This is a genomic window from Mycobacterium sp. E342 (genome assembly GCF_001667665.1).
GTDB lineage: Bacteria > Actinomycetota > Actinomycetes > Mycobacteriales > Mycobacteriaceae > Mycobacterium.
Window position 1 is genome coordinate 1 of the sequence record NZ_LZJM01000162.1, and the last position, 56,907, is coordinate 56,907.

Consider the following 56,907-nt stretch of genomic DNA (forward strand, 5'->3'; position numbering starts at 1 on the left):
CGGCGTCCGGGGAACCCGTCCGCCGGAGGCGACCGCGACGGCGCAGGCCGCTCCGTCGGCGGCGATCACCGGCGCGGTCGCCGTGACGGGCGCGGCGGGCGCCGAAGCCGACACCGAAGCCGCCGTCGCCGCCGCGGACACCTCGCCGGGACCGTGCGCCGCCCGCAGCGCGGCGCCGGTGGCGGCCGTCAGGTGTGGGCGCGGCGTGGTGATGACCGGGACGCGAAAGTACTGCGACAGCGTGGTGGTGAGCGCGGGGATGTTCGCCCCGCCGCCCGCCGTGACGACCGCCGCCAGGTCATGGATCCCGTTGCGGGCCAACGTGTTTTCCAGCACCGCCACGAACCGGTCCAGCGGCGTGCGGGTCGCCTCGTCGAGCTCGGCGCGGGTGACCCGGACTTCCCCCGTCAGCCCGTCGCTCAGGGTGGTCGCCGTGCTGGACGACAGCTCTTCTTTGGCGCCTCGGCATGCGGTCCGCAGCCGGCTCAGTGAGCCGATCGCCACGGTGCCCGCCGGGTCGAAGGAGGCGGTGGTGGGCATGTTGGAGATGACGGCGCTCAGCAGCGCCTGGTCGATCAGGTCACCGGAGAAGTCGTTCAGCCGCACGGTCGGGGCCAGCGCCTGATAGTCGCCGTCGGCGCGCATGAACGTGACGCTGGTGCCGGTGCCGCCGAAGTCGCACACCGCCACGGTCCCCCTGCGCGGTATGCCGGGGCCGGTCCGCACGGCGAGCAGGGTGGCCGCGGCGTCGGGGATCAGCAGCAGCGGCCGCGCGCGCTGGGACCATTCGGCGACCGAGCTCAGCGCGGTGCCCACGGCGTCGACCGCTTCGGAGGCCCAGTGGGCGGGATAGGTCACGGCGACGCTGTCGGGCAGGGGCCGACCGCCGGTGAGGGCGTAGGCCAGCGCGCGCATCGCGTCGGCGATCAGTTGCTCGCCGCGGTGCATCGAGCCGTCGGCCGCCACCATTCCCCGCGGGTCGGTGACCCGCTGCACGAATCCGGTCATCACCAGCCCGGGCTGGTCGAGCCGCGGGTTTTCCGCGGGCACGCCCACCTCCGGCGCGCGGTCGGGGTAGAGCGTCAGGACGGGCTTGCGGGTGACGACCCGGCCGGCGGCCACCGCCGCCAGGTTGGTGTTACCGATCGACAGCCCCAGCGCGGTCCCAGCTCCATTGGCCATATGCCCCAACCCCAACTTCAGCAACTCGCATCCCAGGCTAGCCGTTATTGTGCCGCCGGAACCTGTACCGCGTCTCAGGGAAACCTAGGTACCGGCTGTGCGCCGGCCGGTCAGCGGATGTTGCCGGCGCCGGCGATCAGCGGCAGGTCGAGCGGCGTGACCCAGCCCGGCCGCAGGTCGTTGACGGCGGGCACGGCGTTGAGGGCCCGCATCCCGGTCGCCAGGCAGCCGGCCGTGGCCGCGTCGCGGCCCGACCCGTCGGTGAACCGGAAAGCGGTCTCCTGGAACACGCTCGGCGTGCCCTCGATCTCCACCCGGTAGACGTCGTTGTCGTGCCCGGAGGGCCAGTCGGGGGCGGCGTCGACGCCGATGCGGTTCACATGCTCGAGCTGAATCCTGGTCTCGCCCTTGTAGATCCCGTTGATGGTGAACCGGACCGCGGCGACGTGCCCGGGCTTGATCACACCCTTGACGGTGTTGCGCTCGGTCGGCGTCACCCACTTGTCCCAGGTGGTGGTGATCTCGTCGAGCATGATGCCGGCCGCGTGGGCGATCATCGGCACGGTGGCGCCCCACGCGAAGATCAGCATGTTGGAGTCTTCCAGCAGCGGGCGGTATTCGGGCTCGCGGCCGATGCCCATCTCGACTTCGTAATCGCCCTCGTAGTTGGTGTAGTCGAGCAGTTCGGAGGCGCGCACCCGGCGCACCTCCGAGCACAGGCCCATCAGCGTCATGGGAAACAGGTCGTTGGCGAATCCGGGGTCGATGCCGGTGGTGAAGCAGGACGACTGGCCCAGCTCGCACGCCTCGGTGATGGGCGTGATCCACTGCGGCGGGTTGAGGTGCATGGTCGGCCACACCCACGGGGTCATCGCCGTCGAGCAGACGTCGATCCCCGCCCGCAGGAAACGGGTGATCAGCGCGATGTTGTCCTGGGCGTGCATCGCCGTCGGGCCGTAGTGCACCAGCGCGTCGGGCTTCAGCGCGATCAGCGCGTCGACGTCGTCGGTGGCGACGATGCCGACCGGCTCGGGCAGCCCGCAGATGTCGCCGACGTCGCGCCCCACCTTGTCGGGGTTGCTGACGCCCACACCCACCAAATCGAACAGCGGATGCTTGACGATCTCGGCGATCACCATCTTGCCGACGAAGCCGGTGCCCCAAACCACCACACGTTTTGCGCCGTGTTCCGACATACTCACCTTCCCGTGCCAGCCCCCGTGGGACTCACATTAGAGCGGCGCCGCTTCGTCTGGGCGGAAAGCTTCCGTAGCACCGCATGTGGTGACACGATGCAAATCATGACGAAGCATCGGCGTGGCCTGAGGATCCTGTTCGCCGTCGGAGCCGGCTGGGCCGCGACGGTCCCCGGCGTGGCCCATGCCATCCCCCAGATGCCGCAGGCCCGCTACGAGGTGACCGGCGGCCCGGTCGCGCAGTACATCTCGTACCAGACCGACGCCGGTCAGCTGCACCAGGTCAACGTGCCGCTGCCGTGGTCGACGGAGTTCACCTCCTTCGGCGGGCAGGTGTTCGTGATCAGCGCGCAGGGCGCCGGCCCCTTGCGCTGCCGGATCCTGCTCGACGGCAACGTGGTCGCCGACGCGCAGTCGGCGGGCGGCAGGACGGTCTGTGCCCACTAACGGTTTCGCAGGAGGTTCTCGGTGAGTCTGAAGACGGGCATCGCGACGCGAACGAACGGGGCTCCGCCGCCCGAGGTCCCCCTCTCCGACATCCACCTGGACTCGCTGGACTTCTGGGGCCTCGACGACGACTTCCGCGACGGCGCCTTCACCACGTTGCGCCGCGAGGCGCCCATCTCGTTCTGGCCCGCGATCGAGATGGAGGGATTCGTGGCCGGCGACGGGTACTGGTCGCTGACCCGGCACGACGACGTCCACTTCGCCAGCCGCCACCCGGAGATCTTCAGCTCCAGCCCCAACATCACGGTCAACGACAACGCGCCGGAGATCGCCGAATACTTCGGCTCGATGATCGTGCTCGACGACCCGCGGCACCAACGGCTGCGCTCGATCGTCAGCCGGGCGTTCACCCCGAAGGTGGTGGCGCGCATCGAGGCGTCGGTGCGCGAGCGGGCCCGCCGGCTGGTGGCGTCGCTGATCGCCAACCATCCCAACGGGGAAGCCGACCTGGTCACCGAGCTCGCCGGCCCGCTGCCACTGCAGATCATCTGCGACATGATGGGGATCCCCGAGGAAGACCATCAGCGAATCTTCCACTGGACCAACGTGATTCTCGGGTTCGGCGACCCCGACCTGACCACCGACTTCGACGAATTCCTCAAGATCTCGATGGACATCGGCGCCTACGCCTCCGCGCTGGCGGAGGACCGCCGCGTCAATCACCACGACGACCTGACCACCAGCCTGGTCGAAGCCGAGGTCGACGGCGAACGGCTGTCGTCGGCGGAGATCGCGTCCTTCTTCATCCTGCTGGTGGTGGCGGGCAACGAGACGACGCGCAACGCGATCAGCCACGGCGTGCTGGCCCTGTCGCGCTACCCCGACGAGCGGGACAAGTGGTGGGCCAACTTCGACCGGCTGGCGCCCACGGCGGTCGAGGAGATCGTGCGATGGGCCTCGCCGGTGGTCTACATGCGGCGGACGCTGACCCGCGACTTCAAGCTGAGCGGCACCAAGATGTCCGAGGGCGACAAGGCCGTGTTGTGGTACAACTCGGCCAACCGCGACGAGTCGACGTTCGCCAATCCCTGGCTCTTCGACCTGGCGCGAACCCCCAACCCGCACTTCGGTTTCGGTGGCGGCGGAGCGCATTTCTGCCTCGGCGCCAACCTTGCCCGCCGCGAGATCCGGGTGATCTTCGACGAATTGCGCCGCGAGATACCCGACATCGTCGCCGTCGAGGAGCCCGCCCGGCTGCTCTCGCAGTTCATCCACGGCATCAAGGCGCTGCCGGTCGCCTGGACCCCGCCCCGGGGGTAGCGCGCATGACGATTCCCGCGTTCCCCTCCGCGGACGTACTTGCCGCCCGCCAGAAGCTCGTGCTCGACCATTTTCACGACGAGGTCCGCCAGGATTGGGACGACGTGTTGTCGACCTTCCCGCATCCGCGCTACGAGCTGATCCCGCAGATGATCGTCCACGACGGAGATCGGGCGGTGCGCGACTACTACGCCTACACCCGCACCGCGTTTCCCGACCAGGACCACGAGATCATCGCGCTGCGGCACAGCGCCGACGCGGTGATCGTCGAGTTCTGGCTGATGGGCACCCATCTGGGTTACCTGGGCAAGGTCCCGCCCACCGGCAGCCGGTTCCGGGTCCGCATGACCGCCTACTTCGTCTTCGACCACACCGAAACGCTTGTGTGCGAACGCATCTACTTCGACACGCTGACCATGATCAAGCAGCTGCTGGGCGGGCTGGACATGAGGAAGCCGGCCAACTGGCTGCTGGCCGCGCGCTGCGCGCGCGGCTTCCTGTCGATGTCGTCGGAGAAGCCGGACCCGGCGCTGACCAATACCGTCCCGCCGACCTTCGCGACTGCCTGAACTGCTCAGCAGCCGAGTTGGGCTGCGAGATCGAGGAAGTCGGACGCGTTGACGTCGAACTCGTCGGAATAGGTCACGTCGGCCTCGCCGTCGGCACCGAACTCCAGCGGGCGCGCGACGAAGGCGGTCCGGAACCCGAGCCCGGCCGCGGCGCGAATGTCGTACTTGTGGCTGGCGACCATCATGATCTCGCCGGCGTCCAGACCGAGATACGTCGCGGCCATCCGATACACCGCCGGGTCGGGTTTGAACGCCCCGGCCATCTCGGCGGCGAAGATCGCATCGAAGGGCAACCCCGCCCGTTTGCAGATGCTGACGACCGCCGACACGTCGGCGTTCGACAGGGTGGCCAGGGTGTAGGCGGTTCGAAGCCGGGTCAGCCCGGGCACCGCGTCGGGCCAGGGGTTGAGCCGCTGCCAGGCCACGGTCAACTCGTCGCGTTCGGCGCCGGAGAGGGCGATGCCGCGCTCGTCCAGAACCGCGTCGAGTGCCCGCCGATACACCGCGCGCACCGACACCCACGCGGTGCCGTGGTGCTCCGCGATGTCCAGTGTCGTGAAGTAGCCTGCGCGCCAACGCCGTACCACGTCGGGCCAGTCGGCTTCCGGGTAACGCCCGGCGGCGATCCGCCGCGCCTCCTCGCACACCGTCGAGTGAAAGTCCGTCGCCGTGCCTTGCACGTCGAAGAGCAGCGCCTTGACCACAGCGTTCATCATGCAACGATGTGCCTCGTGGCCGACACCGACAGCGCCGAAGAGCACGAGCCCGACTACCGGTTCACCTTCGCCAACGAGCGGACGTTTCTGGCCTGGCAGCGCACGGCGCTGGGGTTGCTCGCCGCGGCGGTGGCGCTCGTGCAGTTGGTCCCGGAGTTGGGGGTGCCGGGCGCGCGCCGTGTGCTCGGTGGGGGGCTTGCGCTGCTGGCCATTCTCACCAGCGGGATGGGGTTGCTGCGTTGGCAGCAGGCGGATCGCGCCATGCGCCACGGGACCCCGCTGCCACGGCATCCCTCGCCGACCTACCTGGCGGTGGGCCTGACTGTGGTGGGGCTCATCGCGCTCGCATTGGTGATCGCGAAGGCGGTCATCCGTTGAGCGACTCGACGGCGGACGGTAGGGACCCGGCCGAGCGGACGATGCTGGCCTGGACTCGGACGTCGTTCGCGTTCCTGGCCAACGGCGCACTGCTGATGATCAGGAACCTGCACGGCTCCGTCCGCCCGGCGGACCTGGTCCCCGCCGGGCTCGCCGGCGCCGTGGCGTTGGGAACGTTCCTGATCGCCGTGCGCCGCCAGCACACCCTGCAGCAGCGGCCCCTCCCGCAGCGACTCACACCCCGGCGCCAGGTGCACGTCATCGGCGTGGCCGTGCTGGCCCTCATCGTCGTCACCGCGCTCGCCCAGCTGATCTAGTTAGTCGCCCAGCAGGGCCCGCACCGCCGGGCGGGGCCCCGTCGGCCGGAGCATGGCGCTGGCGGGGCGCGGCCGCACCGTCAGCGGCCACCAAAACCAGCGGCCCAGCAGCGCGGCGATGGACGGGGTCATGAACGCGCGCACCACCAGGGTGTCGAACAGCAGGCCCAGCCCGATCGTCGTGCCCACCTGGCCGAGCACCCGAAGCTCGCTGACCGCCATGGAGGCCATGGTGAAGGCGAACACCAGGCCCGCGTTCGTCACCACCTTGCCGGTACCGCCGACCGCCCGGATGATCCCGGTGTTCAGCCCGGCGCCGATCTCCTGCTTGAACCGGGCCACCAGGAGCAGGTTGTAGTCGGACCCCACCGCCAGCAGGATGATCACCGACATCGCCAGCACCAACCAGTGCAGCTCCATCCGAATGAGGTGCTGCCACAACAACACTGAGAGCCCGAACGAGGCGCCCAGCGACAGCGCGACCGTCCCCACGATCACCACGGCCGCGGCCAGGCTGCGGGTGATCACCAGCATGATGATGAAGATGAGGCAGAGCGACGAGATCGCCGCGATCATCAGGTCGTAGGTGGCGCCGTCGGAGATGTCCTTGAACACCGCCGCGGTGCCGCCCAGGGAGATTCGTGCGTTTTCCAGCGGGGTGGTCTTCAGCGCCTCCTCGGCCGCGGTCTTGATGGCCTCGACCCGGGCGAAACCCTCGGGTGTCGCCGGGTCCCCGCGGTGCAGGATGAACAGGCGCGCGGCCTTGCCGTCGGGCGACAAGAACATCTCCATGCCGCGCTTGAAGTCTCGGTTGCCGAAGACGTCCGGTGGCAGATAGAACGAATCGTCGTTCTTGGACGCGTCGAAGGCCTGGCCCATGGCGCCGGGGTTCTTGCCGTTCTCGTCCAGCTGGCCGAGCACCCCGGACATCGTGCTGTGCATCGTCAGCATCATGGTCCGCATGCTTGCCATGGCGTCGATCATCGGGGGTATCTGCGCGATCAGCTGGGGCATGAGCACGTCGATCTTGTCGAGGTCGGTGACCAAATCGCCGAGCTTGTCGTTGATTTCGTCGACACCGTCGATCGCGTCGAAGATCGATCGCAGCGACCAGCAGACGGGGACGTCGTAACAGTGCCGTTCCCAGTAGAAGTAGCCGCGCACCGGCCGCCAGAAGTCCTCGAAATCCGAGATCCGGTCGCGCAATTCGGCGGTGATCGCTTGCACGTCGTGGGTTTCGCCGGTCAGGTGGTGCGTGGTGGCGACCAGCTGCGACATCAGGCCATGCATGCGCTGCATGATGGCGATCATCGTCGCCAGCTCGTCGGCCTGCCTGAGTAGGTCGTCCATCCGTTGCTGTTGGAAGGCGCTGTTCTCGGCCAGGACGGCGTTTTGCGCGCCGATCAGGAACGGCAACGTGGTGTGCGGCAGCGTGGTCCCGTCCGGCCGGGTTATCGCCTGCACCCGGGAAACACCCGGCACGGCGAGCACGCCTTTGGCTAACTTGTTCAGTACCAACATGTCTGCCGGGTCGCGCAGGTCGTGATCCGCCTCGACCAACAAGAGTTCGGGCTTCATCCGCGCCTGGGAGAAGTGGCGGTCCGCCGCGGCGTAGCCGGCATTGGCCGGCAGGTCACCGGGAACGTATTGCCGGTCGTTGTAGCTGGTCTTGTACCCCGGCAACGCGAGCAGCCCGACGAGGGCCACACCACCCGTCGCCACCAGAACGGGCGCGGGCCAGCGGGTGACCACCGTGCCCATCCGTCGCCAGCCGCGAACCTTGATCATCCGCTTGGGGTCGAAGAGGCCGTAGCGACTGCCGACGGTGAGCACCGCCGGCCCCAAGGTGAGCGCCGCCGCCACGGCGACGAGCATGCCCGCCGCGCAGGGGATGCCGAGGGACTGGAAATAGGGCAACCGGGTGAAGCTCAGGCAGTACGTCGCGCCCGCGATCGTCAGGCCGGAGCCCAGGATGACGTGGGCGACCCCGCGGTAGGTGGTGTAGTAGGCCGTCTCCCGGTCCTCGCCGGCCTGGCGGGCCTCTTGGTACCGGCCGAGCAAGAAGATCCCGTAGTCCGTTCCGGCCGCCAGGCTCAGCGAGGTGAGCAGGTTGATGGCGAAGGTGGAAAGCCCGACGACCCCCAGGTCCCCGAGCAACGCGACCGTTCCGCGCGCGGCGACGAACTCGACGCCGACCAAGAGCAGCAGCAGCACGACGGTGACGATCGAGCGGTACACGGCGAGCAACACGACGAAGATCACCAGGACCGTCGTCGCCGTGATCAACACCAACGACTTGTCGCCGCTGGCGTGCATGTCCGCGATCAGCACCGAGGGCCCGGTCAGATAGACCTTGAGCCCGGCGGGCGGGGGCGTTCGCGCGACGATGCCCCGAACCGCCTCGATCGATTCCGCCGCCAGGGCCTCGCCCTGGTTACCGGCGAGGTCGAGTTGGACGTAGGTGGCCTTGCCGTCGGCGCTTTGCGCGCCCGCGGCGGTGAGCGGATCGCCCCAGAAATCCTGGATGTGCTGGACGTGCCGCGGATCGTCTTTCAGCCTGCGGATCAGGGCGGCATAGAACGTGTGCGCGTCGTCGCCGAGCGGTTGGTCGCCCTCGAGGACAATCATCGCCGCGTTGTCGGAATCGGATTCGACGAAAACCTTGCCCATCCGCTTCATCGCCTGGATCGACGGCGCTTCGTCGGGCGTCATCGACACCGAATGTTCTTGTCCGACTTTTTCCAGCGATGGGACGCCGAGGGTCACCAGGACCGCGATTGCCAGCCACCCGATGATGATGGGGACCGAAAATCGGCGGATGGCGCGTGCGATGAATGGCTTTTCCGGATGTGCGGTGGCCGTGCGATTGTTGGTCACTCGGATTTCAATTATTGCCCTTTGCTCCGAGGTTTCTCGTAACGCGCACGACGCTTAGCACGGACGTCCACTTTGGTGTTGGTGTGTTCCGCGGGTAAACGTACGCTACGACGGGCGATGAGGACTCGCAAATCGAACAATTGCAGTCTTCTTGGTCTCCGGCGACCTGCCGCAACAGCCGCGGGCGCCCCGTCCGGCGGGTGACCGGCGCCGCGTCGGCCCGGCGGACGGCACAGGTTAGCCTGCCCAAAGTTGCCAGTCCGCCTGCGCGACGGGCGTTTTCGCGCACCGCGCTGCCGAGCGAGTGCCGTTGGGCATGGTCGCCGAAGTCGAGCGGAATGTCACGACCGGCACTACACTGCTCTCTCATGTGTTCAACGTAGACACGTGTTGAACAAGGTGCCCTTGCGGGGTTAAGGTTTCGAGAAAACACGCGATATTCGGAGGCAGACTGGGCCGCGATTGCCTTAGGGTCCGAATCAATGGGCGCACCGAATTCCCTGCAGCGGGCAATTCGGTGCGTATGTTCCACCGGTGCAGGGTCGGGGCCAATGCCAGTTTCCGTTTCTGCGCCTTCGCAGATTGGTCTCTGAGTAATGCCCCAACAGCCGTCCGTCGCGATCGTCATTCCGGCCTATAACGAGGAACGTTATATCGGCAAATGCCTGGCATCGTGCCTCGACCAGACCTCTGCACCCGAGGAGATAATCGTCGTCGACAACAAGTCGACGGACGCCACCGCCGCCATCGTGCGCCGGTATCAAGCCGAGAACCCGCACATCGACATCCAGCTGATCGAGCAGAACGAGCATCAGGGCATCGCCCCGACGCGCAACCACGGCTTCGATCACGCGCGCAGCGACATCATCGCCCGGACCGACGCCGATTCCGTGATCGCCAGGGACTGGGTCGAGACGATTCGCCGCCGGTTCGAGGATCCCGACGTTGACGCGGCGAGCGGACCCATCGGGTTTCACGACATGCCGCTGCGGCGGTTCCTGTTCTGGACCGACGCCACCCTGCGCGGCAAGGTGCACAAGTACGCGAAGAACGAGCGGTTCCTCATCGGCGCCAACATGGCTATTCGCGCCCAGGCGTGGAAGTCGGTCCGCCATCTGACGCAGCTGGACCTCGAAGACCGCCTGCACGAGGACGTGGATCTCGCGCTGACCTTGTTCAAGAACGAGTTCGAGATCGCGTACGAGCCGGGCATGGTGGTCGCCATGTCGGCACGCCGAGTGGAATCCTCACCGCGCGAGTTCTACCGGTACGTCACGCGCTATACCCGCACGACCGACCTGCACGGCGTCAGGAGTCCCGCGGGCTACACCGCGATCACCACGCTGCTGCTGCTGTACTTCCCGTTCCGGACGATGCGGTTCTTCTACGATCCCGAGAACCTGCACTTCACGTCGTCGAAGGCCCGCGACAAGCTGCGCGCGATGCGCACCGGGCGGCAGCTGCCCCGCGCGCCACGGCGATGACCGCCGGGGGTGAACTAGCCGATCCCGGCGGGCCGATAGCGGACCCCGGAGCCGCGCACGCCCCACGTCCCGGCGGGCCGATCGCCGGCCTCCGCAGGCAGGCGTCGCTGGTCGCGGGGTTCGGGTTGGCCGTCCCGCTCGCCGCCGGTGCGCTGGGGCTTGGGCTGCTGAGCGGGAGCCGGCGCCGCGGGCTCAACTTCTTCACCTCCACCTGGCCCCACGCGCTGCTGGCGACCAACGGCATCCGCATCAATGTCGTTGGCACACACAACCTGACGGCGCAGCGCCCGGCCGTCTTCCTCTACAACCACCGCAACCGGGTCGACCCGTTCGTGGCCGCCGCGCTGATGCGCGACAACTGGATCAAGATCGCCAAGAAGGAACTGGCGAGCGACCCGATCATCGGCACGCTGCTGAAGCTGAACGACGGGGTATTCCTCGACCGCGACGACACCACCGCGGCGGTGGAAACCCTGCACCAGGTCGAGGAGCGCGCCAAGGCGGGGCTGTCCATCCTGATCGCCCCGGAGGGCACCGCGCTGGACACCACCGGGGTGGGGCCGTTCAAGAAGGGGGCGTTCCGCATCGCGATGGCGGCGGGAATTCCGATCGTGCCGATCGTGATCCGCAACGCGGAGATCATCGCGTCGCGGGATTCGATGGAGATTCACCCCGGCACGGTGGACGTCGCGGTGCTCCCGCCGATCCCGGTCGACGACTGGACCCTGGACACGTTGACCGATCGCATCGCCGAGGTGCGCGGCCTGTATCTGGACACGCTGGCCGATTGGCCGGCCGGGTCCTAGGCGGTGGCTCGAAGCCCGGAAACCGTCGAGCGCATCGGACGCAGCGACGACAGGAACATCACCCCATAGCCGTTGGCGCGCAGGCTGACTCGCAGGCCCGCGCTCGGCGTGTTGTGCTCGAACCACCGGGCCAGCGCCGGACGGTGCTGGTAGGCGGAGGCGTTCTCGACGCCCAGCAGCCGCAAGAGGGCCGACAACGTGTTGGGCTGGCTGGCCCCCGAGGCGATGGTCAATGTGTTCCTTCCTGGGTGTGCAGGGGTAGCAGCTGCTGTGTGGTCGAGTCGGCTACCGAATGCGCGGGCGCGTCGATGTCACCCAGCACGAAGGCGAAGGTGATCGCCAGGCAAGCGCATCCCCGACACAGTGTTTCCATTGGGCCACATCGACTTTCGCATCGGTAACGGACGGAAGTCCGCGTATCTGCTTCAGGCCCGATTACCCCGCTGCGGCGCGCGCAAACGCCGCGGGGGTGATTCACCGAATCGCCGGCGTCCCATCAGCCACACGCGTCACTGGAACGGGCGGCATCGCCTTTGCCCGCCTCTCAGCGACAATCCGGGGGCAGCCTGGGCAACCCAGGGCGCGTGCAGGGCGCGTGCAGGCGGGCCCCTACCCGCCGCGCGGGCGCACAACTGCCGTTGTCGCTCAGAGGCGGGCAAACAGCCGGCCGCCCCGGCCAGGGGCTGGTGTGGCGGGTGTGGCGGGTGTGGCGTTACGCGATCACGTAGTCGCTGAGCGGGAACGTCGCGGCTTCCCGCACCGAGTTCAACGTCGACGTCGGCCGCAGCAGCGACGCCTCCCCGCTGGGGCTGAAGTAGTACGACCGCGACGTGGCGCAGTTGCCGGAGTAGAACACCGTGTTGTCCAGCCGTTCGGTCATCCGCTCCATGAACCGGTCGTTGGCCTCCTCGGTCACCTCGAAGGTCGTCGCGCCGCGGCGCTTGACCTCGCCGAGCAGCCGGTCCATGTGCCGCATCTGGTACTCGATGGTGTGGAAGAAGGACAGGCCGGAGAAGGCGAACGGGCTGGCCAGGCTGAAGTAATTGGGGAAGTACGGCATGGTGACGCCCTGGTAGGCCTGGAACCGGGTCTCCCGCCACCACTTTCCGAGGTTGCGGCCCTTGCGGCCGACCACCTCGATGGCCGGGAAGTTGGCCTCCCACAGGTCGAAACCGGTCGCCAGGACCAGGGTGTCGACCACCGTCTTACGCCCGTCGACGGTGACGACGCCGTCCGGCTCGATCCGCTCGATCCCGGCGGTCTCCAGGTGCACGTTGGGCTGGGTGAACGCGCGGTAAAAGGTGTTGGAAAAGGTCGGCCGCTTGCAGCCGAGGTCATAGTCCGGCGTCAACCTGGCGCGCAGTTCTTTGTCGCGGATCCACCGGAACCGGTTGATCTTGGCCAGGTCGGAGGCGGAAATGTTGCCCCGACCGCGGGACTCTTTGAAGTGCAGCGCCCCGACCACCATGATGATCTCGAGCAGAATGTCGGTCACCCACCGCAGCGCACGCTGGGCCGCCGGCACCCGGGCGAACAGCCGCCGCACCCCCGGGGAGAACCCGAAGTCAAACTTCGGCAGCACGTGGGTCGCGGTGCGCTGGTAGACGGTCAGCTCGCCGGCCTGCCTGGCCAGCTCCGGAATGACCTGCACCGCCGACGCCCCGGTCCCGATCACCGCGATGCGCCGGCCCTGATAGCTGTAGTCGTGGTCCCACGCGGTGGTGTGGACCACCTTGCCCCGGAAGCTGGAGACGCCGGGGATGTCCGGCATGCGGGGCTGGGACAGGAAACCCGTGGCGGTGATCAGGAAACGGGACGTCAGGGTTTCCCCGCCGGCCAGCGCCACCCGCCACGCCGCGGCGTCCTCGTCCCACTGGGCGCCTTCCACCGTGGTGTTGAACCGCATCTTGCGGCGCACGTCGTACTTGTCGGCGACGTCTGCGGCGTACTTCTTGACCTCACCGCCCGGCGCGAACAGCCGCGACCAGCCCGGGTTGGGCTCGAACCAGTAGGAGTAGGTGGTCGACGGGATGTCGACGGCGATCCCCGGGTAGTGGTTGACGTGCCAGGTACCGCCCAGGTCGTCCTCGCGCTCCACGATGACGATGTTGTCGTACCCGAGGCGCTTGAGCTGGATCGCGGCGCCGATGCCCCCAAAGCCTGCACCGACGATGACGGCGTCGAAAAGGTCCGTGTTCACATCCCGCTCCGTGTTCACTTGCTCTTGCTCAGCGCTTACACACAAAGAACTTTCACTAATCTTACGGAATTCTAATAGCGCTGTGCCCTACGACGCGGGCGTGTTTGCCGGCATGTGACCTTGCCGACACCAAAAGCTGCTGCCAGACAGGCTGATTTGCGGGACGCGGCGTTGCCGGCGCTCTTTGCGCGCGGCCGGCCCGGGCCGAGGCCGCCGCCTGCAGGCGGCCCAGGAACTCGTGGCATCGCCACGCACGCTCGGCGTCTTGCGCCATCACCTCGCCGAAGAACGATGCGACGTCGTCCATGCCAGCGTCTTTCGCGTCGCGCACGTACTGGCCGTAGTCGTATCCCGCCTTTAGCGAGTGGTACTGCACGGAGAGGAGGTCGAAAGTCACGTCATCGAAACCTGTTTCACCCGTAGCCATGTCATCACCCGTCCGTGTCGTCAGCGTGGTCGCCGGACCGGCTACCCTCGGAGATCGACACCAAACGGCGGCCCGGGGCAGTTTCGCTACATGGCGTTTCCCCCGGGCCCTTCGGCTGGGCGTCATATCGGTGCGACGACACGCGGCGCTCCTCCGACGCATGTTGCGGCGCCTAGGTATACAGGAAACAATGACGAATTGTTCGCCATATTGACAGTTTGGGAGGGGTCCGTATGGGCACTAGTCGCGGCATGATCGCACGTCACTTCATCCGTTCCCTGGCTCCTGCAGTCGCCGCGGCGTCCGGCCTCGGCGCGTCGGCCCTCGTCGGTTCCGCCCTGCCCACCGCCGCCGCCCAGTGCCCCGACGTGCAGGTGGTCTTCGCCCGCGGCACCGGCGAAGCCCCCGGCGTCGGCCCCACCGGACAAGCCTTCGTCGACGCCCTGCACTCGCGCATGGGAGCCAAGTCCTTCGACGTGTACCCGGTCAACTACCCCGCCAGCGACCAATGGGACACCGGCGTCGACGGCATCAGAGACGCCGCGAATCATGTCAATTCGATGGCCCACGACTGCCCCAACACCAGAATGGTGCTCGGCGGCTACTCCCAGGGCGCGGCCGTGATGGGCTTCGTGACCTCGCCCTCGGTGCCCGACGGCGTCGACCCCAACACCGTGCCCAAGCCGCTGGACCCCTCGGTGGCCAGTCACGTCTCCTCGGTCGTGCTGTTCGGTATGCCCAACGTGCGCGCCATGAACTTCCTCGGCGAGCCGCCGGTGGTCATCGGCCCGGCGTATCAGGACAAGACCATCAAGGTCTGCGCCACCGAAGACCCGGTCTGCTCCGACGGCATGAACTTCGCCGCCCACAACACCTACGCCGACGACGGCGCCATGATCGACAAAGGCGTCGCCTTCGCCTCCAGCCACCTGGATGCGGGCACCAGCGGGCCCGGCGCGTCGCCGGTCCGCGGTTTCACCGGCTGAGCGACCGCTCAGCTACTGGGCGCCTTTGGCGTTCAGAAAGGCGACAATTCCCTGGGTGACCGCGGCGGCGTACTTCGCCCGGCCGTCGGGGCTCTGCATGCGCGCGGCGTCCTCGGTGTTCTTCATGTTGCCGAGTTCGACGAGGACGACCGGGTACTGGGCCAGGTTCAGCCCCGCCAGGTCGTTGCGGCCGTAGAGGCCGCCCGACCCGATGTAGTTCGCGGGCTGGAAACCGGCCTGCGACAGCGCATCCCGCATGGTGGTGGCCAGCTGGACGGCCGGGCCGGCCTGGACGTCGTTCAACGGCGGGCTGGAGTAGTTCACGTGGAATCCGCTGCCGGACGCCGGTCCGCCATCGGCGTGGATGCTCACGATCGCGTCCGGGCGCATCGCGTTGGCGGCCGCCGCGCGTTGGTCCACGCACGGGCCGACAGAGCTGTCGTCGCCGCGGGAGAGTTGGGTGCGCACGCCCATCTGGTTGAGCGACTCGCTGATCAGGGTCACGACGGCCCAGGTGAACGCGTGCTCGGGGTAGCCGTCGCCCGTGGCCGTGCCGGAGGTCTGGCAGGCCTTGGTCCCGCCCCGGCCGTTGGGGACCTGCTGGTTGATCGAGGCGTCGTTGACGGCGTTGTGCCCCGGGTCGAGGAAGACGGCCGCCCCGGCCGGGCCGGCGTGGGCGTGGGGTGCACCGATCAGCGCGCCGGCACCGAGCAGCGCCGGCGCGAATCTCAGCAGGTCGCGGCGCGAAATGGGTCCCGGGCCGGCGCGGTCACTCACCGCGCGATGGTAACAATCGGCCGACTCCTCAGACGTCGGTCAGCGCCCGCGTCGCGGCGCGGAACATCGTCTGCTTGATCGCGCCGAGCGTGCCGGGGTCCTTGGCGCCCAGCGGGCGCAGCAGGCCGGCCGCCGCTTCGGTCACCTCGCCCTCGGCGGCGGTCGCGTCGACGATGCCGAGTCCGGCCGCCTCTTCCCCACCGAAGCGCCGCCCGGTCGTCATCGACGCCACCGCGGCGCGCGGCGTGAGCTTGGCCTGGATCAGCGCGGCCATGCCGTCGGTGAACGGGATGCGGATGTCGACCTCGGGGAAGCAGAAGAAGCCCCGGTCGGCGCGCATCACCCGAACGTCGTGGGCCATGGCCAGCATGGCGCCGGCGCCGAAGGCGTGCCCGGTGATCGCTGCGGCGGTGGGCATGGGAAAGGCGAGGACGCGGGCCAGCAGCGCCTGCACCCGCGCGACGTAGTCCTTTGTCTGGTCGGCGTGCGCGCCCAGCCAGTCCAGATCCAGCCCGTTGGTGTAGAACTTGCCGCCCGCGGTGGTGACCAGCCCGTGCGCGCCGGACTTCTCGATGTCGTCGAGTTGTTCGTTGATCGCGCCGAGAAACTCCGGGGAGAACCGATTCTCGTCGTCGCCGAGGTGCAGCACCGCGATCGTGTCGTCCCAGCTGAGTGTCGGTGTCATGTCCCGTCCTTTTCTGTGGTTTTGCGCCGGGGCTCCCCGGCGTCCAGCACGGCTATGACCGCGGCGCGCAATCGCTCACGCGCATCGGTGTCCTTGATCCGGTTGCAGTGCAAGAGGATCGCCGTCGGCAGGTCGACGATGCACATCGTGACGACGTCGACGGCCGCCGCGTCCTTGCGGTCCCACAGCAGGCGGGCCAGCCGGATCATCGATTCCACCAGCAGCCGGTCCAGGTCACGCAGCTGCGCCGCGAGGTCGGGCGGCGTGTCCGGGCCCAGCAGTTCGTCGCGGCGCACCGTCAGCAGCAGCCGCGACGATGCCGGATGGTCTTGGGCGAATACCGCCGGCGCCTCGGCCGCGGCCACCACCGCGGCCACGGCGTCCCCCTGCGGCGCGGCGTCGATCAATTCGGCCTGCGCGCAAAGGAATCGGTGCCCGGCCCGCAGCCACGCCCGCCCGACCAGTCCCGCCCGCGAGCCGAACGTGTGGTACAGCGCGCCGTTGGACACACCGGTCGCGTCGCTGACGGCCCTGATCGTGACCGCGGCGGGCCCGGCCTGCACGGCCAGCCGTTCGACGGCATCCAGGATCTGGTCCTGGTCGTGAACCCGGGGTCGCGGCACGCCGCCATGTTAACAGAGCGGCTGCTCTGTTACTTCACGGTGTACGACGCGCGCGAGATGCGGAAGAAGTGACCCCCGCGGAAGCGACGTCGTTACCGTACAAAAAGGTATGGTACGGTCGGCGCCATGTCCGTGGTCGACGACCGGCAGCTGCGCGGAATCACCGACGACTTCGTCGCCCGGCTGGCCGAGCGCGCCGACGAGGCCGAGCGGCTGCGCCGGCTGCCCGCGGCGACGGTCGACGAATTCCGCCGGACCGAGCTGTTCCGGCTGTTGCTCCCGGCCCGGTTCGGCGGGATCCAGGCATCGTTTCCCGAACTGCTGCAACCGATTCGGCGCATGGCGCACGGGTGCGCGTCCAGCGCCTGGACCCTGGGGTTCTACGCCCTGCACAACTGGATGCTCTCGCTGTTCGACATGCGGGCCCAGGAGGAGGTGTTCGCCTCGGGACCGGTGCTGGCGCCCGCTCCCCTCGCCCCCACCGGGCGCGGCACCCCGGCCGACGGCGGGGTGCGCCTCACCGGCCGGTGGTCGTGGGCCACCGGCGCGATGGACGCCGACTGGGTGATGGTCGGGGCGCTCATTGAGCGGCCGGACCGCATCGACCCCGCGCTGGTGCTGGTGCCCGCCGACCAGGTCGAGGTCGTCGACACCTGGCACACCGCGGGCATGCGCGGCACCGGCTCCCTCGACATCGTCGTCACCGACGTGCTCGTCCCGGAACACCACATGGTGTCGGTGGCCGACATCTACTCCGGGACGGCGCCGGGCGCGCGGGCCCATGACGCCCCGACGTATCGGTGGCCGATGGTGCCCGCCCTGGCGCTGGTGGCGTCGATGCCGGTGCTCGGCGCCGCCGAACGGGTCACCGAGTTGTTCGCCGAGCGGTTGGGCGGTCGCGTCCTGGCGTACAGCGGTGCGGCACAGAAGGATCAGCCCGCCGCCCAGATCCGGCTGGCGAGCGCGCGCGTGCGCCTGCGCGCGTTGCGGGCGCTGGTCGACGAGACCGCCGGCGGGATCGAGGACCTGGTGGTCCGCGGCAAGCGGGTGAGCCGGGCGGTGCGGGCTGAGGCGCGGCTGGCGGCCGCACACACGGTGCACGAGAGCAAGGTGATCATCGCCGACCTAGTGGAGGCCTCCGGCGCCAGCGCGCAGTTCCTGTCGAACCCGATGCAGCGCTTCAAGCGCGACGTGGACATCGCGTCCGGGCATGTGGTGTTCGACTACGACGTGAGCCGAGAGTTGGCCGGGGCGTTGGCGATTGGCGCCAAGATCTCCCCGATCGCGATGGTCTAGTCCTTGAGCATCAGCTCGAGGAATCGTTCCCGCTGGGCGGCCTTTTGCGCCTGCTGGGCCGAGTCGGCCAGGTGCAGCAGCCCGATGCCGGCGGCGAAGGTCAGCTGGGCGCGCAGCCTGGCGTCATCGGGGCTGAAGCCGTAGTCGCCGTACGCCTTCGTCACGGCGCGCAGCAGCCGACGGTCGGCTGCGCGGACGTTGGCGGCGGCGGCCGGGTCGGTGCGGGCCCATTCGCGCATCGCGCGTTCCAGCGTCCAATGCCCCGGGCTGGTCAGCGCCGCCATCATGGCGGACAGGCGCTCGCGCGGCGGCAGCGCGTCGAGCTCGGCCAGCGATTGCCGGTCCTGTTCCAGGAACGTGTTCCACGAGTCGACCAGCGCGGCGCGGTAGCTGTCCATGTCGTCGAAGTGCCAGTAGAAGCTGCCGCGGGTGACGCCGGCCTGCTGGCAGAGGCGCTCGATCTTCAGCGCGCGCACCCCCTGCTCGGCGAGCAGCGCATAGCCCGCCTGCAGCCAGTCCTCGACCGTCAGTCGGGGGGTCTTACGCGCGGGCACACCTGAAGGTTACGGGTGGCTCGACCCTGGCAGGCCGGGTTATCCGGCGCGGTCTAGGGTTTGCTCGCTGCCGCCGCTGCAGGCCGGCCCCCGGCGTCGGTGAATTCCTGCCGAACACACGGCAAAGGGAAACGGTGTGCCCCGCACGGGGGTGTAACGTCCCGATTTGCTAGCCGACAAATTCCTGTTAACTGTTGGCCGCTTTGCTTGGCCAAAGGATCAGGGGGTGCCGTGAGCACGACCGACGTGTTCGACGTGTCGGCCGGGACCGATGCCGACGAGGTCGTGGTCGCGCTGCACGACGAGGCCCTGCTGCTGGGCGGCGACCCCGCCGCCGTCGAGTCTTACCTAACGCGGCTGCGATCCATCGCCGGGCAGGGGATGCGGGTCGCCGGGATCGACACCGCGTCGCTGGCCAGCGGGTTCGTCGGGGTGGCCGCCCTGCTGGCCGACACCGGCAAGTACGTGCAGCTGCACCGCGACACCGTCGAGGCCCTGAAGGAAGGCAACCTGGTTCCCCTCGGCGAGGGCTTCTTCCGGCTGGCGACGGGCGTCGATGCCGGGGACCTCCTGGCCGCGCTGCAGTGGCAACCGGCGATGCTGGGCGCCGAGGCGATGATGTCCGCGCAGATGATCGCGGTGCAGGTCGCGTTGAAGTCCGCGGTCGCCGAGGTCGAAGACGCCGTCCGGCGGGTGGAGGACAAGGTCGAGGCGGTGCTCGAAGTCGCGCGGGCGCAACGCGCCGGCGACGTCCTGGGCAACAGCCTGACGGTCTCGCGGATGGTCGAGTCGCTGGAGAAGTACGGGTCGCTGCCGGATGCGTACTGGGATTCGGTCGCCGCGCTGGGGCCGGCGCTGAACGTCGCGGTCGAGCAGCTGCGCAACCACGTGAGCCGCATCCTGGCGTCGTTCGATCACACCCTGGGCGTGCAGCAGCGGGCCGGGAAGCTGCGAAACGCCATCGACGACAACCGGCTTGGCGACACCCTGAGCCTGCTGGTGATCGCCGAGGAGGCGCTGCACAAGTGGCAGCGGCTCAACCTCGCGCGCATCGAAGCGACGGAACCCGATCAGCTGCTGCGGGCGATCGACGAGGCTCGCGGGCTCGTCGACCATCACCTGCGCGAAGACCTCGACATCTACCAGAGCGCGAAGGAGATCCTCGACCGGTTCGGGAAGACGGCGGCCATCGACGGCTTCCGATTCTGGGCGGTGCGCGAGCTGGCCAAGCAGGGCGCCGCCCTGCGCGACGAGCTCGACCGCTTCGCTAAGGCGCGCCAGCACCAGGTCGAGGCCTGGGAGGACTTCCATATTCCGAGCGTGTTGGATGCTGCCGTCGCCACTTTGGGAGCGGTCGGGACCGTCACGGGCCGTGCGTTCGTGGCAGTCGGCCGCGGGGTCGTCTACTTGGGCTCGCAAGTGGCGGGGCCGTTCCGGGGCAAGGCTAGCGAGGAACAGTCTCAGGCGAGCAGCTCTGGAGTCGAGGAACACCAGCCGGCGTGCTGATTGCGCGGTGACTCGGCGCAGCGCGTCGTCGTTGACTGCGGTCGAGGCCGCCTTGATACTCCACCAGTACGGCCGTCGGCCATCAACGGCGTTCGGCCCGCGAAGGAGGTCGGCGTGATCGATTTGGGGCTCTCAGGCAAGCGTGCGGTGGTGTCGGGTGCGGGCTACATCCCCGAGCGCGCGGGCCACGGTTGGTTCACGTCGTTGGCCCTGGCCGAAGCCGGCGCCTCGGTGGCCTGCATCGACATCGACGAGCAGCGCGCGGAGCAAATCGCCGGCGAGATTGTCGGCCGGGGCGGTCACGCCGTCCCGATCGTCGCCGACATGACCGACCCCGAGCAGGTCGGCCGGGCGATCGACGACGTCGAGGCGGCGCTGGGCGGGGTCGACGTGTGCGTCGACATCATCGGTGGCGCGACCTGGTCGAAGGTCGAGGACTTCACCCCCCAATTGTGGGACGCGGCAATTCATTACAACCTGACCCAGGTGTTCTACCTCTTTCAGGCCGCGGCACGGTACATGATCGCCCAGGGCAGCGGCGGATCGTTGGTGGCGATCGCGTCGGTCGACGGTATCGCCTCGGCGACCTACCACGCCGCCTACGGCGCCGCCAAGGCGGGCGTCATCTCGCTGGTCAAGACGTTCGCAGATGAACTGGGGCGCTATGGCATTCGCGCCAACGCGGTCGCGCCGGGCAATGTCGGCTCAGGCAACGAGGATCAGCCGCCTGGTGAGTATGCCGTCAATGGAATCAATCCGCTGGCGGCACCCCGCGCGCATGACGTCGCCAACGCCGCGTTGTTCCTGTCCTCGGAGCTGGCCGCGCGCATCACCGGTCAGACCCTCGTCGTCGACGGCGGTGCCACCATTCGCCAGCTATGGGGGCTGGGCGAGTCGATGATCCCGGCCGACCCCGAGCAGGCGCTGCCGGATTTCATGCGGCCCGGGCCGTCAGGCTAGCGCTGGTGGATTAGCGGGAGGCCGGGCACCGAGCTTCTGCCCTTGAGCACGTATGGCGTCGTGATCGAACCGATGTAGATGTCGCGCATGTCGTGACCGCCCCAGGCGATGCTGGTCGGGCTTTTCAATAGCGCGCCGTCGGGGTCGTCGAGCACGGTTACCGCTTGGCCGTCCGGGCTGATCGCCACGATCCTGTTGGCGAGAACCAGTGTGACCCAGAGGTTTCCCTCGGCGTCGAACGCGCATCCGTCGGCCATCCCCCACCGGCGGCCAACTTCCGGGTCGGCCATTAGGCGGCCGGCGTCGGGGCCGTACTCGTCGGGGCGCCGGCCCCCGAGCGGCGGGCCGTATTGCTCTTCGGGCCCCAGCGTTTCGCCTTCGATCGGAAACCGCACAACGTCAGCGGCCAGCGTGCGGACCACGTACAAATACTCCTCACTGCGATCCAGCACCATGCAATTCGGGAAGTTCACCGCGTCGGCAGCCACTTGTGCCGATTGGCGGTCTGGTGCGACTCGAAAAATGAACCCATCGGCAGTGCCGTTCGCGATCGTATCCATGAGGTCGTCCGCGGTCGTGCTCACCGAACACCACAACGCCCCAACGGAATCCACTAGGACGAAGTTCAACCATCGCAATGGGCGTCCGTCGAGTTGTTCTCTTAACACCGCCGTGATCGCACCCGTCTCCGAGTCGAGATCCTGCAGTACACCCAAGCCCCAATTGGCGATCAGAAAGTGGCCGTCGCGGTCCAGAGCGATCCCATTCGGCTCGCCGCCGGCCTGCCCCATGTGCCGGACGGTGTGCTCGTCGATGAGTTCTGCGACCGCCGAGGCCTTATCGGACGCGAACACCCGACCATCGCTAGCCACCAGGACGTGTTCGGGGCGGTCCACACCGCGCCCGACGGCGTGCAACCCGGTCAACCCGATTGTGGTCTCGCCGGTTCCGCTCATCGATTCCCCTCGTGGACTCGTAGCAGCCCAATGTCAGGCTAGCGGAGGGTACACGAGCTCACCGGGTCGAGCAGCCCAGCATGAGAGACCCTCATCCCGTCGGCTGATACGCACCCGCCCGTTTCGGGCTGCCGTCAAGGGGCTGAGGAACCGAGACGGCGCTGGGCGGGCCAGTGTGCTCAGGCCGTGGTACCGCTGACCATTTCTGGCGAGTGGCCAATGGCTGCGAATTGACGTTTGAGCATTTGGTATCCCCAGGCGAGCACTAGCCAGGGCGCGATGAGCCAGGGCATGTTGAGCATGATGAACTTCACGCCCAGGTCGAAGAAACTCGAGGTGTTCACCGACGGCATGCCGCCGATGATTTCGCTGCCGTAGTAGTACCAAGTCAGCACCGTGTGAGTGACGGCCGTGGACATGACGAGCAAAGTGCCCCGGTAGTCGGTGAATTGCGAGCGTTTGAGCAGGATCAGACCCGTGACGCCGACGCAGGCGTTGATAACCGAGAGCACCTCGATCATCAAGAAATGGGGATTTGGGTTGAGGTAGCGCAGATCTCCACCGTCGATGTAGGCCCACCACGGGTAAGCCCAGGCGCTTTCACGAGCGCCGGCGATCGGCTTGTGCAGGATCAGCCACCCCAACTCCCACGTCAGATGGGTGGCGTAGGAGCAGATCACGAACGGCAGCACGACCCCCTGCAGGCGCTCGAACCTGGTCCAGCGCCGCAGCGACCGGATCGGCAGAAAGGCCGCAAAGATTCCCACGAAGTAGGCGGCAGTAGCTTGAGTGGCTAGCAGGTTGGCCATCAGCCCGCGGTCCATATGGCCGTGGAACACCAGGTACGTGTAGAGCGGGAAGCCCAGCACCAGCGAACCGAACGCCACGATCCACATCACCCGCAAACCCCGGGACGGCGGCAGGGCGCTGATGACAGGCTTCGCGGTAGCCAGGGGGACTGCGGTCGCGGTCATCGGTGCTCCTTGGTGAGTTTCACAAGCAGAATAGTGATTACTGCAGGAATGGACATAGTGACCCGCGCCGCCCAGCCGCTACCGAAGCCGGCAAGATCACCCGACGTCCCGCGATTCAAGCGATGTATCACAGACCTCAGGTCGTCGGCGGTCACGTTCTGGCGTCGTGGCGTGTCGTAGCAGTAGACCACTCGTTACGACACTTCAACGGAGACTCTGAAATGACTGCGATCACAAAACCCCCCGGCATGCGCACTCGCGCCCAGATAACCACCTACTGGATTGCCACCGCCGTGCTCGTCGCTGAGTTGACATTGGGAGGCATCTGGGATGTGCTCCGCGTTCCCTTGGTTCGCAACGTCGCGACGCACTTGGGTTATCCGACGTACTTCTTGGTTTTGCTTGGGACTTGGAAACTGCTCGGCGCGGCTGCCCTCGTTGTGCCGCGGCTTCCGCTGGTCAAGGAGTGGGCCTACGCCGGCATTTTCTTTGTCTATTCGGGGGCCATCGTGTCGCATTTGACCACGGGCAAGGATGTCCAAGAAGCCGCGATCTGCTCCATTCTGCTCGTAATGACGGTTGCGTCATGGGCCGTGCGTCCGGCGGCACGCACGCTCCACAAACGCGAACACGACCAGGACATAAGCGTGGCGGAGTGACCATGTCCTTAGTGCCCGCTGCTCGGGGCGGCCCCGAACTTCTCTGAGCTGCAAGAGATCGCGCTGCCTCAGCTGCGCGCAGATCGGGTCGATATCAGAGGCGCCGCTGGAGCGCGATGTTCAGTGAGCTGTCGACAAGACGTTGTCGAGCTCTCTCAGCGCCGCCACGACGCGGGCGATGCCGTGCTCGGCACAGAAGCGGACCACGTCGCGGACGCCGTCCGCGCCGAGACCGGTGTCGAGCGCGAGTTCGACGTGCCGATGGAAAGTCTCGTCCAGAGCCTGCTGGCTGACATCGGAGGTGAGCGCCATGATGGCGCGCTCTCGCATGCTCAGTCGGTCCTCCGACCACGCCCGCGATAGCTGCCAATCAAGGAACTTCGTGGTCCATTCGTCTGCGGTGCCGAGGCGGGCCACACCGTCACCCCCGGCGCCGGTCATCGGCGGCTCACCGAGATCATTTGTATCCAAACCGATCTCGGTCGCGACCTCCTTGAGCCGGGCGAGTGCGTCGGCCGCGGCCGGATATCCCGAGTATGGGGCGATAAACCGGATCGCGGCCAACAGGTCGGCGTAGGTAAGACCGTGCATCCGGGCCGCGGTGACGTGCATCCGGAAAGCCAGCCCCATATATGAACGGCATACATCCAGCGTCAGGTTCTGCAGTAGCTTTTCGCGGACGCTGGTCCCGGGCAGTGCGAACGTGAACGTAGCGATGCCTTCGACCGCGAGCTTTTCGAACTGCGGATCTACTTCCCCGAGCGGACTGCTCGGTAGGTCCACCGTCACTGGACTCACCTCTTCTTTCAACCCTGACAACGGAATCCGGCCGAATCAGCGTGCCGGCGCCAGTTCGCGTACCACGTCGAGCCTTAAGAACTCTGGCGCCTTGATCACCCTGCGGAGCATGAACCGGATGAACGGCGGCATGTCGGTCGCGTTCTCGTCGCGGAAGATCGTCGGGGCGCCGAGCTGGTAGTGTCGCCGCCTACTCTGCAGTTCGCAGCCGCCCGCGGCTAGGACATTCTGCACCCAGTCCGTGCCTGGGCCGTAGGTCAGCGCAATCACAAATCCGTTGTGGCGACGGAACGCCCACAGCGGGGTGCGGAAGGTGCGGCCCGATTTGCGACCGCGATGGATGACGACCGCCCACCCCGGTGCCCAGGGAGCGATGTACTTGGTGACGCGATTGAGGCCGATCTTATTGGCTTTGGCGACCCATCGTGGTGTCGGCATCTCCGAAACTCCTCGCCTGTGGAATTTATACGCCCAGGTTAGCGACCGTGGGCCTGGAAGTCAACGGCTGTAGAATTTCAGGACTATGCGCCCGATTGGACGACGGCCGGGTAACCCCGACACCCGCAACGCGATCGTGGCGACCGCTCGACGGCTGTTCGCCGACTCCGGATACGACAAGACCTCGGTCCGCGACATCGCCGCCGTGGCCGGCGTCGACCCGGCACTGATCCGACACTATTTCGGCAGCAAGGCCGAACTATTCCGGTCCACCGTGGGATGGCCGTTCGAGCCAGCCGAGCTTGAGACCCGAATAGCCAGCGGCGATCGCGGCGAAATCGGTGCGCGACTGACGCGCGTGTTCTTCGAAGCGTGGGAGCACCCGGACTCGCGCGCCCCGCTCCTGGCGATCCTGCGCGGCGCGGCAACCCACGAGGAGTCCACCGCGCTGGTGCGTCAGTTCATTCAGGGCCAGTTGTACCCGCATTTGGCCAAGCCGCTGAAGGGATCGGATGCCGAACTGCGGATCGATTTGGCCATGTCCCAACTCCTGGGCATCGCCTACCTGCGCCACGTGCTGCAGGTGGAGCCGATCGCGTCCACACCACTGGACGAACTCATCGCGCGGGTCACGCCGATCATCACCGCCCACCTCAAGCCGGCCTGAGCGAGATCGACTGTGCGGCAAGCATTCACCGCCGCCGCGCCGCCGACGTGGGGATCCACCGGCCGGCGAGGAAGCCTGCCGCGGCTGGGCTCTACTTTGCGCGCTGAAGCTCCGGGGCGGCGACGGTCGCGCCCAGGGCGGCGCATCATGGAAGGGTGCGAATCGGAGTCGGGGTTTCCATCGCGCCCGACGCGCGGGAGGCCGCGGTGGAGGCTGCAGCGCACGCGTGCGACGAGCTCGCAGGTGAGGCGCCGACCCTGGCCGTGCTATTCGGATCGCGATCACACGCCGACAACGCTGTGGACGTCCTCGACGCGGTGCAGCGGATGGTCGAGGCGCCCGCGCTGATCGGCTGCATCGCTCAGGCGATCGTCGCCGGCCGTCGTGAGATCGAGGACGAACCCGCCGTTGCGGTGTGGCTGGCGTCCGGCCTGGCCGCCGAGACGTTCCAGCTGGACTTCGTCCGCACCGGCTCGGGTGGCCTGATCACCGGTTACCGGTTCGACCGGACCGCGCACGATCTGCACCTGCTACTGCCGGATCCGTACACATTCCCATCGAGCTTGCTCATCGAACACCTCAACACCGACCTGCCGGGAACGACGGTGACGACCGCGGTCCAACCGACTTGACGGAATCCAACGTGGTTCTTCAGCGGCTTGTCGGCCAAGACTCCGAGTCTCACCCCTCACCGTTCTGGTCTATCCCGCGGTTAGCAATGTCGATAACGTCGAACCAATCCCGCAACAAGCAGAACCACCGACTCGCGGAGAAGCCTTGATCGACAGCAACCAGCACCAGAGCATCATCGACGCCCTTAATACGTGGGACCGACAGGCGACCGGGAAGCGCGTCGCGGAGGCCACGGCACTGCGGGAAGATTTCGTCAACCGGTTCCCCAAATCGGCATGGCCCTCGATGTCGGTCGAGGACTACGCCCTCGGGCAAGGCAACAACGACGTGGTTTCGTACTGGCTCGAGTTCAAGACGAAGCCGGTCGCGAGCATGAGCGGCGGCTCGGCCCACAAGCACCTAATTTTCAAACGCGCAGCTGAAAAGGTCTGGCAGTACCCGAAGGAGTACACGTCCATCGAGGAGGCATGGAACGCGGTGCGGGCCGGCTTCGTCGAGATCCTCGGCCTGGCGTCGCAGGGCCAGTTCGACGAAACCGACGATGTCAAGGTGCTTACCGGAGCGCAAGCCGTCAGAGCCAAGCTGCTGTACCTGTACTTCCCCGACGAGCTGATCCCGGTGACGTCGAAAGAAGCGATCGACCACTTCCTGCAATCTCTCGGGGAAACTCCGCTCCCGTCGGTGGTTCGCGCGAACCGTCAGCTACTCGCCGCGCTGCGTGCAGTGCCGGAGCTGGCCGGGTTGTCCCCTCAGGAACTCGGCTACTTCGTCTACCACTGGAACGACCCGCGCACCTCGATAAAGATCGTGAAAATTGCCCCGGGTGAGCTTGCGAAATACTGGGAAGACTGCCGGAAGAACAGCTACATCTGTGTCGGCTGGGACGATGTGGGCGACCTGGCGGAGTTTGAGAGCAAGGAAGCCTTTCTCGACGCGTTCCGTCAGCACTTCCCGTACAACGGCGCCGAAGCGGTAGTCAGTCGTAAAGCGAACGAATTATGGACTCTTCGCGAGCTACAGCCGGGCGACAAAGTCATCGCGAACCGCGGTACCTCCGAGGTTGTCGCCGTCGGAACCGTCAATGACGTCGGCTACAAGTGGCGTCCAGAGCGCCAGGAATATCGGCACACTGTCGGTGTTGACTGGGACACCTCGGCCGCGCGTGTCATTCCACCGGTCAAAGCATGGGCGATGACCACCGTGTCGAAGGTGTCGGCAGCGCTTTACCGGAACATCCTGGGAGCCTCGGGACCCCTCATCACGAAAACCGTCGAGCCCGACCGCATTTACCGCAAGCTAGAGGAAGCTCTCGAACGGCGCGGGCAGGTCGTGCTCTATGGTCCGCCAGGGACCGGTAAGACGTATGCGGCACGACGGGCCGCGGTCTGGCTGCTCGAAGGCGGAAGTTCGGACGACCACGCTACAGCGCTCCTGAGCGACGAGGCGGCTCTTGTTGAGCGTGAGAAGCAGCTGAGTTCGACGCGCGCGCCATCGCGCCGCGTGTGGTTCGTGGTCGCCAACCCGTCGCAGTGGTCATGGAGTACCTTGTTCGCCAAGAAGACCGAAGACTTCAAGTTCGGTAGGCTGCAGCGGAACTACCCGAACGTGCGAGCCGGCGATCTCGTGGTTGGGTACGAGGCGAAGCCATTCAAGCGCATTGTGGCGCTGGCCCGCGTCACCGGAGAGTATGACGTGCAGGAGGCGCCGTACCTCACCCTCGAACCAGTCACAGCAGTCGACAACGGATTGACATACGAAGAACTTCAGGCAGATCCGGTAATGGCCGAGAGCGAGCCGATAAAGTGCCGCTGCCAAGGAACACTTTTCGCGCTGTCACCTGTCGAGGCCGACCATCTGCTGGCCGTCCTAGGTGACCGCGATCCGCGCGTCGCATCAGTCGGTGTGCCGAGCGTCCAGCGGCTCACCAGCATCACCTTCCACCCGTCCTACGCTTACGAAGACTTCATCGAAGGCTTCCGGCCGAAACAAACTGCCGAAGGCCAGATGGCCCTAGTATTGGTCGACGGAGTTTTCAAACGCGTCTGCGATGCCGCCCGGGCTCATCCGAACACGCGCTATGTCGTCCTGATCGACGAGATCAACCGCGGCAACATCCCGAAAATCTTCGGCGAGTTGATCACGTTAATCGAGAAGGATAAGCGGGGCTTCACCGTCCAATTGCCTCAGAGCGGAGTCAATTTCGCGGTTCCGCCGAATGTCTTGATCATCGGCACCATGAACACTGCCGACCGTAGCGTGCAACTTCTCGACACTGCGCTTCGACGCCGGTTCAGCTTCCTCGAGCTGCTTCCCGAAAGTGACCTCCTCGAGGGCGCTACTGCCGGCGGACTGGCGCTCGACACATTTCTCGACGAGCTGAACCAGCGGATCCGGCAGCGGTTCGGTCGTGAGAAGCAGATCGGGCATGCGATGTTCTTCCATGAAGACGGCATCGTCGACACCGCCCAGTCTTTCGCTTCGATGTTCCACTACGAACTGCTGCCGCTGCTGCAGGAGTACCTGTACGAGGACTACACCGAGTTGCGGAATCTCCTCGGCGACGTCATCGATGTCGGTAGTCAGCGGATTGCTGCCGATGTAGAAGACGATCCCGAGGCGTTGTGTGCCAAGCTGGCGGCCAATTTCGACGCTAGTGCGTCTGCGTGACAATGGATCTCTATCGTTTCGGCGAATACGAGACCAGGGTCATCGACAGCCCCCGGCCAACTCCCGGAGACAAGCGGCTAGCCCACGACCTGGCTGCTGGCGGCGGCCTCGCCCCGCGCATGGATGTCGACTGGCTGGACGGCGGTCAGGTCAAGGTGACCACTCACTCGTGGGTCGGAGTGGTGCGCTTCTCAGCCATAGAGATTCGCGTCGTGCCGAAATTGATCGGCGGAACGCTTCGCGTTCTTCGCATGATCGAATACGGCGAAAGTATCAGGCTACTCGCACGGTTACCGACTGACCGCCCGTTGCCCGGCGAGGGAACCGATCTCTTCGACCTGATTGTCATGCTGCTAACGGAAGAGACCAAAGCCCTCATCCGCGACGGCCTAATTCGCGACTACCACTCGGTCGACGACAACGTCAACGTGCTGCGCGGTCGCTTACGTGTCCGCGAACAGTACTTGCGCCGGTATGGCCAGCTACACCGAATCGAATGTTCCTTCGACGAATTCGACGGCGATATACCGGAGAATCAACTGCTCGCGGCGGCACTTCAGGCAGCAGCGCCGCGAGTAGGCGATCTCGAAGTGCGCAACAACGCGCGCGCGTTCGGCGGCCTCATGAACGAGGTCTGCGAAGTACGGACACGCGAAGGCGACTGGTACGCCAGAAATATCCGTTACGGACGCCGAAACTCGCGATACCGTTCTTCGCACGCGCTGGCGCTGCTGGTACTTGAGGGACTGGCGCTGAACGATCACGTCGACAAATCAACCCTCAACCTGACCTCGTTCATGGTCGACATGAATGCGATATTCGAACGGTTCGTCACGCGACTGGTCATCAATTCGCTTGCAGGCACACCGCTTCGCGCGCGAGCTCAGCAGTCGATCCGTGCAGTGATCCTCGACGAGGAGACTGGCGACACTTACAGCACGATCCGGCCCGACCTGCTCATCGAAGACATAACCACCGGACACACTGTGCCGATTGACGTGAAGTACAAGCTCTACGATGCGGCAAAGAAGATCAGCTCTACTGACATCTACCAATCATTCGTGTACGCATACTCAATAGGCGCCGATTCAGACAATCCCCGAGCCGGGCTGATATATCCCTCGACAACTTCGATTTCTGGTCCCGCTCTTTACATCAAGCCCGTCGCTGGCGCGAAGGCGGCGCGTGTTCGAGGCGCCGGTGTCGACGTTTCCGCGGCTCTCGAAGCTATAGGGAGTCCAGCCGAGGGACCGCTGCACGAACGGGTGCGTGCGACAATCCGCGAGGTCACCGGTCTACCACAAGCTCCGGATGTGTTAGCGCTGCGAACGTCCCCAACGTGACACCTTACATTTGGAGTTCCGGCCCTGTTTGCTGTCGCGATTCTGACCGCCCGTCGCCAGTTCACCTATCACGGGGGTGCTTTCCCGTTACATGATGCGTCCAGATTACCTACTTTTCAGGAGGTCGCCGTAGCCCAGCTTCGGGCGTATTGCGGTGCTAGATCTTCCATTTGCTCAATGACAAGCTTGATGGCCAGGGGCTGCTTGTCCGGCGGGTACTTGTACTTGACCAGCAGCCGTTTGATCGATGACCGCAGCTTGGCACGCACGTCGTCACGGACGGTCCAGTCGGTCTTCGTGTCACGCTGCATGACGCCGACGAGTTCACGCGCAATCTGCGCGAGGACGTCCTCTCCCTGAAGTTCGACCGCGGACTCGTTTTGCGCCACAGCGTCGTAGAACGCGAGTTCGTCATGGGAAAGCGGAGGGCTGAAGTGCGCACCACGGTTGCCCTCGGCCGCAACCTCCTTGGCCATTTTGATCAGCTCGGCGATGACCTCAGCCGACGTGAGCTGCTGGTTGGTGTAGCGCCGCATCAGCTCGGCGATCCGCACGGAGAATGTACGCTGCCGCACCAGGTTGTGCTTGGTGGCGGCAGCTGACTCCTCCATCAGCGCCGCGCGCAGCGCCTCGATTGCCAGGTGGGGGTTGGTGGCCTGTTTGGCCTTGGCTTCGAACTCAGGCCCGAGATCCGACAGCGACGGCTTAGGCAGCCCTGCGGCGTCATAGATGTCAACGATGCCGTCCGACGCGGTCGACTCGTAGACCAGCGTGGAAAGCATTCGTTTGATCTCTTCGGGGATCGGCTTTCCGGCGGCCTGACGCTCTTGGGCGTCGAACTTGGCCATCCAGACACGGGCCTGCTCATAGAACTTCACCGTGGGGCGTAGCGATTCGAGGGTCTGGCTGCCGGCGCACAACAACCAAGCGCGGGATAGGTTGTTCGCCAGCTTGCGGAAGCGTTCGGCCAGCGTGGACTCCCCTTCCTCAACCTGGTTGCCGGGCGTGGACGGGGATCTCAGGTAGTTGGTGAGTCCGACCGCCGCCTTCATCCAGCCGTGGTTCGCTGCGACCTTGGCGCGCCAGTCGTACCCGGAGCAGAGTTCGTCGAGCTGGCCGAGGAGGGCCTCGGTCAGCGCGACGGCTTCGTCGAGGTTCTTGCCGACGGGCTTTTTCTCGCGGTCGGTCTTGGTGTACTCGGCCAGCGCCTGATTCAGGTTTTCGACCAAGGGTGCGTAGGCGACAAGCAGGCCGTCCGGCTTGTCGCGGAAGGTGCGGTTGACGCGGGCTAGGGTCTGCATCAGCAGCGCTCCCTTGAGGGGCCGGTCAAGGTAGAGCGTGTGCAACGGGGGCGCGTCGAACCCGGTCAGCATCATGTCCTTGACCAAGACGATCTGCAGCTCGTCGTCGGGGTCACGCAGACGCTTCTGGATCACCTTGTTCTGAGCGTCTCGCCGCACGTGCTTGGCAACTAGCCCCTGGTCCTGCGCGGTGCCAGAGTAGACGACCTTGACCACGCCCTTGTCTATTGCGTCGTCATGCCAGTGTGGACGCAGTTTGATGATCTCCTCATAGAGCTGCGCGCAGATCTCCCGCGTAGCACCAACGATGAAGGCTTTGCCTGGCGCACCGATGAACTTACGCATCTCCTGAGACCGGATTTCCCAGTGCGTAACAATGTCTTCTGCCAGGACCGCGAGTCGCTCGGGGGCGCCGTAGACCGCGTTGATAACAGCAACCGACTTCTCGATCTGGTCGCGTTCCACGTCGTCGAGGCCGAGGGTCGCCTCGTCGGCGGCGTTATCGAGGTCTTGTTCGGTAACGCCTTCTGCAAGAGTCACTTTGATCAGGCGTGGTTCAAAGAACACCGGAACGGTCGCCTTGTCCTCGACCGCGCGGGTCAGGTCGTACACGTCGATATCGGGGCCGAACACCTCGCGGGTATCGCGCTCGGCGCTGGTGATCGGCGTTCCCGTGAACGCTATGAATACCGCATGTGGCAGCGCGTCACGGATGTGGCGGGCGTAGCCGTCGAGGTCGTCGTAGTGGCTGCGGTGGGCTTCGTCGACCACAATGATGACATTGCGGCGGTCGCTCAGCAGGGGGTGATCAGCACCCGAATCGCGTTCGGCCTTGGTCAAGCTGAACTTCTGCAGTGTGGTGAAGTAGATACCACCTGTGACGCGGTTAGCTAGTTCATCGCGCAGTTGGGTGCGGGTGGCGACCTTGACGGGTGATTCGGCAAGCAGCCGTGACCGGTTGAACGTTTCGTAGAGCTGGCTATCGAGCTCCTTACGGTCGGTAACGACGATCAGCGTGGGGTTCTTAAGCTTGGGTTGTTCAGCGACTAGGTGTGCGTAGAGCTCCATCTCCATCGACTTGCCCGAGCCCTGGGTGTGCCAGACGACGCCGGCCTTGCCGTTGCTGCTGGCGGCGGCGACAGTTGATCCGACCGCCTTGGTGACGGCAAAGTACTGGTGAGGCTTGGCGATTCGCTTAGTCAGTCCATCGGCACCCTCGTCGAAGGCAGTAAAGTTACGCAGGAGTTGTAGGAATCGCTCAGGATTGAACAGCCCCTCGATCAGAAACTCCAGTTCAGTGCCCAGGTGTATGTCGTCGTCGACGATTCCGAAGGAGACGGGTTCACCGTCGTCGTCGACGTTCCACGGCGCGAAGTGCTCCAGCGGTGTGAACGGGGTGCCGTAGCGCGCGACAATGCCATCGCTGATCACGTTGAGCACCGCGAAACGGAACGCCATCGGAAACTCGCGCAAGTAGGTCCGCAACTGGGCGTGAGCGGCGGCGATGTCTGCCTCCACCGATCCGGCTTGCTTGAGTTCGAAGAACACCACCGGCATGCCATTGAGGTACAGCACGACGTCGAAGCGCCGCTCGTGCTCGGAGCTGCGGATCGTAACCTGCTGTACCGCTAAAAGTTCGTTCTCATCGGGGCGGTGGCTGACGAGCCGGATGGTCGGGTTCTGTTCGATCCCATCGTTGTCGATATAACTGATGCCCCGGTAACCGCCCACCAGGTATTGGTGGAGCCGGTAGTTCTCGGTAATCGCGTCCTGCGATAACGGCTGCAGGATGGCCGCACGGGCCTGATCAAGGTACTCGACTGGCACATCCGGGTTCAGGTCGCGCATCTTGGTCAATAGCCGGTCCGGCAGCACCAGCTCGTCCCAACAGGGACGGCCGTTATTTGTGCCGGGTGCGATTTGGGACCCGTGCTGCGCAGGCCATTCCTGGGCGGCAAGTGTTTCCAGCGCGATGGATTCCCATTCGGCTTCGCTGAATGCGGTCACCGCTCCCCCTTGATCGTGAGCCGGTAGCCTTGGCGGCGATCATTGCGAGCATTGGTCTGTGCGACTTCACTTGCGTCGCACAACAAGCGCAAACGGCGGCCCGAGCACTTTTGACAACTGCCTCGCACTTCTTTTGCTGCCTGTTCTTCCGCAAGACATCGTCGTCCTAGACGCGTCATAAGACCTCCGGTACGACAGGTTCAACATCCTTAACCTGGACCTTGCCCGATATGAGCAATGGGAGGAGCTCGTCGCGAACAGTTGCCAAGCGGACAGATTCGCGCTCGGCCTCGACCATGGCCTCGTGGAGCGACCGCAATGAACCGGCTATGACTTCCTGCTCGTGCATGGGCGGAACCTCGATCTCCCAGTCACCCATGGATGCCAGACCTATCCGAGGCACAGTGGCTCCATGAATTGTCCGTGCTGCGATTATCCGCTGAAAGGTGGGGCTGAGGTAGAAGTGCAGCAGGAAGTGTGGGTCCACACGGTTTCGGTCGGGCCGCAGCAATGCCATGCGACGGCCAAGGCATGCGCGGACCCCTTCGGGCATCAACGCTGCCTCACCAAGTCGAGTCTCGTAGGAGAACAGCAAGTCCCCCGGCTGCGGAGTCACCCGACGCGTCCACTTCAAAAAGTCTGACTCGGAGACATGGTCTGATTCGCTGAGGTCCAGCCGACCAGATTTCAAGCTGGAGATATTCAGGAAATAAGGTCCTTCAGCGCGGCGAGTCGGCGTTGCGTGAGGCCCATCGAAGAGCTCACCCAAGTCGCCGAACTTCATGCTGCACAGCACGATGCCGGTTGAGCGCATGAGGTCAAGCGCCATCGTATTTGCTAGAGCAAAGGCATTCCGGGCAACGTGTTCATTCGTTTCAATCTTATCCTCGAGCGCGCACAGCACATCAGCAATCGCACTCTGTTGAGGTATCGGGGGTACGGGTACCCGTAATTTGGGTACATCCTTAACATTCAAACTGCTAAACACGGCACCAACGTTCATCATCCGTTCGACTTCGGACCGCCAGCTGGGTGCACGCGTTGCCCAGCGAAGAAATCGTTGGTCGATATGGCTGCCGTCTGAGCGGAGCAGGACCAGATTTTGGCCGATCGCACACGCCAACCCGTCTGGGATCGGCGCCGAGTCTCCGACCCTTCCACGCCGGGTTACCACGACGTCGCCCCCCTGTGGGCGTGTCCGTCGCGTCCAGGCGGCGAAATCTGTGTCGCTGATCCGTCGGGCATTTCGGATGTCCACCCGGCCGTTAACGATGTCTGGAATAGCGATATAGGGGTAGCCGCTTTCTTGTGCAGCAGGCGTCTTGTGCTCACAGTCCAAGACCGCAACACCGACAGAGCCAAGCGGCTTGAAAGGCACAACTTCGTTCACGACAGCCGCTCCAACTGCTCCCGAACGATCTTCTCCAACCGGGCCGACTCGTCGAATGCCGCCAGCAATTCGGTCTTCAGGCGCGCGATCTTCTGGTCGATCGGTTCACCGTCAGCCTCCACGTCGGGAGCACCAACGTACCGCACCGGCGTCAACGCGTAGTCGGAAGCCTTGATGTCCGCCAGCGTCGCCGACTTGCAGAACCCCGGAATGTTTTCGTAGGTCAGGCCTTTGTCTGCCGCTGATGGTGAACCCCGCCAGGCATGGTAGGTGTTGCCGATTCGAACGATCTCCTCGTTGAACAGCGCCCGCTCGGCGCGGTCCACCATGTAACCGAGTTCGCGTGCATCGATGAACAACACCTGGCCGGTACGATCAATCGAACCTTGCTTTCCCGCTGCCTTGTCCTTGGCGAAGAACCACAGGCACACCGGAATCCCGGTGCTGCGGAACAACTGTGTCGGCAATGCGATCATGCACGACACCAAGTCGGCCTCAACGATCTGCGCGCGAATCTGACCTTCGCCATTGGAGTTCGACGACATCGAACCGTTGGTCATCACGACGCCGGCTTTACCGTCCGGCGCCAGCTTGTAGAGGATGTGCTCAATCCAGGCGTAGTTAGCGTTGTTGGCCGGGGGCACTCCAAAGCGCCACCGCAGATCCTCCTCGTTGCGGGCCCAGTCCTTGATGTTGAACGGAGGATTGGCCAGGACGTAATCCATCTGCACGTCGGGGTGTTGATCGCGGGCAAAGACGTCGCCCCAGCGCGCGCCTAGACCCTTATTGTCGATGCCATGGATGGCCAGATTCATCTTGGCCATCCGCCAGGTCTCCTCGATGGCTTCCTGACCGTAGATCGCGATGTCCTTGGGATCGCCATCGTGCTCGTAGATGAACTTCTCCGTCTGTACGAACATGCCGCCCGACCCACAGCAAGGGTCGTAGACCCGGCCCCGTATCGGTTCCAGCACCTCCACGATGACCTTGACCACGCTGGGCGGGGTGAAGAACTCCCCACCCCGTTTGCCTTCTGCGCGTGCGAAATTGCCGAGGAAGTACTCGTAGACCTCCCCCATAAGGTCGCGGGCCTTGTGCTCACCTTGGCGGCTGAACCGCGCGCTGTTGAACAGGTCGATCAGCTCACCTAGCCGGCGCTGGTCGATGTTGTCCTTGTTATACAGCCGCGGCAGGGTGGCCTGGAGAGTCGGGTTGGCGATCATCACCGAGTCCATCGCCTCGTCGATCAACTGTCCGATGGTTTTGGCGGGTTCCCCACCGACGGCCGGGCGGCCTTTGGCGTTCTCCGATAGGAACTTCCAGCGGGCTTTGGGTGGTACCACGAAAACGCCGTAGCCCTGGTACTCCTCGGGGTCGTCGATCAGGTCCTCAATCTGGCCGGCGTCCAGCCCGTCCGCTTCGAGTTCGGCATGGATGGCCTCGCGGCGCTCGTCGTAGGCGTCGGACACGTACTTGAGGAAGACCAGGCCCAAAATCACGTCCTTGTATTGGCTGGCCGATAGTGATCCGCGAAGCTTATCGGCAGCTTTCCACAGTGTGTCCTTGAGCTCCTTCATGTTCGAAGGTGCTTGCGGTTCCACCTTTTTCCTCGGTAGCATCAGTGCCCTTTCTCGGTGTGCGCCGCGGTGATCCCGGGCGTGGTGGATTCGGCGTCGAGCGTCAGGGCACCAGCAGCCACCCCGTCGATCAATGCCTTCGTCAAGTCGTTGACGGCATCAATACGACGATGCGCCTCGGCTTCGAAACGTTCGATCTCGTCAAGCGCCGCTTCTATACGGTCGGCTTCGTCTTTAGACATCTCCGGCACGGCCCAGGTCTGCCACTCGGATCCGATGGGTGCAGTGCCGTTGATGATGGCGGCGAGCAGCCGTGGCCCGAATTCAGCGGTGGCCGAAAGCCGCAAGATGCGCGCCGGCGAGGCCACCATCGCACCTCCCCGGTGGTCCACCCACGCTCGCGGGCGCGGACGTTCGACGAATATAACGTCACCGGGTTCGGTACGCACCGCACGCGGATAACGCTGCTCGGCATCGAGCGGGTCGAAGGCAATCCCACGGGAATGCTCGTGAGGCAATACAATGACAGTGCCCTCCGGCGAGGCGCCCTCTTCATTGATCCGGTTGCCGCGCTTGATGTTCAGCTGTTTGTCGTCCCGCAGTTCACCGAGTGAACGGTGACGCAGGCGTAGCCGGCCTGGTGATGGCCGCACGAATATGTCCAACGTGGCTAGCGGTTCGGTGGTCACCAGCGTCGCCGCGTGCACGCGCTCGACGTGACCAATTGCCTCCGCTGCGCGCAGCACAGGCGCCTTGACTCCTCGGGGTACCAACGGCCCCGAGACAAGGACGCCGGCGAGGTCGATCCGACGTGCGTACCGATAGGCGCGATTCTCGTTGCGGCCCAACGCCCCGGCGACATCAGCGGCCAAGTCGGTCAACTCCAGCTGTTCCACTGCGCCGAGGTCGGCGACCCAGGGATGGTCGACTTCGGCCGCGCCGAGGCAAACCCACAATGCGAGGCTCTGTCGATGCGCCTCCCGCCACAAACCACGCGAAAGCCTAATCGCGGCAACCACATTACCGACTCGCAGGATGCTGGCGCGGCGGTACTGCAGCTCACCCTTGAGATTGTCGGTCAACACTTCCGCCGAGCCGACCAGAACGGCGACCTGCCCGCGTGGTAGGTCAAGCACCAGATCATCGGCAGCGTCAAGTACGTCGGGAAGACTTTGTCCGATCGCGGAGACAAACGTGATCGCCCGGTCGGTGGGTAGGCAATCGACAACCACGTCGCTGATCATCGCGCGCCTGCGAACCGAGCGGTCGTCGGTGACGAGCGAAAGATTTGCCTGCGCCGCCACCCGCACAGACAGCGAGTTTCCGTCTGTCCGCAGTGCCACCCCGTCGCTTCCGAGGTGGACAGCACATGCCTTCACTACGACGCTGAGCAGCTCCACCGCTCCGGCGGTGAGTTCCCGGCCCCCTGCCTGTCGTTTCAGGCGTCCGCCATCCAGTCGTGCCAAAGCGTCAGACGGGCCGAAGGACGCCTCCATCAGGTCGTCGACATACTGCAGCACCGTATCTGACGGATGGAGTTGTCGGATTTCCCGCAAGAGCAGACTGTCATCAGGATCGTGCTCGGCCGCAGTGCGCACGCGGTCGTTGTACGTGGTACCGCTCAGTTCTTCACCGGTGATGACCCGCCACGCCAGCAGTGTGATGACTTCTTCCCAGGAAGCGCCGTCGGGCACAGCCACCGCGGGCGCATCCAGACTGGCGTCGGGGTTGTTGCCGCGACCACTGCGGCGTAGATACTCCACGACCTCGGCAGGCGAGAAGTGGTCAACGCCGTCGATGGTCTCCACCGGCGACGGGAACGGCATCGAAACACCGCGCACCGACGCCCGATTTCGCCACATGCTCACCACTGGACGGCGTACCTTAGCGAGGTCGGCGATGTCTTGCATGGTCATGGTGCCCATCGCCACCCTTTCTCCCGCTCGACGCTTCCTCCGAAACTAAAATCCGACTGCTTGTCAGTCAACGATATGTTCTGATAAGCCCGTTTATCGAAGTTTTCATTTGCCAGATCATGCCATTGGAGCGATTGTGGGTTCACCCCGCCGCCAATGGGCGGCATAGCCCAGGAGGAGGACAGGTGAACTACGGACAACCCACCCCCGGCCGGATCACGACAGGCCCGGCAGAGCGAGCACAGCTGCTACAGCGGTGGATGAGCCGGTCAAGTCAATCCGAAGACGAACGGATGGACAGGGCCCAGCGGATGGTCGCTGCCGCCATCGAGGCTCATCCTGCATTCGATGGTTACCGGTCCAGCATCGCTGTCTATGCCAAAGGGTCATACGCCAACCTGACCAATGTCCGGGCGGACAGCGACGTCGACGTGGTCGTCGAAAACCGTGACCTCTACTACTTCTGTTACGTCCCCGCTGACATCGCGCCGTCTCCGGATCCCAGGCGCGCCCCCTACCAGGGGCGCTGGAACAGTGAGGACGAATGGCGAGCCGAGGTCACTGCCGCCCTAGTCAACAAGTTCGGGGCCACCGATGTCGACACCTCGGGGGAGGTGGCGATCGCCGTCACCGAAGTTCCCGGCAGCAGGCCGAGTGCTGATGTGGTGCCCTCATTCGAGTTCCGGCGCTTCGACACACCGGACCGCAGGATCGTCCATGTTGGCAGCCGGGTGTTCAAGAAGACTAACGGTCACATCGACAACTACCCCGCCCAGCAGCTGGCCAACGGCCGTGCCAAGGACGCCGCGACCGGCGGCCGCTACAAGAAGTACGTGCGCGCACTCAAGAACGCCGAAAACCACCTCGCCGCGGCCGGCGTCATCGATGATCTGCCGTCGTACTTCATGGAGTGCTTGGTGTTCAACGTCCCCGATGTGGTGATGACCACCGGGTACTCGCTTGATGAGGGTTTTCGGGCCACCCTGCGCTATCTGATCGTCGGGCTGTACGGGAAGAGCTACAGGGAGGGGGACTGGGTGGAACCGAACCGCCTCAAGTACCTGTTCCGGGGCAACGACAAGTGGAGTCCCGAGGACGGCATGTTCTTGGCCTACCGGGCCTGGGAGTACCTGGGGTACGCGGCATGAACAGCACTGCACAGATCGCACGGTGGGTGGCTGTGCTCGTGTCGGCGGTGTGGGCGGCGACACTGTACCTCAGCGGCGAGCATCTGGACGGCGATGTCCGCCGGGGGCTGTCCTATCTGCCGTCGGTCATCGGGTTGGCGGTGGTAGCTTTCGACCTGTGGTTATGGAAGTTGCCTGGGGTCAGCCGAATTACTCGGCGTCCCCATTTGTACGGGACGTGGCGGGCCACGCTGACACCTAGCGCCGAAAGCCACATCCCACCGGGAGGCGATCACGGACCGATCCGTGCTGCCCTGGTGATCGAGCAGACGTTCTGGACCACAGCCGTCCGGTTGCACACCGACCAAAGCAACTCAGCGTCGTCGACGTCTTCCCTGGCCGCAGTTCCCGACAGCAAGCAGACAAAAACGCTGTATTTCACTTACGCCAACGCCGCCCGACAAGAACACAGCACGCGCAGTGTTGCGCATCACGGCACCACAGCATTACGCGTGGCCGGTGTCACGCCCAACTCGCTCCACGGCACCTATTGGACCGACCGGCTAACCACTGGCGACATCGACCTCGTGCTGGTCGACCGCAATACCGACCGAACGGAGATGGATGCGCTGGACGCTGTGCGCGACGGCGACGACATGTGAACCGGCTGGCTTGGTGGTTGCAAATTAATTCGAAACTGGTGCCATCGCTGTTGTTTCCCATGCGTCGCACCTCGCGACAGTAGTGATGCCGGGACAGCATCTCCCGGAAGACCGGCGATCGAGTACAAGCCGCTAGCAGCGGGATTAACGGCGGGGTCGGCCGGGTTTGAACCAGCGACGACCGGATTCTGAGCCGCCATCCAGGGTCTGTGTCGTGGTGCACCACCGTCGAGCCCCTGCCTAACACGCGCGCCGCCCCACACTTGCCCCGGGCGTGACCAGGATTAACCGCACTCCGACGCACACATAGCTAAGGCAAAGGTGGCAACGCCGACAGCCAGCCATTTGAAAGCAATTCCAACAGCTGCCCGTCCGGATCCCGGATCATCGCCATCGCATCCGTCACCGTCGCGTCGACCACCGCTCCCCCGAACTCCTCGACCTTCTCCAACGCGCCGGGAAGATCAGATACCGAAAACGAGATGTGCGTCAGCCCAATCTGATCCATGACGCGTTCCGGCCCGGTGTGGACTTGACGCTTCGAGTAGTGCATGAGTTCGAGCACAAAGCCGTCGCGCACCAGGTAGGTGGCATGCACCCCTAGCGGTTCGGGAAGTTGGACGAGCTTCGCGGCGGGGCCGTCGGGCGGATCAAGCTCCCACCAGAACTGAAATCCGAGCACGTTCTCGTAGAACCGCCGCGACCGCTCGCGATCGGAGACACACAATCCGACATGGTTGAAGGTCGTCCGGTGACTACTCATCGCGGCCCTTCTCGACACAACCCACGGGCGTAATAATGCAAAGATAGTGCAGATAGCCGAGCGTGCGGCAAGGTGGAGGACTATCAGATGACAACCCGACCCGACGTCGCCGAAGGCGCCATCGTCGACTTCGACCATCACTCCGACGCGTTCAATCTCAACGAGCTGGCCATCAACGCCGAGCTGAGACAACGCTGCCCGGTCGCGTGGAACGAGAACTACGGCGGCTTCTGGTTCCTCAGCAGCTATGACGCGGTCAGCCGGACGGCGAGGGACGGCGACACCTTCGCCCACAAGTACGAGCCGAACGCCGAAGACGGTGTCGATTACCAGGGCGAGATGGGCGTCCCGCGTCCCGAAGGTCAACCGGCCCTGGGCATCGGCGAGGTCGACGGCCCCTACCACCAGGCCCTAAGGCACGCGCTGGCCCCGTTCTTCTCCCCCGGCGCCGTCCAGAAACTCAAGCCGTTCATGGAACAAAAGGCGCATGAGTTCCTCGACCAGAAAATCGAAGACGGACGCATGGACCTCGTCCTCGACTACGCCAGCCCGGTCCCGGCCATCCTCACCATGAAGCTGATGGGCCTGCCGCTCGACAACTGGCACCTCTACGCCAACCTCTTCCACTCCGTCATGGCCGTCCCGCAGGACAGCCCGGAGTACCTCGACGCCATCGGCAAAGTCCCCAAGATGATGGAAGAGGTCCTCGAGTACGCGGCCAGCAGACGGGCCAAACCGGACGAAGACCTGACCAGCTTCCTCCTCCAATTCGAGTTCGACGGCCGGCGCCTCACCGACGACCAGCTGCTCAACATCCTCTGGAACCTCATCGGCGGCGGCGTCGACACCACCACCTCGCAAACGGCACTCACGCTCCACCACCTGGGCACCCACCCGGACCTGAAGCAACAGCTCATCGACCACCCCGAGCTGTACCGCACCGCCACCGACGAATTCCTGCGCTACTTCTCGGTCAACCAAACCCTCAGCCGCACAGTCACTCACGACGTCGAGCTCAACGGTCAACGCCTGAGAAAGAACGACAGGGTCGTCATCAGCTGGCTGTCGGCCAACCACGACGAGAAAGAATTCCCGAACCCCGACGAGATCATCCTGGACCGCGCGCCCAACCGGCACGTCGCGTTCGGGCTCGGGCCGCACCGCTGCATCGGCTCGCACCTCGCGCGCCTGATGGCCGAGGTCATGGTGAAAGCCGTCCTCGACCGCATCCCCGACTACCGAGTCGACGTCCAAAACGTCCACCAATACCTCGGCAACCCGAGCATGACCGGGCTCGGCACGCTGCCGGTCACCTTCACCCCCGGGGCGAAGCGAGGCTAGATGCCCGAAACCGCCAACCCGATCACGCAGCTACTCGGCCCATTCACCCGCACTGGCGGCTTCTACGCCCGCTCCTGGGGCACCTACCTGGACCGTCAGCCCGACGAGCTACCGGTGGCCCGGCCCACCATCGCGCTCGCGGCACAGGCATTCCGCGACGAAATCCTGCTGAGCGGCTTCAGCCTGCTGCGCCGAGCCCCCGACGCACAAACCCTCGAACGCATCGACAGCGAAGTGCTTGCCGCACAAGACTTCTACGGGGACAAGGGCTGGCTCGACAATCCCGAGGGGTTCTTCGCCCCGCCCCCGCCGCCCACCGACGTGACGGTCAAGCGCGTGAGCAGCATGGGACGCAACTACGAGCGGCTGTCCTTCGACAGCGACTACGAGCCCCACGACGGCGAACCGGGCCGCGACCGCTGGCGCAGCTACACCGGCAACAACCGCGAATACGCCCTGATGTTCCGGCACCGCCGGCCGCGGCCCTGGCTGATCTGCATCCACGGCGCCGAGATGGGACGCGCCGCGCTCGACCCCATGCTGTTCCACGCCTGGCACCTCTACCGAGATCTCGACCTGAACGTCGTGCTCCCCGTGCTTCCCCTGCACGGCCCCCGAGCCAGCGGCCCGAAGTTCCCCAGCGAGGACGTGCTTGACGACGTCCACGGCGCCGCCCAGTCGGTCTGGGACATCCGGCGGCTGATCAGCTGGATCCGCGCGCAGCAGCCCGACGCGGCAATCGGGGTCAACGGCATCTCCCTCGGCGGGTTGATCTCGTCGCTGGTCGCCAGCCTCGACGACGGCCTCACCTGCGCGATCCTGGGCGTGCCGGCCGTCGACCTGGTGAACCTGGTCGGCCGCCACGCCGGCCTCAGCGGCCACGCCGCCCTGCAGCACACGATGAACTCGGCCAAGCCCCTCGGCCGGATGATCTCCCCGCTGGCGCTACCCCCGCGCGTGCCGAAAAAGGGTCGCTTCATCTACGCCGGCCTCGCCGACCGGCTGGTACACCCGCGCGACCAGGTCACCCGACTCTGGGAGCACTGGGACAAACCCGAAATCCAGTGGTACCCAGGCGGTCACACCGGGTTCTTCCGCTCGCGGCCGGTGCAGCGCTTCATCGACGACGCGCTGGCGCAGTCGGGGCTTGTCGACCCGTCACGGTCACAACGCAAAAGGTACTGAGCCAGTGGAAGATCCGGTCGCCAGTTCGCAAGCTGCGAGTCTAGCTGTGGAGCTGCTGACGCTCGATCAGATCAACACGGCGGCAAATCGGCTGAGGGCGGTAGTGCGCCAAACCCCGGTTATCGCGTCGCGAATGCTGTCGGATCACACAGGCGAACAGGTGTGGCTCAAATGCGAGAACCTGCAAATCACTGGGTCGTTCAAGACCCGCGGGGCCTACAACCGGATCGCCAATCTCAGCGCCGAGGAGCGGGTTCGCGGTGTGGTGGCGGCCAGCGCAGGCAACCACGCGCAGGGCGTCGCGTGGGCCGCGACCCAGCTGGGGATCGCGTCGACAGTGTTCATGCCGATCACCGTCCCGCTCCCAAAACTAGCGGCCACCAAGGCTTATGGTGCACAAGTTCACCTGATCGGCAATACGGTCGACGACGCACTGGTCGCGGCGCGTGAATATTCGGAGCGCCACGACGCTGTCTTCATCCATCCGTTCGATCACGCCGACGTCGTCGCCGGCCAGGCCGCCGTCGGGTTGGAAATCCTCAAGCAGATTCCCGATGTTGCCACCATCGTCGTGCCGACCGGCGGCGGAGGCCTCCTAGCCGGAATCGCCATTGCGGCACACTTTCTGGCGCCGCACGTCCAGGTCATCGGAGTGCAGGCCGCCAACGCGGCCGCCTGGCCGGCTTCGTTGGCCGCCGGGCATCCCGTGCGGTTGGAGTCGATGTCGACCATGGCGGATGGCATCGCCGTGGCCTTGCCCGGAGCAATCCCTTTTGCCCATGTACAGGCATTCGGCACCTCGATTCAGACGGTTAGCGAAGAGGCGCTCTCGCGCGCGCTATTGCTGTGCATGGAGCGCGTGAAACTCATCGTCGAACCGGCGGGGGCGGCAGCCGTGGCAGCGCTGATGACACGGGCACACGAACTCGGGTTGCACGGCCCCGTTTGCGCGGTCTTGTCGGGCGGCAATATCGACCCACTGGTGTTGACCCACGTGATCACTCACGGCCTGCGCGCAGCCGGGCGCTATCTCGCAGTCGAGGTCACCATCCCGGACCGCCCCGGTGGGCTCAGCAGGCTACTCGACGTGGTCAGCGCGACCGGCGCCAGCGTGCTCGACGTGGTGCACTCGCGTACGGCACGCAAGCTGGCACTGGACGAAGTCGAGGTGAAGCTTACCCTCGAGACCCGGGGTCAGGCACACTGTGAGGAGGTATTGGCCGCCCTGACCGGAGCGGGATTCGTCGTGTCCGTCGAGGACAATTAGCAAACGTGCGTCCACACGGGGGATCACGCATGCGAGCAAAATTGCGGGTCGTCCCCGCCAAGTTAGGTGTGCTCAAGATCGCTTGGGAGGCGTGGCGTTTCCGCCGGGGTGATGACAAGAGCATCTCGCGCCGCCAGCAGGCCCGAATCGCAGATATTGTCCGGCATGCTCGAATCGCGTCACCGTACTACCGGAATCTGTACCGGCACCTCGAACCCGGGCTGGTCGAACTGGCGTCACTGCCGGTCGTGACAAAGCGCGACCTCATGGCCCATTTCGATGACTGGGTCACCGACCCCGCCATCAGCCTTGAATCGCTGCGGCGCGACTTTCTCGCAGACCACTCGCTGGTCGGCGCCCGTTACCTGGGCCGCTATCACGTGGCGACGACGTCGGGAACGAGCGGCGACCCGGCCATCCTGATCCACGATGACGCCTCGTGGGCGCTGTTTCACTTCGTGGGCCGGCGTGGAGAATTGCGATTCATCGCTCGCCGGGACCTTCTGTTCGGAGTCCTGCGGCGCGGAGTGCGTGCCGCGGCGCTGTTTGTCACCGACGGGCACATCGGCGCGTCCGCCGCGCTGGAGTCTGCCAGGCGCCGCAGCCGATTCCTGGCCGAACGCGCGCGCCTTTTCTCGGTGCTGCGGCCACTTTCGGAATTGGTCGAAGAGATCAATGCTTTCCAACCGACGGTGCTCGAGGGCTACCCGAGCGCGCTGGCACTGATGGCGAGCGAACAACGGGCGGGCCGGCTGACGATCCGACCATTGCTGGCCATCACCTCGGGGGAGCACCTGACGGCTGCACTGCGCGCCAACATCGAGTCGACGTTCGGCTGCCCGGTCGAAAATCGCTACGCGTCAGCTGAATGTCCTGGTTTGTCAATGGAATGCGCGCACGGCCTGTTCCACGTCAACAGTGACTGGTATGTCCTCGAGCCGGTCGATGAGGACTATCGTCCCGTCGCGCCGGGCGTTGTCTCCCATACCGTTCTGGTCACCAACTTGGCTAACCGGGTGCAGCCGCTGATCCGCTACGACCTCGGTGACCGGGTGAAGCTGGCCGCTACGCCATGTGCGTGCGGCAATCGGCTGCCGGGGATCACCGTGGAGGGACGCACCGGCGACCTGCTCTCGTTCGAGGCACCAGACGGGACATCAGTCACGGTGCTGCCACTCGCGCTCGGGACTGTCGTCGAGGAAACCCCCGGCGTGCGCAGGTGTCAGGTAATCCGCACCAGCCCGTTGGCTGTGAGCGTGCGATTGGAGATGTGGCCTGACGCCGACCCGGTGCAGGTCTGGCATGCCGTCGACCAGCGGCTGGACGCGTTCTTCACGACACAGGGAGCCGCGCCGGTAGTCGTAGAACACGCGACCGAGCCGCCCGCCCTGGACCCTAGAACCGGCAAGTTTCGGCAGGTGTGGTCAGCCCGATAGCGGCTACCGGCCGACCCCGTGCCGCCTGCCACCGACCGGTAGAGTCACGAACTCGTGCAGATCGCAGTCACTGGTGGCACCGGGTACCTCGGTGCGCACGTCGTCCGTGGCCTACTGAAAGCCGGCCATCAGGTGCGGCTCTTGGCCGAGCCCGGCTGGGACAATCCCGAACTGCTGCGCAGGTTTTCCGACTTCGGCTCGATAACCGTGCTCACCGGCGATGTTCGCGAGTCCGAGACCGTGGCGACGCTCCTGGACAACTGTGACGCCGTGCTGCACGCGGCCAGCGTGGTCGGGACCGACAACCGGCGCGAGAACCTGATGTGGGAGATCAACGCGTTCGCGACCGAGTCGGTCCTGCGCCGGGCCCACGACCGCGGACTGGACCCGATCGTCACGATCAACAGCTACAGCTCCCTGTTCTCGCCGGCGGTCCCGGTGATCGGGCCGGACACTCCCACCGCGGCGGGGAGGTCGGCCTACGCCAAGACGAAGGGCTACGCCGATCGCGTCGCCCGGAGGCTGCAAGACGAGGGGGCGCCCGTTGTCATCACCTATCCGTCCAGCGTGGTCGGTCCGGCCTTGGTGACGGCACCCGGTATCACCGAACAGGGCTGGGCGCCGATCATCCGCGCGGGTGTGGCGCCACGACTGCGGAACGCGGGAATGATGATGGTCGACGTGCGTGACGTCGCCGATGTGCATGTCGCGTCGATGCGGCCGGGCTACGGGCCCAAACGGTACGTGTGCGGCGGCGTGATGCTGAGCTTCGACGAGATGATCGGCGCGCTCGAGGCCGGTTCCGGACGTCACATCAGGCGAATTCCCTTGACCGGCGGAATGTTTCGGGCCCTGGGCAGGATCGCGGACGCCGTCGGGGGCCTGCTGCCACTGGAGGCCGGATTCAGTTTCGAAGCGGCACAACTGCTCACCGCGGCGGTACCAACCGATGACTCGCGCACCCTGGCCGACCTTGGGGTGACCTGGCACTCGCCCCGTGAGGCGATCATCGCGACGTTCGCGCACCGCGGCGGCGAAGAAGCCTAAGAGGCACCCGAGCCTCGTCGTCGTTCAGGCCGTAACGCCAGGAGTCGCCGCCAGCAACCGGTCGAAGGCGTCGGTAAAGCCTTCGACGATCGTCTCATGTTCGGGCACAAGGGTTTTGTCACAGGCGATGCCTACGGTCACGTCACCGTTGTAGGTAAAGATGCCGAAGCTCATGGGCTGGTTGCCCGATACGGGTGCCCACCCGACGATGCCCTCCACCTTGCTGCCGGCCAGGTACACCGGCATCGGCGGGCCGGGCACGTTCGTGAGCGTGCCGATCGTGCGGTCGGTGAACAGGCCCACCGACGCTTCATAGAGTTGCCTGTTGAACCCAGCGATGGTCTCCTGCAGGCGAAACGCCACGGCCGCCTCGTGGCCGTGCTTGATCCGGTTCATTCGCCGTTTGGCCACGGCCAGCACTCGCAGGGCATCGGGTTCATCGGTCGGCAGTTCGAGTTGTACGAGGGCGAATTCATTTCCGAGATTGTCGGGCAGCGTCACGTCGACCGGCTTGAGGTTGACCGGCACCATGAAGGTCACCGCGGAGCAGCGGGCGTGTTGGGCCTCGAGGTATTCGTGCAACGCTCCGGCCACACACGTCACCAGCACGTCGTTGACCGTGCACCGGTTCGCCTTGGCGACGGCCTTCACTTTGGCCAGCGGGATCGGCTCCGACCATGCCACCGCTTTGTCGAGGCCTGCGGTCCCCGTCCACAGGGTCGCGTCGTTGCGGGTCCCGATCAGCAGTTTGCGGACCGTGTCCACGTCACCGGGCGCGGACGAGAACACGTCGACCAGCGCGCCGCTGCCCGGCACCGCCGCCCGCACGGTGGAGCGGACGGACTCGGCGACGTCTGACACCGTCGCCCGCGCCGACATCGTGATGGTGTGGCCGGCCCCCACCGGGTTCTCCAACGCCAAGCGACCGAAGTCGTTGGCACGAGCAAGAATTCGAGGCAATCCGGCTGTAGTCCTTACGGCGCCTGCCGCCATGTCCGTCGCCCATCCGACCGGGTCGTCCAGCATCTCATCGACGACCGATCTCGCGCGCCGCGCCGTGCCCGCCACCCGTACCGCCGCGGTCCGCAACCGGTCCTTCGTTGGCCGCCCTGGCGGGTGGGGCCGCGCCGCGTGCTGCACGACGTCGGGACCGCGGATGGGCCCACCCTCGGGCGACGCGTCGAACAGGCTCATCGCCAGCTCGACCATGCGCATGCCGTCGGCGACAGCGTGGTGGGTCCGCATGATCATGGCGCTACCGTCCCGGTAGCGGTTCACCCAAATGCCTTTCCAGAGAGGCTTTTTGCGGTCGAGCATTTCGGTATGGTGGCTGGCCACCAGTGCCTGCAACTCGCGGCGGTCGTCGGGGTCCTCGAGGTCCACGATCGTGACGTGCTGCCCGAAGTCGAAGTCGTCGTCGACCTCCCAACACCACGAGCCGTCGGAGTCCTTGACCGCCAGGCTGCGGAACACCGGGTAGCGGTTGGTGAGCCGCTCCTCGATGACCTGGCGCACCCGGTCCCAGTCGAGCGGATCGGCCGTCCAGACCACCGTGTCGACGACCATGAGGTTGTTCGGGCGGTCCATCTCCAGCCACAGGGCGTCCTGGATGCCCAGCCGGCGTCGCTCTGCCACCTTGCACCTCCACGACCTGCAAGTACCCGAGTCTCCATCCACAGCCGGGATACGGCCAGAGGACAAGGTCCCCTTGTCGGGTGGGCGTTGCGGCTGTGGCGATCAGGACGCGGTGGCGTACTGCAACACCGGCTCCGACGAATCGACGTGCCCAAAGCTGATGATCCGCAGCCGGTCCGGGCGCACCTCGTAGCGCACACCGTTGACGGGATTGGTGACGTCGAATCCGTCCCCGGCGCGCTCGGCGTTGGACAGCTCGATGTGCGCGCCGTCGCTTATCCGCTCGCCGCGGTAGTAGTAACTGCCGCTGAGGTTTTCACACACCACGGCCAGCGACTTGGCGGTGCGCACCACGGCCGCCGGCGGATTCCCCGGGTCGCAGCGGGCCGTCTCGCCGACGAACCCCAGCCCGTCGGCACCCCGCACCGGAGCCGACAGCGTCGGCGTCTTCGGCGGCGGCGCGCTGGACGGCGCGGGTGATGGCGCCTGAGCCGCCCTCGGCGGCGGCGCACCGCCCTGACTCAGAGCCGAGACCAGCGCCACGATCAGCCCGACGATCACCAGCGCCACCGCCGCCCCGGCCGCCACCAGCGGGCCGCGGCCGACGAACGACCGATGCGGCGGCGCCGGCGAAGGCGCGTCAGCAGGCGGATACGGGGTGACCCCCGTGTCGTCGGGATTCGGATAGACCGCCTCGAACGGCCGGGTGCCAAGCGGCGCCGCGGCAGCGCTGACCGCCGCCGGCTCGTACACCTCGGACACGGCCTCGCTGGCCGCGCGGGCGAGTTCTCCCGCGGAACCGAACCGCGCCGTGCGCTGTTTGGCCATGCCGCGGGCGACGACGTCGTCGAAGGCCCGGCCCACGCCACGCCGCATGATGCTGGGCCGCGGCGCCGGCGACAGCATGTGCGCGCGCTTCAGCTCGTCGGGGTCCGCGGTCTCGAACGGCGGCTGACCGGTGAGGCACTCGTAGAGCAGGCATGCCAGGGAGTACACGTCGGTCTGCGGCCCGACGCGGCCGGTGGTGAACCGCTCGGGCGCCATGTAGACGCGTGACGGGTCGGCGTGCCCGATCCCGAAGTCGACCAGATACGCGAAGTGATCGGGAGTCAGCAGCACGTGTTCCGGCCGGACACCCAGGTGCACCAGCCCGGCGGCGTGCGCGGCGTCCAACGCCCGCGCCACCTGCGCGACGATCGACGCGGCCCGCGGCGCTTCCAGCGGTCCCCGCTCGCGCAGCAGGTCCTTGAGGCTGCCGCCCTCGACCAGATGCATGTCGACGAAGAAAACCCCGATAATCGCACCGAAGTCGTGCATCGGGACGACGTGGGGCTCCCGCAACCCCGCGGCAACAGCGCATTCCCGCCGAAACCGTTGCTGGAAGCCGGGATCCGCGGACATCGCGGCGGGCAACAGCTTGACCGCGACCGTCCGGTCCCTCACCGTGTCGTGTGCCCGGTAGACCTCGCCCGTCGCGCCCGCCCCGATCAGTGATCGCAGCTCGTAGGGCCCGAACCGGGTGCCAAGCCGCGAGGTCAATGCGCAGTCCTTTCGCTAGGTCGTCAACGTCCAGCCGTGCGGGTTCCCGAATTGGGCGCCGACCTAACGTGCGGCGACTCACGCGTGCGGCGGCACCGGGCACCAGAATAGGCCGCAGTTGAAGTTGGGCGGGCCCGCCGGCGCCCGCGGGGTGGCGGTGATCGGCCCGCTCGGCCACCCGTAGACAGCGCCGGTGTCGGCGTCGACGACGCCGCGGTAGTCGTAGTAATAGAGGTGGCACACGCCCATGTCCCAGCTGATGAAGTTGTCCGGCACCCGTTCGCCCGGGCACCACTTGCCGCACGTGTGCCCGGCGGGGCAGTTCCCGCCGACGTGGCCGTACGGGTCGGCCTGGGCGACGCCGGCGGCCAGCCCGACGCCGATGCCGGCCGTCAGCAGAGCGCCGGCAAACCACTTCGTGTTCATTCGCCAAGCACACACAGGTCGCCCGGCTACCGATCCCATATCGCCGTCAGTCGCCGCCGCGCCCGCCCTTGTGTTTGCCCGGGTGAGGCGGCGGGGGTGGCGCCGGCTGCGTCGTCGTCGTGGTGGGTGTGGTGGTCGTCGTCGTGGGCAGGGGCGTTGGCGTGGTCGTGGTGTTGACCGGCGTGGACGGCGGCGCCGAGAACGGCGGGTCGATCGCGAGCAGAAGCAGGGCGAGCAGGAACGCGGCAACGATCGCCGCCACCCACCACTTGCGCCGCGGCGCGGCCGGATCCGGCGGCGCGCCCACGAATGTGTAGGTCAACGGCGCGGCGACCGGGCCGTCCATCACCCGGGTGCCGGTGGGCCTCAATGTGGGTGCGCGGCCCGCGAGCGCGGCGCGCATCGCGCCGGCCTGGTCGAACTTCCAGGCCGGGTCGCGCGCCATCGCGCGTTCGATCGCGGCGGCAAGCGGCGGTGGCACATCCGGGCGCAGCGCGGCAACCGGCGGCGGCGACTCGTGCAGGATCGCGTGCGCCAGCGCGCCCAGGTCCTCCTGCGGGAACGGCCGACGCCCGGTCAGCGTCTCATACCCCACCACGCCGACGGCATACAGGTCGTCGGCGACAGTGGCCGGCTTGGACGTCAGCCGCTCGGGGCTCAGATAGGCCATGCTGCCGACGACTTCGCCCGCCCGGGTGTAGGCGGCGCCGGAGGTCTTGGCGATGCCGAAATCGGCGAGCTTGGGTTCACCGGTGGCGGTGAACAGGATGTTGCCCGGCTTGACGTCGCGGTGCAGGATGCCGGCCTGATGCGCCTCGGCCAGCGCGTCCAGGATGCCGTCGAGGACGGCGTACACGAACGCCGGGGGCAGCGGCCCGCGGGCGATGTGGTCGGCCAGCGACGCCCCCGGCAGCCGCTCCATCACGATGAACGGCAACCCCTGATGCTCACCGACGTCGTGGACCACCACCACGTGCCGGCCGGTCAGCCGCGCGGCCGCGCGCGCCTCCGCGTCGAACCGCAAGCGGCTGTCCGGCCGGTCGGCCACCCCGGGATAGAGCAGCTTGATGGCGACGGGCCGGCCCAGCTTGCGATCCCAGCCGTCGCGCACCTCGGCCATCGCCCCACGGCCCAAGATGCCGCGCAGTTCGTACCGACCGTCGCCAAGGAGCCCGCCCGGCGCCGGGGGCGCCCCGTTAGTGCCCTGGCCGCGGGAAGACCGAGTTCCTTGGAGGTCCGTGTCGATCTCCTGTCGGAATGCTGAAACTCCTGTTCGGTCGGGATAGCCAAACACTGCGGGATCAAAACGCCGACGGCCGGCAGGCGCGTCATCCGCGGTTTCTGCGCGCGAACCCCGCAGCTCAACGGTCGGACTATTGCCCGCCTTTCAGCGACTCGGCCAGTTTTTCGCCGTCGGGTGTCAATTGAAGCCAGATCGCCAAATCCCACAGCGTGGGTTCGTCGTAGTGGCCGACGAAAAGGTCACGGAGGCGATCCATGGCGGCATCGATCGAGAGATCCCAAGGCACCACTCGTTCATCGGAAGCGCCGAGTATGTCTCCGATCTTCATGAGGCCGTCGTCGAGCAGGGATCGAATCGTGCGCAGCACCAAGTTTTGCTCGTCCTCGACGGTATCGGCGAGGTGGTGACGTTTCATGACGGATGTGACCTGTGCCATCGGGACACACATTGCCAGCCCGTCGAGAAGCAGCTCGTTGCGCAGGAACTCTTCGGCGTTAATTTCCGGCTTGTTGTGCCCTAAATCTCGGTCATCGGGCTGGGTCATCATTTTCTCCGATGTAGCAGTTCTTTAGGTTGTTAGCTTCGATCGTCATTCTTGTGGGCCTTCGAATTCTTCGGGAATCTCGCCGAGAAGCGGCCATTTGTGGTCCAAGGTATGCGGAATATGGATGGGATGCGGGCCTGTTGCAGGGGAGTTTGGGGCAGCCCGCCGAAACCTGGCATTGCTCCCCCACCCTCTGGGGCGCCTGGGGCGGGTTTAACAGCGGGCGGGGCTTCGACGGGCGCACGGGCCGGCGCCTGCGGGGTGACAGCAGGTTCTCCGGACGCAGGCGGGCCAGCAGGACGCGGTGGGGAGGGCGCTATTTCCGGTACGCCACCTCTCGGGTCGATGTGAACTTTTGTATAGCCGCCGTGATCGGGAATGTTGATGTCAACAACCGGTTTTCCGTTGGACTCGGCGGCCCAGCGCTGCCCGATCGTCGTGCCGTCAGGTAGCCGGTATCGAATCCCTTTGCTGGGGTCGCCGTACCCGTTCGGCATTTCGACTCCGTGCTGTTTTGCCCACTTCCACAGATTCTCGAGATCTTGCGCAGAACGCACTTCCCTGACGTCTGGTCGATCGCCAACAGGCAGTTTCTCAAGCACTCGACGGATATCGTCCCCGCTGGGGCCGCCGGTACCGCCGGGATTCGGTTCACCGTTGCCACCGTCTTGTTTCCAGACACGATCGACAGCGCGGATATGGCCGTTGCCGGTGGCAGAGGGTCGATAGTGGGGGGTTTTTGCGGGAACGTGTCGCGGATTCCGGCGACGGCGGCGGCGATTTTGCTGGCGACTTGTTGATCGACGTTAACCAGTTGCACGGCGCTTTGACGAATTTCGCCGGCGAAGGCCTGCGCTGCGGCTTGCCGGGCGGCCCGCTCAGCGGCTGACCCGCTGCCCATGCGGTCGGTGACCGAAAGGTCTTCACCCACTTCGAATCCCGCTGTACGAGCATCTTCTACCGTGTAGCGAACTCGGGATCGGGCCGCATACAAATCCGAGGCCCCGCTGCGAGCGGCCCGCGTTGCCGCCTGCAACTGGTCGACTGCTGCGCTCGTGGCTTGCAGGTCGGCATGCGTCGCGCAACGTAATGCGTCGGCGGCTTCGCCGAGCCAATCGACCGAGGCGGCGTCTCGCCAAACCTGATGCGCCACAGCATAACTATGCTCGCCAACGGTCTGCCATTGAGCGGCCGCCTCGGTGAGATGATCGGTGGGCCAGGCTAGTAGCGCCGACAAATTGGGGGCCCCTCCAAGCGCGGCCATCGCTACACGCTGGTCACCGACTGAGTCACCGCAGCAAAGTCAGTCGCCGATTCGGCTTCGTTGGCAACCTAGCGCGCATCAGCTTGACTGACTCGGGTGGCGCGTGTACCCACTTGCGCGGCCAATCTCGCAGCGAACGCCGCGACATCAATGTGGGCACCGCTGACGGCGGCGGCGCTGGGCTGACATGACAACCCAACCCCCGTGGGCGCGGCGGTGCGGTCTAGACCCTCCACCAAAGCACCCCAGCGGGCCGCCATAGCCCCTACACCCGCGCTATCCACACGCACCGTTTGTCCCACAGCGCAAGCGTAGGCTCCGCGTCACGCGCCAGCCAGTCACTGAGACGCCGCCAGTTACCGCTGGACGTCTGCTCTCCGGTGCATAAGCTTTTCGGTACATAAGAAGGTGAGGCTTTCGATGAGCGACATGACGGCGCGGTTCGCCGAGATCGTCGGCCAGCACAACCTGCTGACCGGCGAGGCCATCCCCGAGGACTACTGGCACGACGAGGTGTTGACCAAGCCGCCGCAACGGCCGGCGTACGTCGCCAAACCGGCTACCGCGGAAGCGGTTTCACAGTTGCTGAAGGCCGCCTCGGACAACAACATCCCGGTGACGGCCCGCGGGTCCGGAACCGGCCTGTCCGGCGCGGCGATCCCCCGGGCCGACGGGCTGCTCATCTCCTTCGAGCGCATGAACGCGGTCCTCGAGATTGACACCACCAACCAGGTCGCCGTCGTCCAGCCCGGGGTGACGCTCACCGAACTGGACGCCGCCACCGCCGACACCGGCCTGCGCTACATGGTCCACCCGGGCGAGCTGTCCTCCAGCGTCGGCGGCAACGTCGGCACCAACGCCGGCGGCATGAACGCGGTCAAGTACGGCATTGCCCGCCACAACGTGCTCGGGCTGCAGGCGGCGCTGCCGACCGGCGAGCTCATCCGCACCGGCGGCAAGATCGCCAAGATCTCCACCGGCTACGACCTGACCCAGCTCATCGTCGGCTCCGAGGGCACCCTGGCCCTGGCCACCGAGGTGACCGTCAAGCTGCACCCGCGGCTCGACCACAACGCCTCCGTGCTCGCCCCGTTCGCCGACTTCGACCAGGTCATGGCCGCGGTGCCCAAGGTGGTGGGCAGCGGCCTGGCGCCCTACATCCTGGAGTACATCGACAACGTGACGATGGCCGCCCTCGTGCACACCCAGAACCTGGAGCTCGGCATTCCGGACAGCGTCCGCGACGGCTGCGACGCGTATCTAGTTGTGGCCCTGGAAAATCGGACCGCGGACCGGCTGGACGAGGACGTCGAGACGGCCGGCGAGCTGCTGGCCGAGCTGGGCGCCGTGGACGCCTATGTGCTGGAAGGCGTCTCGGCACGCAAGCTGATCGAGGCGCGGGAAAAGGCGTTCTGGACGGCCAAGGCGATCGGCGCCGACGACATCATCGACACCGTGGTGCCACGCTCCGCGATGCCGAAGTTCCTGTCCGCCGCGCGCGGCCTCGCCACGGCCGCCGGTGGCGCCTCAGCGGGCTGCGGACACGCGGGGGACGGCAACGTGCACCTGGCCATCTTCTGCAAGGACCCGGCCACGCGCAAGAAGCTGATGACCGACATCTTCGCACTGGCAATGGAATTGGGCGGCGCGATCTCCGGCGAACACGGCCTGGGCCGCGCGAAAACCCCGTACTTCCTGGAACTCGAAGATCCGGTCAAGGTCGACCTCATGCGCCGCATCAAGCAGAGCTTCGACCCCGCGGGCATCCTCAACCCCGACGTGGTGTTCGCGGGGGCTCAACCGATCACCGGGTAACGGCGTTGGGCGGCAAGAGCTTTCAGTGCCTTTTGCATCTTCCAGCGCACGTGCGCGTCCAGGCTCTTGATGTCGTGAGTGTCGCCGAATTCGGCGAGATTGATCGGCGGCAACACCTCGGTGACGATCTTGGTGGGCAGCGGCACGTTCACCGGGGCGAGGACACTGAACCCAAAGGGAAAACCGAACGTCATCGGCACGAGGTCCGTTCGCAGTAGCTTGCGCTCCAGCTTGGCGAGCCGAAGCAGCCGCGACAGCCACCGCCCGCGAGTCAAGAACAGCTGGCTTTCTTGCCCGCCCACGGAAACGGCGGGAACGATCGGCACACTCGCATCCAGGGCCGTGGAGATATAGCCGGTTCGACCGGCGAAGTTGATGACGTTTTCCTGCAGCGTCGGCCGGTACACGTCGTAGTCGCCGCCCGGGAAAACCAACACGACCGCACCGGCGGCCAATGCCTTGGCGGCGTTGTCGCGCGTCGCGCGGATCACCCCGGTGCGCCGAAAAAAGTCGCCGGCCGGTCCCGCGAAGATGCTGTCGAACCCCAGCGCGTACAGGGGGCGGTCGTAGCCGAACGTGTCGTAATAGTCGACGGCGAACACCGGGAGATCGAACGTGAGCATCCCGCCGGAATGGTTGCCCACCACCAGCGACGGCCCGTCCGGGATGTTGTCCAGCCCGCGCACCTCGGAACGGAAATAGTGCTTGACGATCGGGCGGGTCAGCGCGACGACGTGCTCGGTTAGACCGCGGTCCCATTTGTCGACGTCGGTCGAGCTCGTGTGGGTGTGAGTCATGTCGTCCTCGCTCGCCGTTGAGCGTGAGCTGATGGTACGCCCGCCGATCCGAGGCGACTCGGTTTCGCGGGCACGGATTCCCCCGGCGATTCGAGGGATATGCCGATGTGCCCGCCTCACAGCGACAACTCGCGGCGCACGTGCCGATGGGGCCGTTTCTCGCTCAGAGGCGGGCACATCGGCA

At 65.8% G+C, this 56,907-nt stretch carries 49 protein-coding genes and 3 pseudogenes; 24 read left to right on the forward strand and 28 right to left on the reverse strand.

Translation table 11 applies throughout. The features are described from left to right. Positions 1-1,182 (reverse strand): Hsp70 family protein (locus A5692_RS11470; protein ID WP_156766033.1); only part of this gene is annotated, 1,182 nt, incomplete at its 3' end. Positions 1,183-1,292: 110 nt separating this feature from the next. Further along, positions 1,293-2,378 (reverse strand): dihydrodipicolinate reductase, encoded by a 1,086-nt coding sequence (locus tag A5692_RS11475; protein WP_068055947.1) that lies wholly within the window; start codon positions 2,376-2,378, stop codon positions 1,293-1,295. Between the two features lie 105 nt (positions 2,379-2,483). Here A5692_RS11475 and A5692_RS11480 point away from each other — a divergent pair, with 105 nt between their 5' ends. The 3 genes from A5692_RS11480 to A5692_RS11490 are packed head-to-tail and all read left to right on the forward strand — an operon-like array spanning position 2,484 to position 4,714. Then, positions 2,484-2,825 (forward strand): MmpS family transport accessory protein, encoded by a 342-nt coding sequence (locus tag A5692_RS11480; RefSeq protein ID WP_197514429.1) that lies wholly within the window; start codon positions 2,484-2,486, stop codon positions 2,823-2,825. 21 nt (positions 2,826-2,846) lie between these two features. Then, positions 2,847-4,145 carry a cytochrome P450 gene (locus tag A5692_RS11485; protein ID WP_068055954.1) on the forward strand — a complete coding sequence of 433 codons (1,299 nt, stop codon included), beginning with the start codon at positions 2,847-2,849 and terminating at the stop codon, positions 4,143-4,145. Positions 4,146-4,150: 5 nt separating this feature from the next. Further along, a complete protein-coding gene (locus A5692_RS11490; protein WP_068055957.1) occupies positions 4,151-4,714 on the forward strand; it encodes an ester cyclase in 564 nt (187 codons plus the stop codon). Positions 4,715-4,719: 5 nt separating this feature from the next. Here A5692_RS11490 and A5692_RS11495 read toward each other — a convergent pair whose 3' ends face one another. Next, positions 4,720-5,430: a haloacid dehalogenase type II gene (locus A5692_RS11495; protein ID WP_082962601.1), complete on the reverse strand. Its 711-nt coding sequence runs from the start codon at positions 5,428-5,430 to the stop codon at positions 4,720-4,722. A gap of 6 nt (positions 5,431-5,436) precedes the next feature. Here A5692_RS11495 and A5692_RS11500 point away from each other — a divergent pair, with 6 nt between their 5' ends. Then, positions 5,437-5,808: a YidH family protein gene (locus A5692_RS11500; protein WP_068055960.1), complete on the forward strand. Its 372-nt coding sequence runs from the start codon at positions 5,437-5,439 to the stop codon at positions 5,806-5,808. A gap of 41 nt (positions 5,809-5,849) precedes the next feature. Next, positions 5,850-6,125 (forward strand): DUF202 domain-containing protein, encoded by a 276-nt coding sequence (locus A5692_RS11505; protein ID WP_068056063.1) that lies wholly within the window; start codon positions 5,850-5,852, stop codon positions 6,123-6,125. On the opposite strand, the gene A5692_RS11510 is transcribed toward A5692_RS11505, so the two are convergent. Next, positions 6,126-9,002, reverse strand: coding sequence for an RND family transporter (locus A5692_RS11510; protein WP_068055963.1), 2,877 nt, complete (start codon positions 9,000-9,002; stop codon positions 6,126-6,128). Between the two features lie 596 nt (positions 9,003-9,598). Here A5692_RS11510 and A5692_RS11515 point away from each other — a divergent pair. Both A5692_RS11515 and A5692_RS11520 read left to right on the forward strand, forming a co-directional pair. Further along, the gene (locus tag A5692_RS11515; protein ID WP_068055965.1) at positions 9,599-10,486 is read left to right on the forward strand and encodes a glycosyltransferase family 2 protein; all 888 of its coding nucleotides are present in this window, start codon (positions 9,599-9,601) and stop codon (positions 10,484-10,486) included. Between the two features lie 50 nt (positions 10,487-10,536). Next, positions 10,537-11,292: pseudogene (locus A5692_RS11520) on the forward strand (lysophospholipid acyltransferase family protein); the annotation flags it as partial. Here the strand turns inward: A5692_RS11520 and A5692_RS11525 are convergent. The 4 genes and pseudogenes from A5692_RS11525 to A5692_RS11535 all read right to left on the reverse strand — a co-directional run. Further along, positions 11,289-11,525 carry a hypothetical protein gene (locus A5692_RS11525; protein WP_068093751.1) on the reverse strand — a complete coding sequence of 79 codons (237 nt, stop codon included), beginning with the start codon at positions 11,523-11,525 and terminating at the stop codon, positions 11,289-11,291. The pseudogene A5692_RS11520 and the gene A5692_RS11525 sit on opposite strands and share 4 nt — an antisense overlap. Continuing rightward, positions 11,522-11,665, reverse strand: a complete 144-nt coding sequence (locus tag A5692_RS29035) for a hypothetical protein (protein ID WP_156766036.1) — start codon at positions 11,663-11,665, stop codon at positions 11,522-11,524. Before A5692_RS29035 ends, A5692_RS11525 begins: the two co-directional genes overlap by 4 nt. A gap of 339 nt (positions 11,666-12,004) precedes the next feature. Continuing rightward, the gene (locus tag A5692_RS11530) at positions 12,005-13,492 is read right to left on the reverse strand and encodes an NAD(P)/FAD-dependent oxidoreductase (RefSeq protein ID WP_068056066.1); all 1,488 of its coding nucleotides are present in this window, start codon (positions 13,490-13,492) and stop codon (positions 12,005-12,007) included. Positions 13,493-13,678: 186 nt separating this feature from the next. Next, a pseudogene (locus A5692_RS11535) lies at positions 13,679-13,919 on the reverse strand (acyl carrier protein); the annotation flags it as partial. A 233-nt stretch (positions 13,920-14,152) separates the two neighbouring features. Here A5692_RS11535 and A5692_RS11540 point away from each other — a divergent pair. Then, positions 14,153-14,905, forward strand: coding sequence for a cutinase family protein (locus A5692_RS11540; RefSeq protein WP_068055968.1), 753 nt, complete (start codon positions 14,153-14,155; stop codon positions 14,903-14,905). Positions 14,906-14,917: 12 nt separating this feature from the next. Here the strand turns inward: A5692_RS11540 and A5692_RS11545 are convergent, their stop codons facing one another. The 3 genes from A5692_RS11545 to A5692_RS11555 are packed head-to-tail and all read right to left on the reverse strand — an operon-like array spanning position 14,918 to position 16,990. Continuing rightward, positions 14,918-15,655: an Rv3717 family N-acetylmuramoyl-L-alanine amidase gene (locus tag A5692_RS11545; RefSeq protein ID WP_197514430.1), complete on the reverse strand. Its 738-nt coding sequence runs from the start codon at positions 15,653-15,655 to the stop codon at positions 14,918-14,920. A gap of 55 nt (positions 15,656-15,710) precedes the next feature. Further along, entirely contained in the window at positions 15,711-16,367 is a 657-nt protein-coding gene (locus tag A5692_RS11550; RefSeq protein ID WP_068055974.1) for an enoyl-CoA hydratase-related protein, read from the reverse strand. Further along, entirely contained in the window at positions 16,364-16,990 is a 627-nt protein-coding gene (locus tag A5692_RS11555) for a TetR/AcrR family transcriptional regulator (protein WP_068055977.1), read from the reverse strand. The genes A5692_RS11550 and A5692_RS11555 overlap by 4 nt, the downstream gene beginning before the upstream one ends. A gap of 126 nt (positions 16,991-17,116) precedes the next feature. Here A5692_RS11555 and A5692_RS11560 point away from each other — a divergent pair, with 126 nt between their 5' ends. Beyond that, a complete protein-coding gene (locus A5692_RS11560; protein WP_068055980.1) occupies positions 17,117-18,286 on the forward strand; it encodes an acyl-CoA dehydrogenase in 1,170 nt (389 codons plus the stop codon). Here A5692_RS11560 and A5692_RS11565 read toward each other — a convergent pair. Beyond that, a complete protein-coding gene (locus A5692_RS11565; RefSeq protein WP_068055983.1) occupies positions 18,283-18,840 on the reverse strand; it encodes a TetR/AcrR family transcriptional regulator in 558 nt (185 codons plus the stop codon). The genes A5692_RS11560 and A5692_RS11565 overlap by 4 nt on opposite strands. A gap of 231 nt (positions 18,841-19,071) precedes the next feature. On the opposite strand from A5692_RS11565, the gene A5692_RS11570 reads away from it, so the two are divergent. Both A5692_RS11570 and A5692_RS11575 read left to right on the forward strand, forming a co-directional pair. After that, positions 19,072-20,346 (forward strand): hypothetical protein, encoded by a 1,275-nt coding sequence (locus tag A5692_RS11570; protein WP_231984296.1) that lies wholly within the window; start codon positions 19,072-19,074, stop codon positions 20,344-20,346. A gap of 114 nt (positions 20,347-20,460) precedes the next feature. Then, on the forward strand, positions 20,461-21,306 hold the full coding sequence (locus tag A5692_RS11575; protein WP_068055986.1) for an SDR family NAD(P)-dependent oxidoreductase: 846 nt from the start codon (positions 20,461-20,463) through the stop codon (positions 21,304-21,306). On the opposite strand, the gene A5692_RS11580 is transcribed toward A5692_RS11575, so the two are convergent. Next, positions 21,303-22,262, reverse strand: a complete 960-nt coding sequence (locus A5692_RS11580; RefSeq protein WP_068055989.1) for an SMP-30/gluconolactonase/LRE family protein — start codon at positions 22,260-22,262, stop codon at positions 21,303-21,305. The genes A5692_RS11575 and A5692_RS11580 overlap by 4 nt on opposite strands. A 179-nt stretch (positions 22,263-22,441) precedes the next feature. Then, a complete protein-coding gene (locus A5692_RS11585) occupies positions 22,442-23,236 on the reverse strand; it encodes a hypothetical protein (RefSeq protein ID WP_068055993.1) in 795 nt (264 codons plus the stop codon). Positions 23,237-23,457: 221 nt separating this feature from the next. On the opposite strand from A5692_RS11585, the gene A5692_RS11590 reads away from it, so the two are divergent. Further along, the gene (locus A5692_RS11590) at positions 23,458-23,895 is read left to right on the forward strand and encodes a DoxX family protein (protein WP_068055996.1); all 438 of its coding nucleotides are present in this window, start codon (positions 23,458-23,460) and stop codon (positions 23,893-23,895) included. 120 nt (positions 23,896-24,015) lie between these two features. On the opposite strand, the gene A5692_RS11595 is transcribed toward A5692_RS11590, so the two are convergent. Both A5692_RS11595 and A5692_RS11600 read right to left on the reverse strand, forming a co-directional pair. Then, on the reverse strand, positions 24,016-24,684 hold the full coding sequence (locus A5692_RS11595; RefSeq protein WP_231984297.1) for a carboxymuconolactone decarboxylase family protein: 669 nt from the start codon (positions 24,682-24,684) through the stop codon (positions 24,016-24,018). Positions 24,685-24,729: 45 nt separating this feature from the next. Further along, on the reverse strand, positions 24,730-25,131 hold the full coding sequence (locus A5692_RS11600) for a nitroreductase family deazaflavin-dependent oxidoreductase (RefSeq protein WP_068055999.1): 402 nt from the start codon (positions 25,129-25,131) through the stop codon (positions 24,730-24,732). Positions 25,132-25,216: 85 nt separating this feature from the next. Between A5692_RS11600 and A5692_RS11605 the strand changes: the two genes are divergently transcribed. From A5692_RS11605 to A5692_RS11620, 4 genes and pseudogenes are all read left to right on the forward strand, one after another. Then, complete coding sequence (locus tag A5692_RS11605) at positions 25,217-25,798, forward strand: TetR family transcriptional regulator (protein WP_068056002.1); 582 nt, start codon at positions 25,217-25,219, stop codon at positions 25,796-25,798. 155 nt (positions 25,799-25,953) lie between these two features. Beyond that, positions 25,954-26,418 (forward strand): annotated as a pseudogene (locus tag A5692_RS11610) (FIST N-terminal domain-containing protein); the annotation flags it as partial. A 157-nt stretch (positions 26,419-26,575) separates the two neighbouring features. Continuing rightward, positions 26,576-29,098, forward strand: a complete 2,523-nt coding sequence (locus A5692_RS11615) for an AAA family ATPase (protein WP_068056005.1) — start codon at positions 26,576-26,578, stop codon at positions 29,096-29,098. Between the two features lie 2 nt (positions 29,099-29,100). After that, the gene (locus A5692_RS11620) at positions 29,101-30,441 is read left to right on the forward strand and encodes an McrC family protein (RefSeq protein ID WP_068056008.1); all 1,341 of its coding nucleotides are present in this window, start codon (positions 29,101-29,103) and stop codon (positions 30,439-30,441) included. A gap of 116 nt (positions 30,442-30,557) precedes the next feature. Here the strand turns inward: A5692_RS11620 and A5692_RS11625 are convergent, their stop codons facing one another. From A5692_RS11625 to A5692_RS11640, 4 genes are all read right to left on the reverse strand, one after another. Further along, a complete protein-coding gene (locus A5692_RS11625; RefSeq protein WP_068056011.1) occupies positions 30,558-33,749 on the reverse strand; it encodes a type I restriction endonuclease subunit R in 3,192 nt (1,063 codons plus the stop codon). Positions 33,750-33,924: 175 nt separating this feature from the next. Further along, positions 33,925-35,139, reverse strand: coding sequence for a restriction endonuclease subunit S (locus A5692_RS28220; RefSeq protein ID WP_082962607.1), 1,215 nt, complete (start codon positions 35,137-35,139; stop codon positions 33,925-33,927). After that, complete coding sequence (locus A5692_RS11635; protein WP_068056016.1) at positions 35,136-36,758, reverse strand: class I SAM-dependent DNA methyltransferase; 1,623 nt, start codon at positions 36,756-36,758, stop codon at positions 35,136-35,138. Before A5692_RS11635 ends, A5692_RS28220 begins: the two co-directional genes overlap by 4 nt. Beyond that, positions 36,758-38,641 (reverse strand): hypothetical protein, encoded by a 1,884-nt coding sequence (locus A5692_RS11640; protein WP_082962609.1) that lies wholly within the window; start codon positions 38,639-38,641, stop codon positions 36,758-36,760. Before A5692_RS11640 ends, A5692_RS11635 begins: the two co-directional genes overlap by 1 nt. Before the next feature lie 176 nt (positions 38,642-38,817). Between A5692_RS11640 and A5692_RS11645 the strand changes: the two genes are divergently transcribed. Next, positions 38,818-39,780, forward strand: coding sequence for a nucleotidyltransferase (locus tag A5692_RS11645; RefSeq protein ID WP_156766038.1), 963 nt, complete (start codon positions 38,818-38,820; stop codon positions 39,778-39,780). After that, positions 39,777-40,421, forward strand: coding sequence for a hypothetical protein (locus A5692_RS11650; protein WP_156766039.1), 645 nt, complete (start codon positions 39,777-39,779; stop codon positions 40,419-40,421). The genes A5692_RS11645 and A5692_RS11650 overlap by 4 nt, the downstream gene beginning before the upstream one ends. Before the next feature lie 310 nt (positions 40,422-40,731). Here A5692_RS11650 and A5692_RS11655 read toward each other — a convergent pair whose 3' ends face one another. After that, complete coding sequence (locus A5692_RS11655; RefSeq protein WP_068056025.1) at positions 40,732-41,184, reverse strand: VOC family protein; 453 nt, start codon at positions 41,182-41,184, stop codon at positions 40,732-40,734. An 87-nt stretch (positions 41,185-41,271) separates the two neighbouring features. On the opposite strand from A5692_RS11655, the gene A5692_RS11660 reads away from it, so the two are divergent. From A5692_RS11660 to A5692_RS11680, 5 genes are read left to right on the forward strand one after another with little or no spacing between them, the layout of a single operon-like run. Next, positions 41,272-42,525, forward strand: a complete 1,254-nt coding sequence (locus tag A5692_RS11660) for a cytochrome P450 (RefSeq protein WP_068056080.1) — start codon at positions 41,272-41,274, stop codon at positions 42,523-42,525. Next, entirely contained in the window at positions 42,526-43,710 is a 1,185-nt protein-coding gene (locus A5692_RS11665) for a S9 family peptidase (protein WP_068056028.1), read from the forward strand. A 46-nt stretch (positions 43,711-43,756) separates the two neighbouring features. Then, on the forward strand, positions 43,757-44,977 hold the full coding sequence (gene ilvA / locus A5692_RS11670; RefSeq protein WP_156766040.1) for a threonine ammonia-lyase: 1,221 nt from the start codon (positions 43,757-43,759) through the stop codon (positions 44,975-44,977). A 29-nt stretch (positions 44,978-45,006) separates the two neighbouring features. Next, positions 45,007-46,413: a phenylacetate--CoA ligase family protein gene (locus A5692_RS11675; RefSeq protein ID WP_068056031.1), complete on the forward strand. Its 1,407-nt coding sequence runs from the start codon at positions 45,007-45,009 to the stop codon at positions 46,411-46,413. A 54-nt stretch (positions 46,414-46,467) separates the two neighbouring features. Beyond that, entirely contained in the window at positions 46,468-47,460 is a 993-nt protein-coding gene (locus A5692_RS11680) for an NAD-dependent epimerase/dehydratase family protein (RefSeq protein WP_068056034.1), read from the forward strand. Between the two features lie 24 nt (positions 47,461-47,484). Here A5692_RS11680 and A5692_RS11685 read toward each other — a convergent pair whose 3' ends face one another. The 6 genes from A5692_RS11685 to A5692_RS29830 form a co-directional block, all read right to left on the reverse strand. Beyond that, on the reverse strand, positions 47,485-49,095 hold the full coding sequence (locus A5692_RS11685) for a WS/DGAT domain-containing protein (protein ID WP_068056037.1): 1,611 nt from the start codon (positions 49,093-49,095) through the stop codon (positions 47,485-47,487). Positions 49,096-49,197: 102 nt separating this feature from the next. Next, positions 49,198-50,634: a serine/threonine-protein kinase gene (locus A5692_RS11690; protein ID WP_068056040.1), complete on the reverse strand. Its 1,437-nt coding sequence runs from the start codon at positions 50,632-50,634 to the stop codon at positions 49,198-49,200. Positions 50,635-50,712: 78 nt separating this feature from the next. After that, complete coding sequence (locus A5692_RS11695; RefSeq protein WP_068056043.1) at positions 50,713-51,060, reverse strand: hypothetical protein; 348 nt, start codon at positions 51,058-51,060, stop codon at positions 50,713-50,715. A gap of 46 nt (positions 51,061-51,106) precedes the next feature. Further along, positions 51,107-52,207: a serine/threonine-protein kinase gene (locus A5692_RS11700; RefSeq protein ID WP_369830287.1), complete on the reverse strand. Its 1,101-nt coding sequence runs from the start codon at positions 52,205-52,207 to the stop codon at positions 51,107-51,109. 226 nt (positions 52,208-52,433) lie between these two features. Further along, entirely contained in the window at positions 52,434-52,847 is a 414-nt protein-coding gene (locus A5692_RS11705) for a hypothetical protein (protein ID WP_156766041.1), read from the reverse strand. A gap of 316 nt (positions 52,848-53,163) precedes the next feature. Continuing rightward, positions 53,164-54,111 carry a hypothetical protein gene (locus tag A5692_RS29830; protein WP_231984299.1) on the reverse strand — a complete coding sequence of 316 codons (948 nt, stop codon included), beginning with the start codon at positions 54,109-54,111 and terminating at the stop codon, positions 53,164-53,166. 420 nt (positions 54,112-54,531) lie between these two features. Between A5692_RS29830 and A5692_RS11715 the strand changes: the two genes are divergently transcribed. Beyond that, positions 54,532-55,926, forward strand: coding sequence for an FAD-binding oxidoreductase (locus A5692_RS11715; RefSeq protein WP_068056054.1), 1,395 nt, complete (start codon positions 54,532-54,534; stop codon positions 55,924-55,926). On the opposite strand, the gene A5692_RS11720 is transcribed toward A5692_RS11715, so the two are convergent. Then, on the reverse strand, positions 55,908-56,723 hold the full coding sequence (locus A5692_RS11720) for a 1-acyl-sn-glycerol-3-phosphate acyltransferase (RefSeq protein ID WP_068056057.1): 816 nt from the start codon (positions 56,721-56,723) through the stop codon (positions 55,908-55,910). The genes A5692_RS11715 and A5692_RS11720 overlap by 19 nt on opposite strands. Positions 56,724-56,907: the final 184 nt, after the last annotated feature.

What these genes read in the sequence shown, in the direction of transcription:
- A5692_RS11640 (WP_082962609.1), bottom strand. Translation starts at nt 38,641, where the DNA reads ATGGGCACCATGACCATGCAAGACATCGCCGACCTCGCTAAGGTACGC.
- A5692_RS11580 (WP_068055989.1), bottom strand. Translation starts at nt 22,262, where the DNA reads ATGAGCGGAACCGGCGAGACCACAATCGGGTTGACCGGGTTGCACGCC.
- A5692_RS11695 (WP_068056043.1), bottom strand. Translation starts at nt 51,060, where the DNA reads ATGAACACGAAGTGGTTTGCCGGCGCTCTGCTGACGGCCGGCATCGGC.
- A5692_RS11605 (WP_068056002.1), top strand. Translation starts at nt 25,217, where the DNA reads ATGCGCCCGATTGGACGACGGCCGGGTAACCCCGACACCCGCAACGCG.
- A5692_RS29035 (WP_156766036.1), bottom strand. Translation starts at nt 11,665, where the DNA reads ATGGAAACACTGTGTCGGGGATGCGCTTGCCTGGCGATCACCTTCGCC.
- A5692_RS11585 (WP_068055993.1), bottom strand. Translation starts at nt 23,236, where the DNA reads ATGACCGCGACCGCAGTCCCCCTGGCTACCGCGAAGCCTGTCATCAGC.
- A5692_RS11590 (WP_068055996.1), top strand. Translation starts at nt 23,458, where the DNA reads ATGACTGCGATCACAAAACCCCCCGGCATGCGCACTCGCGCCCAGATA.
- A5692_RS11550 (WP_068055974.1), bottom strand. Translation starts at nt 16,367, where the DNA reads ATGACACCGACACTCAGCTGGGACGACACGATCGCGGTGCTGCACCTC.
- A5692_RS29830 (WP_231984299.1), bottom strand. Translation starts at nt 54,111, where the DNA reads ATGGCCGCGCTTGGAGGGGCCCCCAATTTGTCGGCGCTACTAGCCTGG.
- A5692_RS11675 (WP_068056031.1), top strand. Translation starts at nt 45,007, where the DNA reads ATGCGAGCAAAATTGCGGGTCGTCCCCGCCAAGTTAGGTGTGCTCAAG.
- A5692_RS11490 (WP_068055957.1), top strand. Translation starts at nt 4,151, where the DNA reads ATGACGATTCCCGCGTTCCCCTCCGCGGACGTACTTGCCGCCCGCCAG.
- A5692_RS11660 (WP_068056080.1), top strand. Translation starts at nt 41,272, where the DNA reads ATGACAACCCGACCCGACGTCGCCGAAGGCGCCATCGTCGACTTCGAC.
- A5692_RS11635 (WP_068056016.1), bottom strand. Translation starts at nt 36,758, where the DNA reads ATGCTACCGAGGAAAAAGGTGGAACCGCAAGCACCTTCGAACATGAAG.
- A5692_RS11705 (WP_156766041.1), bottom strand. Translation starts at nt 52,847, where the DNA reads ATGACCCAGCCCGATGACCGAGATTTAGGGCACAACAAGCCGGAAATT.
- A5692_RS11715 (WP_068056054.1), top strand. Translation starts at nt 54,532, where the DNA reads ATGAGCGACATGACGGCGCGGTTCGCCGAGATCGTCGGCCAGCACAAC.
- A5692_RS11515 (WP_068055965.1), top strand. Translation starts at nt 9,599, where the DNA reads ATGCCCCAACAGCCGTCCGTCGCGATCGTCATTCCGGCCTATAACGAG.
- A5692_RS11720 (WP_068056057.1), bottom strand. Translation starts at nt 56,723, where the DNA reads ATGACTCACACCCACACGAGCTCGACCGACGTCGACAAATGGGACCGC.
- A5692_RS11665 (WP_068056028.1), top strand. Translation starts at nt 42,526, where the DNA reads ATGCCCGAAACCGCCAACCCGATCACGCAGCTACTCGGCCCATTCACC.
- A5692_RS11655 (WP_068056025.1), bottom strand. Translation starts at nt 41,184, where the DNA reads ATGAGTAGTCACCGGACGACCTTCAACCATGTCGGATTGTGTGTCTCC.
- A5692_RS11475 (WP_068055947.1), bottom strand. Translation starts at nt 2,378, where the DNA reads ATGTCGGAACACGGCGCAAAACGTGTGGTGGTTTGGGGCACCGGCTTC.
- A5692_RS11505 (WP_068056063.1), top strand. Translation starts at nt 5,850, where the DNA reads ATGCTGGCCTGGACTCGGACGTCGTTCGCGTTCCTGGCCAACGGCGCA.
- A5692_RS11480 (WP_197514429.1), top strand. Translation starts at nt 2,484, where the DNA reads ATGACGAAGCATCGGCGTGGCCTGAGGATCCTGTTCGCCGTCGGAGCC.
- A5692_RS11500 (WP_068055960.1), top strand. Translation starts at nt 5,437, where the DNA reads ATGTGCCTCGTGGCCGACACCGACAGCGCCGAAGAGCACGAGCCCGAC.
- A5692_RS11620 (WP_068056008.1), top strand. Translation starts at nt 29,101, where the DNA reads ATGGATCTCTATCGTTTCGGCGAATACGAGACCAGGGTCATCGACAGC.
- A5692_RS11540 (WP_068055968.1), top strand. Translation starts at nt 14,153, where the DNA reads ATGGGCACTAGTCGCGGCATGATCGCACGTCACTTCATCCGTTCCCTG.
- A5692_RS11650 (WP_156766039.1), top strand. Translation starts at nt 39,777, where the DNA reads ATGAACAGCACTGCACAGATCGCACGGTGGGTGGCTGTGCTCGTGTCG.
- A5692_RS11495 (WP_082962601.1), bottom strand. Translation starts at nt 5,430, where the DNA reads ATGATGAACGCTGTGGTCAAGGCGCTGCTCTTCGACGTGCAAGGCACG.
- A5692_RS11560 (WP_068055980.1), top strand. Translation starts at nt 17,117, where the DNA reads ATGTCCGTGGTCGACGACCGGCAGCTGCGCGGAATCACCGACGACTTC.
- A5692_RS11600 (WP_068055999.1), bottom strand. Translation starts at nt 25,131, where the DNA reads ATGCCGACACCACGATGGGTCGCCAAAGCCAATAAGATCGGCCTCAAT.